The organism is Blautia sp. TF10-30 (assembly GCF_003481245.1).
Classification (GTDB): Bacteria; Bacillota; Clostridia; order Lachnospirales; family Lachnospiraceae; genus Fusicatenibacter; species Fusicatenibacter saccharivorans.
The window spans coordinates 115,344-173,014 of record NZ_QUKM01000003.1; the positions used below are offsets into that span (position 1 = coordinate 115,344).

At 49.1% G+C, this 57,671-nt stretch carries 46 protein-coding genes, 2 tRNA genes and 1 pseudogene (1 of these 49 only partly in view); 3 read left to right on the plus strand and 46 right to left on the minus strand.

The window, feature by feature from the left end; genetic code table 11:
• Window positions 1-29: 29 nt before the first annotated feature.
• Window positions 30-941, minus strand: coding sequence for a GTP pyrophosphokinase (locus DXD02_RS04510; RefSeq protein ID WP_226906353.1), 912 nt, complete (start codon window positions 939-941; stop codon window positions 30-32).
• A gap of 295 nt (window positions 942-1,236) precedes the next feature.
• Here DXD02_RS04510 and DXD02_RS04515 point away from each other — a divergent pair, with 295 nt between their 5' ends.
• The gene (locus DXD02_RS04515; RefSeq protein WP_117509207.1) at window positions 1,237-2,028 is read left to right on the plus strand and encodes a DUF975 family protein; all 792 of its coding nucleotides are present in this window, start codon (window positions 1,237-1,239) and stop codon (window positions 2,026-2,028) included.
• A gap of 74 nt (window positions 2,029-2,102) precedes the next feature.
• Here the strand turns inward: DXD02_RS04515 and DXD02_RS04520 are convergent, their stop codons facing one another.
• From DXD02_RS04520 to DXD02_RS04620, 22 genes are all read right to left on the minus strand, one after another.
• Window positions 2,103-2,588, minus strand: coding sequence for a cytidylate kinase-like family protein (locus DXD02_RS04520; RefSeq protein WP_022461910.1), 486 nt, complete (start codon window positions 2,586-2,588; stop codon window positions 2,103-2,105).
• A 137-nt stretch (window positions 2,589-2,725) separates the two neighbouring features.
• Complete coding sequence (locus DXD02_RS04525; RefSeq protein ID WP_117509208.1) at window positions 2,726-3,373, minus strand: YczE/YyaS/YitT family protein; 648 nt, start codon at window positions 3,371-3,373, stop codon at window positions 2,726-2,728.
• 85 nt (window positions 3,374-3,458) lie between these two features.
• The gene (fliB, locus tag DXD02_RS04530; RefSeq protein ID WP_055265399.1) at window positions 3,459-4,634 is read right to left on the minus strand and encodes a flagellin lysine-N-methylase; all 1,176 of its coding nucleotides are present in this window, start codon (window positions 4,632-4,634) and stop codon (window positions 3,459-3,461) included.
• Entirely contained in the window at window positions 4,631-5,956 is a 1,326-nt protein-coding gene (gene larC / locus DXD02_RS04535) for a nickel pincer cofactor biosynthesis protein LarC (RefSeq protein WP_117509209.1), read from the minus strand. The genes fliB and larC overlap by 4 nt, the downstream gene beginning before the upstream one ends.
• A complete protein-coding gene (gene larB, locus DXD02_RS04540) occupies window positions 5,949-6,701 on the minus strand; it encodes a nickel pincer cofactor biosynthesis protein LarB (RefSeq protein WP_055219567.1) in 753 nt (250 codons plus the stop codon). The genes larC and larB overlap by 8 nt, the downstream gene beginning before the upstream one ends.
• Window positions 6,702-7,016: 315 nt before the next feature.
• The gene (locus DXD02_RS04545; RefSeq protein ID WP_022461179.1) at window positions 7,017-7,337 is read right to left on the minus strand and encodes a hypothetical protein; all 321 of its coding nucleotides are present in this window, start codon (window positions 7,335-7,337) and stop codon (window positions 7,017-7,019) included.
• A 144-nt stretch (window positions 7,338-7,481) separates the two neighbouring features.
• Window positions 7,482-8,045 carry a Fe-S-containing hydro-lyase gene (locus DXD02_RS04550; RefSeq protein ID WP_117509210.1) on the minus strand — a complete coding sequence of 188 codons (564 nt, stop codon included), beginning with the start codon at window positions 8,043-8,045 and terminating at the stop codon, window positions 7,482-7,484.
• A gap of 2 nt (window positions 8,046-8,047) precedes the next feature.
• Entirely contained in the window at window positions 8,048-8,890 is an 843-nt protein-coding gene (locus DXD02_RS04555) for a fumarate hydratase (protein ID WP_055265393.1), read from the minus strand.
• Window positions 8,891-9,016: 126 nt separating this feature from the next.
• Complete coding sequence (locus tag DXD02_RS04560; RefSeq protein WP_055265391.1) at window positions 9,017-10,627, minus strand: FAD-binding protein; 1,611 nt, start codon at window positions 10,625-10,627, stop codon at window positions 9,017-9,019.
• A gap of 14 nt (window positions 10,628-10,641) precedes the next feature.
• Window positions 10,642-11,316 (minus strand): 2Fe-2S iron-sulfur cluster binding domain-containing protein, encoded by a 675-nt coding sequence (locus DXD02_RS04565; protein ID WP_055265389.1) that lies wholly within the window; start codon window positions 11,314-11,316, stop codon window positions 10,642-10,644.
• 16 nt (window positions 11,317-11,332) lie between these two features.
• On the minus strand, window positions 11,333-12,187 hold the full coding sequence (locus DXD02_RS04570; RefSeq protein WP_022461174.1) for an FAD/NAD(P)-binding protein: 855 nt from the start codon (window positions 12,185-12,187) through the stop codon (window positions 11,333-11,335).
• Window positions 12,188-13,213: a 4Fe-4S dicluster domain-containing protein gene (locus tag DXD02_RS04575; protein WP_117801696.1), complete on the minus strand. Its 1,026-nt coding sequence runs from the start codon at window positions 13,211-13,213 to the stop codon at window positions 12,188-12,190.
• 3 nt (window positions 13,214-13,216) lie between these two features.
• Entirely contained in the window at window positions 13,217-14,185 is a 969-nt protein-coding gene (locus tag DXD02_RS04580) for a 4Fe-4S dicluster domain-containing protein (RefSeq protein ID WP_055265384.1), read from the minus strand.
• Window positions 14,170-14,622 (minus strand): hydrogenase iron-sulfur subunit, encoded by a 453-nt coding sequence (locus DXD02_RS04585; protein WP_055265382.1) that lies wholly within the window; start codon window positions 14,620-14,622, stop codon window positions 14,170-14,172. Before DXD02_RS04585 ends, DXD02_RS04580 begins: the two co-directional genes overlap by 16 nt.
• Window positions 14,613-16,601 carry a CoB--CoM heterodisulfide reductase iron-sulfur subunit A family protein gene (locus DXD02_RS04590; RefSeq protein WP_055265381.1) on the minus strand — a complete coding sequence of 663 codons (1,989 nt, stop codon included), beginning with the start codon at window positions 16,599-16,601 and terminating at the stop codon, window positions 14,613-14,615. Before DXD02_RS04590 ends, DXD02_RS04585 begins: the two co-directional genes overlap by 10 nt.
• 33 nt (window positions 16,602-16,634) lie before the next feature.
• Complete coding sequence (locus tag DXD02_RS04595; protein ID WP_055219367.1) at window positions 16,635-17,018, minus strand: 4Fe-4S dicluster domain-containing protein; 384 nt, start codon at window positions 17,016-17,018, stop codon at window positions 16,635-16,637.
• Window positions 17,015-17,812 carry a CoB--CoM heterodisulfide reductase iron-sulfur subunit B family protein gene (locus tag DXD02_RS04600; protein ID WP_022461168.1) on the minus strand — a complete coding sequence of 266 codons (798 nt, stop codon included), beginning with the start codon at window positions 17,810-17,812 and terminating at the stop codon, window positions 17,015-17,017. The genes DXD02_RS04595 and DXD02_RS04600 overlap by 4 nt, the downstream gene beginning before the upstream one ends.
• A 205-nt stretch (window positions 17,813-18,017) precedes the next feature.
• Complete coding sequence (locus DXD02_RS04605; RefSeq protein WP_055219369.1) at window positions 18,018-18,965, minus strand: L-lactate dehydrogenase; 948 nt, start codon at window positions 18,963-18,965, stop codon at window positions 18,018-18,020.
• Window positions 18,966-19,469: 504 nt separating this feature from the next.
• Window positions 19,470-21,020 (minus strand): Mur ligase family protein, encoded by a 1,551-nt coding sequence (locus DXD02_RS04610; RefSeq protein ID WP_117804388.1) that lies wholly within the window; start codon window positions 21,018-21,020, stop codon window positions 19,470-19,472.
• Between the two features lie 101 nt (window positions 21,021-21,121).
• Window positions 21,122-22,489, minus strand: coding sequence for an MATE family efflux transporter (locus DXD02_RS04615; protein ID WP_055219374.1), 1,368 nt, complete (start codon window positions 22,487-22,489; stop codon window positions 21,122-21,124).
• Window positions 22,465-22,767, minus strand: coding sequence for a hypothetical protein (locus DXD02_RS15300; RefSeq protein WP_147326094.1), 303 nt, complete (start codon window positions 22,765-22,767; stop codon window positions 22,465-22,467). Before DXD02_RS15300 ends, DXD02_RS04615 begins: the two co-directional genes overlap by 25 nt.
• Complete coding sequence (locus DXD02_RS04620) at window positions 22,740-24,071, minus strand: MATE family efflux transporter (protein ID WP_117804387.1); 1,332 nt, start codon at window positions 24,069-24,071, stop codon at window positions 22,740-22,742. The genes DXD02_RS15300 and DXD02_RS04620 overlap by 28 nt, the downstream gene beginning before the upstream one ends.
• 168 nt (window positions 24,072-24,239) lie before the next feature.
• On the opposite strand from DXD02_RS04620, the gene DXD02_RS04625 reads away from it, so the two are divergent.
• The gene (locus DXD02_RS04625) at window positions 24,240-24,857 is read left to right on the plus strand and encodes a hypothetical protein (protein ID WP_055219376.1); all 618 of its coding nucleotides are present in this window, start codon (window positions 24,240-24,242) and stop codon (window positions 24,855-24,857) included.
• 16 nt (window positions 24,858-24,873) lie between these two features.
• Here DXD02_RS04625 and DXD02_RS04630 read toward each other — a convergent pair whose 3' ends face one another.
• From DXD02_RS04630 to DXD02_RS04735, 21 genes and pseudogenes are all read right to left on the minus strand, one after another.
• Window positions 24,874-26,052: a phosphopentomutase gene (locus tag DXD02_RS04630; RefSeq protein ID WP_117804386.1), complete on the minus strand. Its 1,179-nt coding sequence runs from the start codon at window positions 26,050-26,052 to the stop codon at window positions 24,874-24,876.
• Between the two features lie 19 nt (window positions 26,053-26,071).
• Window positions 26,072-27,916 carry an ABC transporter ATP-binding protein gene (locus DXD02_RS04635; protein ID WP_055219380.1) on the minus strand — a complete coding sequence of 615 codons (1,845 nt, stop codon included), beginning with the start codon at window positions 27,914-27,916 and terminating at the stop codon, window positions 26,072-26,074.
• The gene (locus tag DXD02_RS04640) at window positions 27,897-29,636 is read right to left on the minus strand and encodes an ABC transporter ATP-binding protein (RefSeq protein WP_334294013.1); all 1,740 of its coding nucleotides are present in this window, start codon (window positions 29,634-29,636) and stop codon (window positions 27,897-27,899) included. Before DXD02_RS04640 ends, DXD02_RS04635 begins: the two co-directional genes overlap by 20 nt.
• Before the next feature lie 182 nt (window positions 29,637-29,818).
• Window positions 29,819-29,962: pseudogene (locus DXD02_RS04650) on the minus strand (MATE family efflux transporter); the annotation flags it as partial.
• 102 nt (window positions 29,963-30,064) lie between these two features.
• Entirely contained in the window at window positions 30,065-30,658 is a 594-nt protein-coding gene (locus DXD02_RS04655; RefSeq protein WP_117804385.1) for an NUDIX hydrolase, read from the minus strand.
• A gap of 145 nt (window positions 30,659-30,803) precedes the next feature.
• Window positions 30,804-33,434 carry a pyruvate, phosphate dikinase gene (ppdK, locus tag DXD02_RS04660; protein WP_022462956.1) on the minus strand — a complete coding sequence of 877 codons (2,631 nt, stop codon included), beginning with the start codon at window positions 33,432-33,434 and terminating at the stop codon, window positions 30,804-30,806.
• A 509-nt stretch (window positions 33,435-33,943) separates the two neighbouring features.
• Window positions 33,944-34,855: an undecaprenyl-diphosphate phosphatase gene (locus DXD02_RS04665; protein WP_117760874.1), complete on the minus strand. Its 912-nt coding sequence runs from the start codon at window positions 34,853-34,855 to the stop codon at window positions 33,944-33,946.
• A 203-nt stretch (window positions 34,856-35,058) separates the two neighbouring features.
• Window positions 35,059-38,265 (minus strand): carbamoyl-phosphate synthase large subunit, encoded by a 3,207-nt coding sequence (carB, locus tag DXD02_RS04670; protein ID WP_117760872.1) that lies wholly within the window; start codon window positions 38,263-38,265, stop codon window positions 35,059-35,061.
• A complete protein-coding gene (locus DXD02_RS04675) occupies window positions 38,265-39,338 on the minus strand; it encodes a carbamoyl phosphate synthase small subunit (protein ID WP_117760936.1) in 1,074 nt (357 codons plus the stop codon). The genes carB and DXD02_RS04675 overlap by 1 nt, the downstream gene beginning before the upstream one ends.
• A gap of 241 nt (window positions 39,339-39,579) precedes the next feature.
• Window positions 39,580-39,663: transfer RNA gene (locus DXD02_RS04680), tRNA-Leu, on the minus strand.
• 301 nt (window positions 39,664-39,964) lie between these two features.
• Window positions 39,965-40,048, minus strand: a tRNA-Leu gene (locus DXD02_RS04685).
• Window positions 40,049-40,210: 162 nt separating this feature from the next.
• Window positions 40,211-40,669 carry a signal peptidase II gene (locus DXD02_RS04690; protein WP_117760870.1) on the minus strand — a complete coding sequence of 153 codons (459 nt, stop codon included), beginning with the start codon at window positions 40,667-40,669 and terminating at the stop codon, window positions 40,211-40,213.
• A complete protein-coding gene (locus tag DXD02_RS04695) occupies window positions 40,666-41,157 on the minus strand; it encodes a zinc-ribbon domain-containing protein (RefSeq protein ID WP_117760868.1) in 492 nt (163 codons plus the stop codon). Before DXD02_RS04695 ends, DXD02_RS04690 begins: the two co-directional genes overlap by 4 nt.
• A gap of 80 nt (window positions 41,158-41,237) precedes the next feature.
• Window positions 41,238-42,674, minus strand: coding sequence for an ATP-dependent Clp protease ATP-binding subunit ClpX (gene clpX, locus DXD02_RS04700; protein WP_055219393.1), 1,437 nt, complete (start codon window positions 42,672-42,674; stop codon window positions 41,238-41,240).
• A 225-nt stretch (window positions 42,675-42,899) separates the two neighbouring features.
• Complete coding sequence (locus tag DXD02_RS04705; protein ID WP_117760866.1) at window positions 42,900-44,621, minus strand: trypsin-like peptidase domain-containing protein; 1,722 nt, start codon at window positions 44,619-44,621, stop codon at window positions 42,900-42,902.
• A gap of 145 nt (window positions 44,622-44,766) precedes the next feature.
• Entirely contained in the window at window positions 44,767-46,593 is a 1,827-nt protein-coding gene (glmS, locus tag DXD02_RS04710; protein ID WP_117760864.1) for a glutamine--fructose-6-phosphate transaminase (isomerizing), read from the minus strand.
• A gap of 173 nt (window positions 46,594-46,766) precedes the next feature.
• The gene (locus DXD02_RS04715) at window positions 46,767-47,720 is read right to left on the minus strand and encodes a glycosyltransferase family 2 protein (RefSeq protein WP_118595184.1); all 954 of its coding nucleotides are present in this window, start codon (window positions 47,718-47,720) and stop codon (window positions 46,767-46,769) included.
• Between the two features lie 22 nt (window positions 47,721-47,742).
• The gene (locus tag DXD02_RS04720) at window positions 47,743-48,939 is read right to left on the minus strand and encodes an LCP family protein (protein ID WP_118595183.1); all 1,197 of its coding nucleotides are present in this window, start codon (window positions 48,937-48,939) and stop codon (window positions 47,743-47,745) included.
• An 18-nt stretch (window positions 48,940-48,957) separates the two neighbouring features.
• Window positions 48,958-50,367 carry an undecaprenyl-phosphate glucose phosphotransferase gene (locus DXD02_RS04725; RefSeq protein WP_117509226.1) on the minus strand — a complete coding sequence of 470 codons (1,410 nt, stop codon included), beginning with the start codon at window positions 50,365-50,367 and terminating at the stop codon, window positions 48,958-48,960.
• Window positions 50,368-50,517: 150 nt separating this feature from the next.
• On the minus strand, window positions 50,518-51,492 hold the full coding sequence (locus tag DXD02_RS04730; RefSeq protein ID WP_118666456.1) for a glycosyltransferase family 2 protein: 975 nt from the start codon (window positions 51,490-51,492) through the stop codon (window positions 50,518-50,520).
• Window positions 51,480-53,315, minus strand: a complete 1,836-nt coding sequence (locus DXD02_RS04735; protein WP_055265472.1) for a glycosyltransferase family 2 protein — start codon at window positions 53,313-53,315, stop codon at window positions 51,480-51,482. The genes DXD02_RS04730 and DXD02_RS04735 overlap by 13 nt, the downstream gene beginning before the upstream one ends.
• A 251-nt stretch (window positions 53,316-53,566) precedes the next feature.
• Here DXD02_RS04735 and DXD02_RS04740 point away from each other — a divergent pair, with 251 nt between their 5' ends.
• The gene (locus DXD02_RS04740) at window positions 53,567-54,874 is read left to right on the plus strand and encodes a D-alanyl-D-alanine carboxypeptidase family protein (protein ID WP_118595181.1); all 1,308 of its coding nucleotides are present in this window, start codon (window positions 53,567-53,569) and stop codon (window positions 54,872-54,874) included.
• A 194-nt stretch (window positions 54,875-55,068) separates the two neighbouring features.
• Here DXD02_RS04740 and DXD02_RS04745 read toward each other — a convergent pair whose 3' ends face one another.
• Both DXD02_RS04745 and DXD02_RS04750 read right to left on the minus strand, forming a co-directional pair.
• A complete protein-coding gene (locus DXD02_RS04745) occupies window positions 55,069-57,273 on the minus strand; it encodes a glycosyltransferase (RefSeq protein WP_118666457.1) in 2,205 nt (734 codons plus the stop codon).
• 30 nt (window positions 57,274-57,303) lie between these two features.
• Window positions 57,304-57,671: the 3' end of an ArnT family glycosyltransferase gene (locus DXD02_RS04750; RefSeq protein ID WP_117509230.1), read on the minus strand. Its footprint extends 1,066 nt past the window's final position; only the last 368 of its 1,434 coding nucleotides appear in the window; the start codon falls outside the window, past its right edge; it ends in the stop codon at window positions 57,304-57,306.

The window sequence follows — 57,671 nt, forward strand, 5'->3', positions numbered from 1 at the left end:
TTATCCTTTCCCATGTCTGAAAAGCAGTTTTATTCTTTCAGTATGCTCCAGACGGCATCATCCATCGTATGAATTTCATTCAGATCGCGTTTTTCCACCGCTGCCTTGACCTGCGGTTTTAATTCACGCTTGCGCACGATCGTTTCCTTGCTCTGGAACTTCTCATCCGGCACAACCTGGAGACGGCGGTAGAACGATCCCATCTCATCTCCCATGCCCGCCAGACGGTTCAGCAGCTCGGAAAACTCTGTCAGCATGGCGTTTCCCTTGCGCCGCGGGTAAAGAATGCTGTGGTCAATCTCTCCCCAGCCCTCCTCGAACAGCGTCTTAATCTGAATTTCAATGTAGACGCCGCGGTAAACGACAATGTAATGCACCGCACGGTAATGTTTCCGGTCCAGAATGTTCTCCTCCGGAATCCAGTTCACATAAATGTCGGCGTAATCGCCAAGTCTTGTATGGACTTTCGGCGGCTCTGCCATATAGCCCGATGCGTTCTGGTCGTAGTCACGGCCGTAATCACGGATGTATTTCTCCGGATCATTTTTAAACCAGTGCGTAATGTATTTATGGAAGTTTACCCAGTCCTCCCGATACAGCAAAAGTCCCCGGATTCCGATCAGATCTGTCACGTAACGCATATAGCTTGTCGAATCCATTTTCCGGTACTTTGCATAATTTTCTAGGCGCTTGCGCACCAGCTTTTCCACCAGATGTTCGGTGTCCTTCAGACGGCTGTGGTACGACTGCAGTCCGATCTCTTTTTCCTTGTCCTGCAAAAACTCTGCCACAAATTCTTTTCGGATCTTTTCCAGCGTCGGACGGCGCCGTTCATAATCATCCGCAATTTCCAGCAGTTCTTCCCAGGAAATATCTGCTTCCTCAAATTCCTGCGGCAGAATTCCGAATTTCTGCAAAAACTCGTCCTTTGTCAGATACACGTAGATTCCTCGCTCTCTTTGTCAATTCAACGTACAGGTTTCTTTTTTTCAGAACGCACCCCGGAGAAACCCGGCCCCGCTGCGTTCTGACGCACCGGAGAGATTATAGCACATTCATCCCCGCTTCACAAGTAAAATCTTTATTTAAGAATGCACATTTCCACTTTAATCTTTCTGCCAATTTCTTAAACTTTCCTTAAGCTGTCTTGATGTTTCACCTGCCCCATGGTAAGATAATCGTGACTTGGCAGAATTGTCTGCTGTTTACACTTACATTAAGAGGGAGGTCTTTTTTATGTGGACTCGAGAGGAACTGAAAACCCGCGGAAAAGCCGCATTTTTACGCAATTACTGGATCTGTGTGGTAGCCGCCTTGATTCTGACTCTGCTGGTCGGAAGCGGTACTTCTAATTCTGGAAATTCCAACAATGACAGCAATCAGACTAACTCGGTCGGTATATCTGGATTTACGATTTCTTCCGATAACTTCAATGTGGAATCCTTTGCAGAAAAATTCACCCCGCTTGGACCGGTTAAATTTGTTTTTACTGTCTTCAGCGGCATTGTACTTCTTGTCATTGGTCTTGCCTTTATTCTGATCCGTATTTTTGTTCTTGCACCATTTGAGGTAGGAGGCTCGAGGTTTTTCATTGAAAACTCGATGGAAAAAGCGGGACTTGGCAACATACTGTTCGGATTCCAGAACGGCTACTATGGAAAAACTGTGTGGACTCTGTTTTTAAAAAATCTTTATATATTCCTCTGGTCGCTGCTTCTTCTGATTCCTGGAATTGTGAAAGCTTATGAATACCGCATGGTTCCTTATCTTCTCGCCGACTACCCGGAACTTTCGACCGAAGAAGCATTCCGCATCAGCCGTGAAATGATGAACGGTGAAAAGATGAATACATTTATTCTTGATCTCTCCTTTATCGGATGGTATATTCTTTCCGGAATCACCTGCAATCTTGTCGGTATTTTCTATCTGTATCCGTACAAATATGCAACCGATGCCGAACTGTTCCTGGTTCTGAAACAGAATTACTTCTCCAGCCGGAGTTATGGCAATACGTATCAGGCTTACTAAACCGCACAAAAAATCAGGTGCTTCTCTTTTTCGGGAAGCACCTGATTTTTTATGTATTTCTTTTTAAATATCTCTTAGATATAATCTTTCATTTCAAAATACCGCATCAGAATATCGGCACAGTTCTCGATGCCAAGATCCGAGGTATTCAGGATCATATGGTAGTTATTGACATCGCCCCATGTCTTTCCGGTATTTTTATAATAATACTCGGCACGCTGCTTGTCTGTCTCTTCCAGCATCACCTCAGCCGCCTCTCTTGTCAGGGAAAACAGCTTCATGATACGTTTGATCCGGTCCTCTTTGTCCGCGCAGACATAAATATTGATGACGTTGCTTTTATCTTTCAGAAACTCCGAAGCACACCGTCCAATGATAATACACGGCTGTTTCGCCAGCTCGCGGATCGCATCCGCCTCAGATTCAAAGGCATTTTCACGCATGCCGTGCTCTACATCGTCCTTATCATATACCGGGATATGCAGTCTCTCGGAAAGTTCTTTCGCAATAATACTCGCCCCAGTACCAAACCGGCGGCTCATCGTAATAACTAAGTTCATTTGCCACTTCCTCCTTCGCACTTCTCATAACGCAAACAAACGCCTTATGACAAATCAAAAAATTTTTCTTTCGCTGTCTTTTATTATAACAAACCCCCACCGAAAACTCAAGGTTTTTCGACAGGGGCATGGATCACTCAGGCGATGGTGATTTCTTCTATTTTCTTTTTTGCGAAATGATTGAATGCCGCGATGACTCTTCCTGTGCAGACCATGGCTATAACAGTGCCGATTCCGATTCCTACCGGGCGGCCGGCATCGATGAGGCCGATCGCAAGGGAAATGACGATGGCGGAGAAATCAAAAAGATTTTTTCCGAAACCCATGTTCTTTCCGCAGCGCTCGCCGAGAACTCTTGCCAGGCCGTCGGCCGGGTTTGGGACGATGTTGACGTCTACGGTCACAGCGGCGCCGATTCCCGTAAGAATGATGGCAAGGACAAGAACGAGAAGCCGCATTCCCATCTGGTCAGGTGCCGGGAAAATCCGGTCGAAGATGGTGATAAAGGCGCTCGTCAGGTAACTTGCGGCAACCTGCAGAAGCTGGAACGGCGGGAATTTTCCTTTCAGCAGTACGATCTGTAATACGATGAAGATCAAATACGCCACGAAGACGGCGGTTCCTGTTTCATAGCCGAAGATCTGTGCCACGGCGTACGGCATGGAGATGATGGGCGATACGCCGAGGTTCGTCTTCGTATTCAGTGTGATACCGAGTGCCAGCACCATAATTCCAATCAGATAAAGCGCAATGCGCAGAATCCATTTCTTTTGTTTTTCCTGCATAATTTTCCCTCTTTTCTTTCTGTAACAACGCTTCTATCTTAACACACATCAGGGAAAATGTGCAGTAAGTCTATCGGATGCAGGATTACTCCTCCTCCAGCACACAGCCTTCTGGTGCATAAGTTTCAAAAAGCCAGTCCTCAAGCGCATTCAGATTATCATCGGAATGCTCGACCTCACGCGCATAGCGCCAGGAAAGCTCCTCGATGTCGTGCATGGAAAGCGTTTTTCCATTTTCCAGCCACCGTGCAACCAGGATTTCCTGAATCCAACGGACAGAGAACAGCGCGAGTTCCATTTTGGAACAGACCATATCGTCATAGACGGCGCCGCAGAAATAGGTGTAGACGAAAAACATCAAAAGCTGCTCACCGATGTTTTCCCACTCTGCACGGCGTTCACCTGCAGCGCCCCAGGTGCGATGGAATTCTTCACAGATGGCCTGATAAGCGGTTTCTCCGTTCTGATACAGCGCTTTTTCTGTGCCGTCAAGCACAGTATCCCATTCCGGACGAAGACGCTCGAGACCGCGGAGAACGGCAAGTTCCTTCACCTGGCGGTCATATGCATGAAAGGATGCAGCATCCACACCTTTTTCCGCAAGGCTCTCCGCCACGCACTCGCTTAAGGTTCCCTCTTCCAGATGCTTTTCATACTTCCGAAGCAGGTCATCGATATCATACTCCCGCTGCTCCTCCATACAGATCTGATACTGTTCTGCGAGCTGCTCTGCCGCCGTCATGCGCTCCTGCAGCGGCAGTTCGCGGTTCTGCAGAATCCGGAACAAAACATCTCTCGTGTCTTCCAGCTGGGAGAACATCATGAAGTCAAACTCTTCAAAATCATCCTCCTCGTCGGTCTCCTCCTCCAGAAAACGCACCGGCTCTTTGCAGGACAGGATAATCCGTGCAGCTTCCGGGCAGGAAAGGGACAGGGATAATTCACGCAGACCCTCGTACTCCTCCGTATGGCGCGGGTAAAGGCGGCAGGTGTCACATAAGGAATCCGGCCCCAGTTCCTTGTAAAGATCGCAGAGATTTTCATCATTCAGAAAGGCACAGCGGCGGTTGTTCTGGTAAAAACACTCTTCCTCCCAGTCGATCGAATTGCGCAGGCGCTTTCCAAACTCACTCTTCTCATTTCCATACCGCTCCAGGGAATCCTCGTCGATCACGATCTGCCAGCCGGCACAGCACGTATCCGGGCAGTCTCCGGCGGTGCATACAAACTGGTCGTAAAAATGTGGTTTTAAATATCTCATGCTTTTTTGTTTCCTTCTTTATATTTCTGTACGATCCACGCACCAGCCTCGCCGACCGGCATGCCGCTTTTTTCTGCAATTACTGCGGCACTCTCGTACTCTGGGTAAATTTTTTCGATCTCGCCGTGGCGGCAGATCTTGACTGTCACATGGCCGTACTCGGTTGCGATTGTCGCAAACTCGCGTTTCATCACGGTGCGCTCCATCCGGCAGCGGCGGATGCCGATTGTGGTGGTCTCGGCGAATATGATATTTTCCAACGTCTCCCGCGTTTTATCATCACAGATTACATCCAGCTGGTAAGCCGGGCGGTTTTTCTTCATATAGACCGGGATGTAATGGACATCTCTTGCGCCTGATCGCAGCAGTTTTCCCATGCAGTAGCCGAGCGCCTCGCCGGTGCAGTCATCAATGTTGCACTCCAGCTTCCAGATCGTATCTTTCTCGTCGTTTTCTTCTGTTTCGAGCATCATTGCACGCAGCAGTGACGGGCGCTCATACGTCCGTTTTCCGGCGCCAAGACCTGTTCTGGTACATTTGAAGGATGCCGGCAGTGTCTCTTTGGTACGGATTGCCGCAACAATGGCTGCTCCGGTCGGTGTGACCAGTTCACCCTGGATTCCGGTCGGAACGAGGGTCAGGCCATGTGCCTGTACGATATTTAAAACAGCCGGTACCGGAACCGGGATCATGCCGTGCTGGCATCTGACAAAGCCGCTTCCCTCGCTGAGACCCGTCACGATGACTTCATCCGGCGCCAGGTTATCCAGGCAGACAGCGGCAGCCACAATATCAACGATGGAATCGACAGCTCCCACCTCATGGAAATGCACCTGATCAAGCGGAACGCCATGGGCTTTTGCTTCCGCTTCGGCAAGAATCTGGAAAATCCGCTCCGCCAGCGCTCTTGCTCCCGGTGTCAGACCGCCGCTGCGGATAATCGCAAGAATCTCCGGCAGCCCGCGGTGCTCATGATGGTGATGATGCTCCCCTGTGTGATCGTGGTCATGGCTGTGCGCATGCTCGTGGTCATGATGATGCTCGTGATCATGTGGATGGTCATGCACTTCCGCCCCATCCCCGTGCAGATACGCCATATCGTGATCATGGTTCTCATGCTCTGCATCCAGAATCACATTGAAATCGCAGGCATCCAGCCCCGACTTTTTCACTCTTGTAATCGCAATTTCGTATCCCGGCAGTTTCAGGCTTTCCAGTGATTTCTCCAGTACTTCCCGGTCTGCTCCCAGGTCGAGCAGCGCTGCAACGGTCATATCTCCGCTGATTCCGCTCCCGCACTCCAGATATAAACTTTTACTCATCTTGATGTACTCCCATTCTGTTAATCTGTGTTGCAATATATCCGGCTCCATAGCCGTTGTCGATATTCACGACGGCAATTCCGTTCGCGCAGGAATTGATCATCGTAAGCAGCGCCGAAAGACCGTTCATGCTGGCCCCGTAGCCAACGGATGTCGGAACAGCAATCACCGGCTTGTCCACCAAGCCGCCGAGCACGCTCGCCAGCGCCCCCTCCATTCCGGCAACGGCTACAACGCAGTTGGCGCTCTGAATCGTATCGAGACGCGACAGCAGGCGGTGGATACCGCTCACACCGACATCGTAGATACGCTCAACGTTTGCACCGAAGTATTCTGCGGTCTGCGCCGCCTCCTCGGCAACGGAAATATCCGCAGTTCCAGCCGTACAGACCGCAATTTTTCCGATCCGCTTCTTGTCTTTCTTTTCTATTTTTAAAATATGCGACAGCGGATCATACACCACTTCCGGAAACTTTTCGCGGATCAGCTCATACTGATGCTCACTGGCTCTCGTTCCGAAGACCTCCCCATCCTGCTCGTACAGACGCGTAAAAATCTTCAGCAGATGTTCATCCGCCTTCCGCGCACAGAAAATGACCTCCGCAAATCCGCTCCGGATTTCACGGTGCGTATCCAGCTTAGCATATCCCATCTCCTCGAACGGCTCTTTTTTGAAATATTTCTCTGCCTCCTCGATCGAGATTTCGTTGTTTTTTACTTTTTCTAATACCTCTCTTGCCTCCAAAGCATTCACCTCGTTTTCGTTTTTTCCTTTTTTTCACACCCAAATACGATACAACATAAAAAGAAAGCCGAAACCTCTGCTTTGTCAGAACCTTCTCTTTTCTGACACCGCAAATCTCCAGCTTTCTTTATTTTAAACTATGAAGTGCACTTTAAGTCAAGCAGATTCTATACACAAGTATACCCTGCTTTCTGCGTTCCCGCAATGTTTTCTTTTCGCAGTGTGAGTCATCGTATAGAAATAAGAATCCCCGCCGATGCCGCCTCAAATGCCGCACCGCCGGGGATTCTGTAAGTTTAACTGTATTCCGCTGCTTTATTTCTCTGCTTCTCTTTTCTTATCCAGTTTTACATTGCGGAAGTACAGCACCATATCTACGGTGATCTCTGCAATGTTCAGGAAATAGAAAGCCCATGCAAGGAAAAAGATCCAGTCTTTGTCCGGATTGTTCATATAGCTGATAAATTTGTTAGCAATACCGAAAATATATCCGATCCAGATGAACACCTCAAAGTAAAGGCTCTTTCCTTTTGCTGTTCTTGAAGTCCAGGATTTATAAATGGACAGCGGCCAGGACAGGCCAAAGCACAGGATCATCAGTGCTTCCAGTAAGTGGCTTATCATTTCTACAGTCATGTTTTTCTTCCTCTTTCATTTCTTTTTCTGCCGAAAGTCGCTTGCAAGTGTTAATGCCCTGATGTCTTTTCAGCTTGAGACCTGTCTGAAATAATCAGACGGGTCTATGGTCTCTCTTGTATTTCGTCGTTACAAATGTAACCTTTAGTCTTCTTTATGCGCTTCTAAGTATTCTTTTCTTCCCATCTCATACAGATTATTTCCGTCGCAGTCGATGATAACAAAAAGCGGCATGTCTTCTACTTCCAGACGGCGAAGTGCTTCTGCGCCAAGATCTTCGTATGCGATCAGCTCTGCTTTTTTGATGCATTTTGCAAGCAGTGCGCCGGCTCCGCCGATGGCTCCGAAGTATACGCCATGATATTTCTTCATGGCTTCTACAACTTCCGGAAGACGTGCGCCTTTACCGATCATTCCTCTTGCGCCTACGGACATCATGGTCGGAGCATACGCATCCATACGGCCGCTGGTGGTAGGACCTGCAGATCCGATGACCTGGCCTGGTTTTGCAGGGGTCGGTCCTACGTAGTAAATCGTAGCGTCTGTCGGATCAAACGGGATTTTTTCTCCTCTTGCGAGCGCTTCACACATTCTCTTATGTCCGGCGTCACGGGAAGTATAGATAGTTCCGGTCAGATATACGGTATCTCCGGCATGCAGTGTTTTTGCCAGTTCTTCTGTTAAAGGCAGCTGAATATGTTTTTCCATGATCAGATCACCTCCGTTTTATGACGGGTAACATGGCAGTTGATGTTGACTGCACACGGCATTCCCGCAATATGAGTCGGCATTGTCTCGATATTGAGGCCGATGGCTGTGGTTTTTCCGCCAAAGCCCTGCGGTCCGATGCCGAGTTTGTTGACTTTCTCCAGCATTTCTTTTTCCAGATCTGCGTAGAACGGATCCGGGTTCTCGGAATCGATCGGGCGCATCAGTGCTTTTTTCGCAAGCAGTGCACATTTATCGAAGGTTCCGCCGATACCAACGCCGACTACCATAGGCGGGCATGGGTTCGGGCCTGCTGTCTCAACAACTTCCAGGATGAAATCCTTGATTCCCTGAAGACCTGCGGACGGTTTGAACATACGGATCATACTCATATTTTCGCTTCCGAAGCCTTTCGGGCCTACGGTTACTTTGATCTGATCGCCAGGAACGATCTCGGTGTAGAGCATAGCCGGTGTATTGTCGCCGGTGTTTCCTCTTCTGACCGGATCTTTGACAACGGATTTTCTTAAGTATCCTTTGTCATATCCTCTTCTGACACCTTCGTTGACTGCCTCTGCAAGATCTCCTCCTGCGATGTGCACATCCTGTCCGATTTCCAGGAAAACACATGCCATTCCGGTATCCTGGCAGATCGGCACGTTCTGTGCGTCTGCGATCTCATAATTTTCTACGATTTTGTCCAGAACACCTTTTGCAATCTCGCCATCCTCGCAGGCACGGCAGCCTGTGATGGCACATTTTACGTCTTCCGGAAGATGGTAGTTTGCTTCGATACAAAGTTTCTCTACCACATCCGTAATGGTACTAGCCTGAATTTCACGCATGGGATTCTCCACCTTTCTTTCCTTGCTATTTTATCATACCGATCATCCAATGGATTTTCAGCACGGAAAGCGTGTCCAGGGACAGTATTTCTGCCCCGGGCCACGCTTTTTCGCGGTTACTGCATTTTACAGGTGTCTCTTTCCTGCATAATCCGGCAGAAGCTGCGGAGATACCATACCGGTGTCAATGCCTGCCTCTTTTAAGGTCTCAGCATATTTCTCCACATGATCCAGATTCATCTTTCCAAGTGTTACGTCTTTTGCTTTTGCTGCTGCAGCTTTTCCTGCATCACGGCCAAATACGATAACATCCAGCAGAGAGTTACCCATCAGACGGTTTCTTCCGTGGATTCCTCCAACTGCCTCACCTGCTACGAGCAGGTTGCTTACGGTGTTGGTAAAGCCTTCGCCGTTGATTTCCAGTCCACCGTTCTGATAATGCAGCGTCGGGTAAACCAGGATCGGCTCTTTTCTCATATCGATGCCATACTGCATGAACATACGGAACATAGCCGGGATTCTCTTCTCAATGGTGCCTTCTCCGTGGATCAGCTCGATCATTGGAGTATCCAGCCATACAGCCTTGCCCTGTGGAGTCTCAACGCCCTCGTTGCGGTCGTCGGAGCACTCGCGGATGATACTTGCTGCAGATACGTCACGGGTTTCCAGCGGATGCATGAATGCTTCGCCGTCTACGTTTACGAGCATTGCGCCCAGAGAACGTACTTTCTCGGTTACCAGAGCACCGAAGATCTGAGCCGGGTAAGCAGCTCCGGTCGGATGGTACTGAATGGTATCCTGATACAGAAGCGGAGCGCCTGCACGGTATCCAAGGATCAGACCGTCAGCGGTTGCACCGTAATGGTTGGAGGTTGGGAAGTTGTTGTAGTGAAGGCGTCCTGCACCACCGGTTGCAATGATAACTGTTTTTGCCTTTGCTACCTGGTACTCGCCAGTCTCCATGTTCTGGAGAACAGCACCTGCAACCTGTCCCTTATCGTCTTTGATCAGTTCTACTGCGGAAGAGAACTCGATTACCGGAATACCGCGGTTGATGACTTCATCACGCAGTGTTCTCATGATCTCTGCTCCAGAGTAGTCACGGCATGCATGCATACGTTTTCTGGAAGTTCCGCCGCCGTGCGTAGTTACCATACGGCCATTCTCATCTTTATCAAACATAACGCCCAGGTTTTCCAGCCAGGAGATTGCATCCGGAGCTTCCATAACCAGTTTGCGGAGCAGTTCCGGTCTTGCAGCAAAGTGTCCGCCGCCGAACGCATCCAGATAATGCTGTGCCGGGGAATCGTTTTCTTTGTCCGCTGCCTGGATTCCACCTTCTGCCATCATGGTGTTTGCATCACCAATTCTCAGTTTGGTGGTAATCATAACGTTTGCGCCAGCCTCGTGAGCCTCGATAGCTGCAGAAGAACCTGCTCCACCGGCACCGATAACCAGTACATCTACGTCATAATCTACTTTGTCAAGGTCGATGTCAACACCGAGGATACGGCTGTTGGACTCCAGCAGATAGCCGAGCTCTGTCGGAACTTTCTCACCTTTGTTCGGGCCGACTTTCAGGGTGATGAAGCCTTCCTCTTTATAGTCCGGATGATATGCTGCAAGAAGGGCATCTTTCTCATCCGCTGTCATTCTTCTTGGCTCTGTTGCCATTCTCTGGGCTCTGGTAGCTTCTACCTTTTTAATAGAGTCCTGCATATTGGCCAGTGTATACATTCGAAATTCCCTCCTTATTTCTCGATCTCACGGTTGTTGTAAAGTTCCTGCATTTCTTCGATCGGTTTCTGCATAACCTGCTCGATCAGATCATCGAATTTTCCTTCTTTGATCTCTGCTACACGGTTCTTTACATGTTCAGACTTCGGAGCAATGTATTTTCCGTTCAGACGTCTTGCCAGCTCTCCTACCATCGGATGGGAGATACCAGCCGGACAGCGGGATGCACAGATTCCGCAGCCGATGCAGTCGAAGGACTCTTCTGCACATTTCTTGAAGTCGCCTCTCTGTGCGTATGCAATATACTGCATAACGTTCAGGCTCTGCGGACATCCTTTGGTACATGCATTACATCCAACGCAGCTGTAGATTTCCGGATACAGATCCATCATGACTCTCTGCTCTGCGCTGATCTCTTCGATATCGTATGTTCTCTTGTCGATCGGATAGAACGGAAGGCTTGCGATATACATACCGTCTTCTACCTGTGTCTGACATGCCAGACAGGTTTTCAGCTCATTCTTTCCTTTGATTCTGTAGATGGTCGCACATGCACCGCAGAATCCGTGACGGCATCCGCATCCGCGTTTTAACTGATATCCGGCATACTCCATAGCGGTCATAATGGTCAGATCGCCAGGTACGGAATACTTCTTGCCGTAAACGTAAATATTTACCATTTCCTGCATTTTCTTCAACCTCCGTTTAATATTCGTTCGGTAATTCGTCAATCTCGTCGCAGCGGAAAACCGGGCCGTCTTTGCAGACATATTTATCTCCGATGTTGCAGCGGCCGCATTTTCCGATACCGCATTTCATACGAAGCTCCAAAGTAGTGTAAACCTGTGTTTTCTCATAGCCCAGCTCCTGAAGTCCCTGAAGGACAAATTTGATCATGATCGGCGGTCCGCAGATCAGAGCTGTTTTGTCAACGGACATGTTCAGTTCTTTTACATAGTTCGGAACGAATCCTACATGGCCGTCCCAGCCTTCCTGTTCACGGTCAATCGTCAGATGCACGTTGACATCTTTTGCTTTCGCCCATACTTCCTGGATCTCTTTTAACTGTACCAGATCGTCTTTGGAACGGGAACCGTAAACGATATCTACGGTACCGTAGTTATCACGATTGTCCAGTACGTAATTAATAACAGAACGCAGTGGAGCAAGTCCGATACCTCCGGCGATGAACAGCAGATCCTGTCCTTTTAATACGGTTTCTACCGGGAAATGATTTCCATACGGTCCACGAACCAGGATTTCATCTCCTACGGACATGTTGTGAAGATAATTCGTTAAAGTACCGCACTCCTTGATGGAGAACTCCTGGTACTCTTTGTTTGTCGGGGAAGAGGTAATGGAAAACAGTGCCTCTCCGACACCCGGTACACAGAGCATTGCGCACTGGCCAGGCATATGTTCAAACAGCTTGGTGCCGTCCGGACGAACGATACGGAATGTTTTTACGTCCGGTGTTTCGCGGCGGATATCTGTGATGATACCGACCTGCGGCAGCAAAGCGTTTTTCTTTTCTTCGCTTCCACAACTACAATTGCACATTTACTTGGTACCTCCCATGCGTTTGATTACTTTGACAATGTTCAGCGACTGCGGGCATTTCTCTACGCAGCGTCCACATCCGACGCAGGAATACATTCCGTCGTTGTTGTCCGGGAAGTATACCAGTTTGTGCATGAAACGCTGACGGAAACGCTGCAGCTGTGTGGTACGGTTGTTTCCTGCTGCCATCATGGTGAAATCAGAGTACATGCAGGAATCCCAGCAGCGGTAACGCTGTACACCGTTTCCGGTGTTAAAGTCTTTGATATCGTAGCACTGGCAGGTCGGGCAGGAGAACGTACAGGTTCCGCAGCCTAAGCAGGCATCGGAAAGTTCTTTCCACTTCGGATCGTCAAAACGTTCTTTTGTCTTGCCAACGCCCCATCCCTCGAGGGAAAGGTTGCTGTTTGGCATCTTGTCGATCAGAGTACGGATTGCTTCTTTCTCAGCCTCTACTTCTTTGGTAAGATCCTGCTCGGTCAGGTAAGCTTTTACAAGCTCGGTCAGTTTCTGGCCTTTTTCGGTTTTTGCTTCCCATGCATAACCGTCAGCTACCTGCCACATAGCAACATCTGCTGCCGGTTCTGCAGCATCGATGCCGAAGGTTTTACAGAAGCAGCTGTCTTCCGGCTCATGACAAGCCAGGGAAACAACGATGCCGTGCTCTCTTCTTGCTGCATAGTAAACGTCTGCAGGCTCGCTTAAGAAAACGCGGTCCAGAACATCGAACGCTCTGACATCGCACGGACGAACGCCGAAGATAGCAAACGGTGCGTCTTTTAATGCAGCCGGTTCAATGCTGGTTTTATTTGCCTTCTGATAGCAGGAGTAAAGAATTTCACTCTGCGGGAAAAAGGCATCTTTCGGGGATTTTACGGTTTTTAAGGTATCGAGATCCACGTCTGCGTCCTCGGTCCAGAAACCGAAATTGGTAATTCCATTGTTTTGTACCGGAAGGAAAAGATCCATCTCCTTTGCAACAGCGGCAAGGAGCTCCGGCATTTTTTCTCTGCTAATCTGATACATCCCTTAACCCCTTTCCTTAACGATACTTGGCTCTACATCTTCCTGTGTGAAGTTGGTGAGCGGTGCACGGCTGTCGGTATCGGCGCCTGCCTGATACTCTCCGTAGAACTCGTCGATATCTTTGATGAATTTACGGTTCAGCAGGTGCAGCGGAATGTGCTGCGGACATACACGGGAACACTCGCCACAGTCGGTGCAGCGTCCGGCAACGTGGAATGCACGGATAATGTGGAACATCTGCTCTTCAAATGTAGTCGTATTTGCTTTCTGTGCGGTATCGTAACGGTCATTATCGAAGACACATTTGATACAGCTGCAGGCCGGACATACGTTACGGCATGCATTACAGCGGATACAGCGGGACAGTTCGTTCTGCCAGAATGCGAAACGCTCTTCCGGAGCCATTGCCTCGAGCTTCTCAACCAGTTCAAAACGGCCTTCTTTTGCCGGTTTCTCTTCGTCGCAGTTCTCTGCCAGCTCGTCGTAGGCAACGTGTTTTCCGCCCTTGCAGGCTTTGCATCTTTCCAGGATAACATCCTCTCTTGCGAGCTCTTTGTCGCCGTAAACAGTTGCCACTTTGATGGTATCGCCGTCTTCTGTTACAGCGGTAATACCCTTGCATCCTGCTTCACGGATCTTTTCGATATCGAGTTTTCCATCGCAGCCGATGCCGACGATATAGGTTTTCTCGCGATCCACACGATGCTCTTTGATTAACTGATTAAAGCTGTAAGTATCACACGGTTTTAAGAAAACGAGTGTTTTTCCTTCTTCTTTCGATGCTTTAATCATGTATTTGCTAAGGTTTGCGCCGCAGAATCCGTCGTAGGTAAACTCGGAAAGGCTCTCGGCAGTCTCGAAGAATGCAGGCTCTGCACTGAAATCAGTGTCACCTTTTCTCCAGCCAAGAACACGGACTACGGTACCGTCAGACAGAAGCTCTTTTGCGCGGGATACTAATTTTTCTTGCATCGTAAATCCTCCAATCTGACATTCTTACCAAGGCTTGTAACCTGCTCGATGAACTCGTTCATGGTCTGGGAGAATTTCACACCTTCTGCGGCGGATACCCATTCCACACGGGTACGTCCGTTCTCAACGCCCATGTAATCCAGCATGGAGAACAGCAGGGTCATACGTCTTCTTGCATAATAGTTTCCTGTGCTGTAATGGCAGTCTCCCGGATGGCATCCGCAGAGGATGACTCCGTCAGCGCCCTTCTGGAATGCTCTTAAGATGAAGAGCGGATTGACACGGCAGGAACATGGAACACGGATGATCTTTACGTCTGCCGGATAGGAAAGACGGCTGGAACCTGCCAGGTCTGCTCCTGCGTAGGAGCACCAGTTGCAGCAGAATGCCACGATGACTGGCTTAAATTCTTTGTTTTCGTTGTTATCTATCGGCATATTGCATCTACCTCCGCGAGAATTTGTCTATTGGAGAATCCTTTCAGGTCCATAGCGCCGGACGGACATGCAACGGTACATGCACCGCATCCATGGCAAAGTGCGCCGTTAACGACTGCCACATGTCTGGTTTCACGGATTCCATGGTCGTTGACCTGACGGTCTTCGTAGGAAATTGCGCCGTATGGGCAGACTTTTTCACAGGATGCACATCCATTACAGAACAGCGGATTGGATTCTGCTGTACACGGGTTGGTGGTCAGTTTGTCTTTTGCCAGCAGTCCGACTACTTTGACAGCAGCAGCTCCTGCCTGTGCAACGGTCTCCGGGATATCTTTCGGTCCCTGGCATACGCCGGAGAGGAAGACACCTGCGGTCGGGGACTCTACCGGACGCAGCTTTGCGTGTGCCTCAGTAAAGAAATCGTTGGTATCCATACTTGCGGTCAGCATGGTAGCCAGTTTTCTTGCATCTTTGCTCGGCTCGATGGCAGTTGCAAGGACAACAAGGTCTGCTTCCATTTTGATCTGACGGTTGTCAAGCAGGTCGGAACCCTGTACCAGAAGACGTCCGTTCGGAGCCTCGGATACTTTTCCTACCTGGCCTTTGATGTAGTCTACATCAAACTCTTCTACCGCACGGCGATAGAACTCATCGAAGTTTTTACCCGGGGTACGAACATCAATGTAGAAGACATGTACATTGACATCCGGATAATGGTCACGCACCAGCATAGCCTGTTTTGCGGTGTACATACAGCAGATCTTGGAGCAGTAGCTCTTTCCTCTGCAAGTCACGTCACGAGAACCGACACACTGGATAAATACGATATCCTTCGGATGCTCGCCGTTGGAAAGACGTACTACTTTACCGCCTGTCGGGCCGGCAGCATTCATCAGACGCTCCATCTCAAGGGAGGTAATTACGTCTTTGCTCTGGTTGTAATAATATTCGTCAAACTTGTCCAGACTGATGGTATCGAAACCAGTTGCCACAACGATTGCGCCGTACTCTCTGGTGATTACTTCATCTTTCTGGTCGTAGTTTACTGCACCTGCTGCACAGACTTTGGAGCAGATACCGCATTTTCCGGTTTTGAAGTGGATACAGTTTGCAGTATCAATAACCGGTACGTTCGGAACTGCCTGTGCGAACGGTGTGTAGATTGCAGTACGGTTGGACAGGCCTCTGTTGAACTCGCTCAGGTTCTTCTTGGAAGGACATTTCTCCTGACAGAGTCCGCATCCGGTACATTTGTCCATATCTACGTATCTTGCTTTCTTACGGATGTCTACTTTGAAATCACCGACGAATCCGCCAACGCTCTCTACCTCACTGTAGGTATAGATGTTGATCTTCTCATGCGCGTTTACCTCTCCCATACGAGGAGTCAGGATACAGGAAGAACAGTCGAGGGTCGGGAATGTCTTGTCAAGCTGTGACATTCTTCCGCCGATACTCGGGGTCTTCTCTACGATATCTACTTCATAGCCTGCATCTGCGATATCCAGTGCAGTCTGAATACCTGCGATACCGCCTCCGATCACCAGCGCACGTTTTACAACGCGGCTCTCGCCCGGGGTAAGCGGGGTATCCAGCATAACTTTAGCAACGGCTGCACGGGCCAGAATTACGGCCTTCTCGGTAGCCTCTTCCATGTCTTTATGAATCCAGGAACACTGCTCACGAATGTTTGCAATCTCCAGCTGATACGGGTTCAGGCCCGCTTTTTCTGCTGCTTTGCGGAACGTTCCTTCATGCATACGCGGAGAGCAGGAACAGATGACAACGCCGGTCAGATGCTCGTTCTGAATGGCATCGATCACTTTCTGCTGACCCGTTTCGGAACACATATACTGATAATCCTCTGCATGAACAACACCCGGCTCTTTGCTGATGACGTCAACAACTTTTTTGACATCAACCGTAGCCGCAATATTTGTACCGCAGTGGCAGACAAATACTCCTATTCTTTGCACTTTTCTCTCACCTTTCTGTGGATGGGTTGTTTTTTACTTTCTATATTTACGGAATGCACTCATCAGAAGCTGCTGCGGAGTCTCATCATCCAGAAGAGCCGGAATTTCATCCGGAGAAAGATAATTCTCTCCTCTCTGACGGATCACGGAAAGACGAACTGCCTCGATCAGTTTGGCAGGTTTTACGTCTCTTGGACAGCGCTCTACACATGCGAAGCAGGAGAGGCATTTCCAGATGGACTTGGAGTTCATCAGTGCTTCCACATCGCCGTTCTGTACGTAAGATACAAACTGATGCGGACGGATGTCCATTTCGTTATAAGCAGGACAGGATGCGGAACATTTACCGCATTTCATACATTTTCTGGTATCCACACCGGCGATGGCACGGATTTCATCGGATGTTGCAATTTTCATGCCTGCACCTCCTCTTTGATGCCGAGTGCTTCTGCAAGAAGCTCGGTAAAGTAGGTAACCGGAAGACCTTCTTTTGTTCCGTTATTGCGCAGGTTGTACATGCAAAGCGGACATGCAGTGATCAGTTCTTCTGCTCCTTTGTAGGATGCGGATGCCATGATCTGGTCTACCATGTTGGATGCCATTTTCTTTTCTTTGAGGGATATGTAGCCGCCGCAGCACTCATTTCTCATCGGATATACGACCGGTGTTGCGCCAAGGGCCTTGATAAAGTCTTCAATGATTGTCGGATTTTCCGGATCGTCAAACTGCATTGTGGTGCTCGGACGAAGCAGCATACAGCCGTAATATGCGCCGATTTTTCTTCCTTTTAATGGGTTTACCACTTTCTCTTTGATCTTGTCAAATCCAACGACGTCACGCAGCACTTCCAGATAATGAAGTACTTTCGTTTCGCCAAGATATGGCTCGGAAAGAGCCATGTAGTTGTTTACTTTTGTCTGAATGTCTTCTACATTCGCCATGTCATCGTTTACGCGTTTGATCACGTGATGACAGGCGGAACAGACTGTGATCAGATCCTGTCCTTTTTCTTTGGCGTCTGCTAAGGCGCGAACCGAAGAAAGTTTGGTAGCGATTTCATCGGATGCCTGTGGATACACAGCTCCGCAGCACTGCCAGTTTTCAATTTCTTCCAGTTCAAATCCCAGAACTTTTGCGCATTCTCTGGCATAGTGATCCAGATCTTTTGCTTTGTTCTTCAGCGTACAGCCCGGAAAATAACTGTAGGTCATGGAATTGCTCCTTTCTTGTTACTCCTATTGGTTTCCATTTTGCCTGCGGTATCTTCTGTCCGGCACCGGAAAAGTTTCCGGTACTCTTTTTATGTACACCCGGCGGAAAATTTCTTCAGGCGCACGTTAAGGCAGTGGGAGATACCGCTCTTTCGCACTTTCTGCCACTGCCATAAATTTTATGTTTTGAGCTTATTGCCCGCTCTTAGTGCTCGATCTGTGCGATAACTGCTTTTAATGCGTCGGCACTTGCTTTGAGTTTTTCTACTTCCTCTTTTGTCATACGCATCGGAATCTTGCCCTGTACGCCTTTCGGTCCAACGAGGGTCAGTGTGCTTAAGCATACATCCTCGATGCCGTACTCACCGTGCATCATGGAAGATACGGTTGCTACAGAATCGGAAGAAGAAAGAATGGTTGCTACCAGTTTGCATACTGCAACAGATACTGCATAGAAAGTAGCTCCTTTGTTTGCAATAACCTGTCCGCCGGAAGTTCTTACGTACTCCAGCATAGCATCTTTGTCGATCTTGGTTACGTTCCTGCCCATTTTTTCTACGGTCTCGTAGTACTCGTCCAGACTGACACCGGAAACGTAAGCGCCGCTCCACGGAATGAAGGAAGTATCGCCGTGCTCACCGAATACGTAAGCGTGGATGTTTTTCTGGGCAATGTTGAGGTGTTCAGACAGTCCGCAGCGAAGTCTCGCGGAATCCAGCATGGTACCAGAACCAAGGATCTGGTTTTCCGGAAGTCCGGAGATCTTTGTAAACACGTAGGTCATGATATCAACCGGGTTGCTTACAATGATGTAGATGGCATTCGGAGCCGCTTTTACGATTTCCGGTGTGATGGATTTTAAGATGTTTACGTTGGTCTGGGTCAGCTCAATACGGGTCTGGCCAGGCTTTCTTGCAATACCGGAAGTAATAATTACGATATCAGAGTCCTTGGCATCCTCATACTCACCTGCGATGATGGAGACCGGATCGCGGAAGCAGGTACCCTGCGCGATATCCATAACCTCTCCCTCTACTTTTTTCTTGTTAATATCGATGAGAACAATCTCAGACGCGATGTCTTCGTTCGACAGTGTATAGGCGATCGTAGATCCAACGCTTCCAGCTCCAATGATGGTAATCTTGCTGCTCATAAATACTCCTTTCTAAAATACCCCTAGTTGGTTTTTGTGATTGATAAATTTTTCACTTTCCTTATCATAGCACTATGACAAGAATTTAACAAGTGTTTTTTTCGAGCATTTTCGTGAAATCTTTTTTCTCACTGAGCCCGTACGCTTCCAGAAGGGGTGTTCTGGATATATTTCAATACAATTATACCATTTTTTGTTCTTTTTCACAAGAATTCTTTCCAAAAACTTACAGCTTTGTCCTTCATCCCGCAGAATTCGTCTTTTTCCGCATGGTTCCCGGGTTTTTGCTTTCTGTGTTTAGTTTCACACGTCTAACTTTCGTTCGTTATATTTTTAACAACTTTTCGTCATACGGGCTAGTTTCTGTCCTTCTTTTCTACATTTTGTAGGATGTATCCGCCAAATTTCCTGTCTGATTTTCATTTCTGCTGCCGCCAGACGCAAAAAAGACACGGATTTTTCTGTTCCGTGTCTTTTTTGCTCTGTTTTTTTCTGTTTTTGCTTCTATTCTTCTGTTTCACGAGCCGTTGCCGCTTCGGCAAATGCATTTCCATATTCGGCAAGCGCCTCTTTTGCATAGACGGCATCTGACCGGTACGGCACATTTCCGTTTCCGACGTGCATCGTCACGTCCGCGCCTTTTCCAAGGATCAGAACAACCTCTCCCGGTACGGCGCCAAGAATCGCCTCCCGGATTGCTTCTCCGCGGTCCATGCGGATCTGGAAGGATGCACCTTCCTTTGCTATGTACCCGCCGATCTCCTCACAGATCGCCTGCGGATCTTCGTTTCCCGGATCATCCGGTACGAGGAAAATCCGGTCCGCCCGTTTTCCGGAAATCTCACCCATATCTTTTCTGCGGTTGAATGCTTTTCCGCCCGGGGTTCCGAACACAACGCTTACGCGGCTTCCCGGGTATTCGAGTGCTACGGTATCAAACATTTTTTCAAAACTCAGGCCATTGTGCGCGAAATCCACGATCGCCGTGACCTCGCCCGCGCTGCTCTCATACGTCTCCATCCTTCCCGGAACGGTGACGTCAAGGAGGCTTTCCTTGATCAGCGAAACCGGGATTCCCATCGACCAGGCAGCCGCAATGGCAGCTACGGCATTCTCCACATTGAAGGCTCCGTGCACCGGCAGGGTAAAATCTTCCGAGAAATCCGGTCCTGCCACATGGAAATAGAATTTTCCTCTGCCCGGCTTGATATCACTCACGCGGATTACAGCATTTTCTTTCGATCCAAACGTAACGACGCGCTCACATTTTGCCGCAGCTTTCAGGATTTCCCCGATATGGTCGCTGTCCAGGTTCACGCAGGCGCAGGTGCAGCGGTCGAAGATCTTTAATTTCGACTGGAAATAATCATCAAAATCCTTGTGCTCCGTCGGGCTGATGTGGTCCTTGGAGATGTTCAGGAAAATGGCGGTATCAAAATGCGTGTTTCCGACTCTCTCGTATTTGAGCGCCTGGGAGGATACTTCCATCACCATATGGGAAAGGCCTGCATCTACGGCATTGCGCATATGACGGCACAGCTCCAGGGATTCCGGCGTGGTGAGCGTTGATGCTTCTCTCGTCTTTCCGTCGTAATATTCAATCGAACTTAACAGTGCACATCCGTTTCCGCCCTGTTTTTTCAGGCAGGCATCGAGCATCGACTGCAGGTAGTAGGCTGTCGTTGTCTTTCCTTTTGTTCCGGTCAGCGCCGTGACATGCAGCGACTTTGCCGGATAATCGTAAAACGCCTCACCCAGCACAAACTGTGCTTTTCTGGCATCGTTGACGATGAGCGCCGGAATTTCTTTTCCCGCTTCGTATTTTTTTTCACTTACATAGGCAACAGCACCGCGGTTTACGGCGTCTTTTAAGTATGCCTCTTTGAATGCAGCTCCTTTGCAGAGAAACAGCGTTCCCTGATCCGCTCCGCCCGAAAAATACGTTACGAGGGTAACGGGTCTGTCCTCTCCTTCTTTTCCTTCCGGCTCTGCAAATTCCACCAGAAGGCCTTCCTGCTCCAGAAGTTTCTTATATTCTAATACCGACTGTTTCATAGGATATCTTCCTCTCTTCTATGGGATTCTTTTTCAGCTTTCCTAAAATCCAGGCTCCATTATACCAGAATTGAAACAGCTTGTCCATCTTGCGGCACGGCTTACATCATCTGCGCATTTTTCTCAAAAAGAGAACGAAGCGTTTTTGCGCAGTACAGGTACGCCGGAACGAGAAACAGATCGGCGAGAATCCATGCCACCGGGCTTGCGAAGCAGACTGCGGTGTAACCAAAATACGGAACCAGGAAAAAGGCTACCACCGAACGGCCGATCATCTCGCAGACGCCGGCAAGGATTGCAAATTTGCTGAAGCCCATGCCCTGCACGGTAAAGCGTACGACATTGACAAGGGTCAGCGGAATGTAAAATACCATGTTGATCAGCAGCATCTGACGCGCCTGGTCGAGGATGACCGTCTCAGATGCATCTACAAAGAGAAGCGAAATCTGGCGGGACCACAGAAACATGACTCCTAAAATGACCACGGAATACACGCTTCCAATAATGGAACTTGTCAAAATACCGGTGTTGACACGATCCATCTTCTTCGCACCGACGTTCTGTCCGGCATACGTCGCCATAGTGGAGCCGAGCGCGTCGAACGGACAGCAGCAGAACATGGAAATTTTACCGGCAGCCGTAACAGATGCAACCGCAGTGGAACCAAGGCCGTTGACAGCGGTCTGCAAAATAACACTTCCGATCGCGGTGATTGAATACTGCAGTCCCATCGGGATTCCCATATTGCACAGATTAAGCACATAATGCTTATGCAGCTTCCAGTCCTCTCTCGTAAAAGCAAGGATGGTGAATTTTTTCTTCATATAAAAGAGACACAGGAATCCAGAGACTCCCTGCGCGATAATCGTCGCCCACGCGGTTCCCGCTACTCCCATCGGGCGGACCAGCGCAAGATCTAGCACGATATTCAGTATTGAAGAGATACCGAGGAAAATCAGTGGGGAGCGGCTGTCGCCGAGGCTCCGCATGATTGCTGATGTCTGGTTATAGAGCACCATAAGCGGAATTCCGAGGAAAATAACAAAGATGTAAGCGTATGCACCGTCCAGAATATCGGACGGGGTTTTCATCAGAATCAGAATGTCGCGGCACCAGATGCAGACAAGAACGGTCATCACCACGGAAAGAATACCGGCCAGGACGGCTCCATTTCCTACATACCGGCACAGCGCTTTCCGGTCTCCTGCCCCGAACATCTGCGCAACCGGAATTGCAAATCCGCTACAGACTCCCATACAGAATCCCACGATCATGAAGTTGATCGAACCTGTACTGCCAACAGCCGCGAGCGCTTTCGCGCCTAAGAATTTTCCTACAATAATCGTATCGACCATGCTGTAAAACTGCTGGAACAGCATGCCGAGCAGCAGCGGCAGTGCAAACCCCAGAATCAGTTTTACCGGGCTGCCGTTTGTCAGATCTTTTACTGCACTTTTCTTTGTTGCCATGTGATGTCCTCCCTATTGTCGTATGTTTTTGCTTCCCCTTTTTGTCGAATCTCATGCCATTTTATATCTTGTTTTCTCAGAATGCAATCCCGTAATACTGCCGAATTAAGAGACGTTTTTTCATCACTTTTACGTGTTTTTGACATAGCGGCCGCCTGTGCAGGAATTCTGTTTTTTTGCGCACGCCAAAAGCGGCTGCGGCAGGTTCCCGTTCCGGAACGCTGTGCCGCAGCCGCTTTGCTGTTCTTTCTTATTTTGCAAATTCTTTCTTTTTCCACTGAAGCAGAATCATCACAGCCACCGATGCGGTCAGAAAATCAGAAACCGGCTGGGAGGCAATAACACCGGAAAAACCGGCAAGTTTTGAAGCGCAGAAAATTACAATGGCAAAAATCACGCCCTGACGTCCTGCTGAAAGAATCATTGCTCCTGCCCCGTTTCCGATCGCCTGGAAAATACAGGTCGATGCGAGTACGATACCAACAAACGGCATACCAATGAGCTGGACGCGGAGGATCTGCTGGGCCGCTGCAATGACATCCGCCTCTTTTAAGAACAGTCCCACGAGAAGCGGAGCCGCCGCACCGAGCACAACCGCCATTCCGGCACCGGTCAGCACTTCCAGGAGGAAGGCAAAGCGGATCGTCTCACTGAGACGTTTTTTATTTTTCGCTCCATAATTGTATCCGACCAGCGGCTGTCCGCCAAAAGCGAAGCCGACCATCACAAGAACAGAAATCATAATAATTTTCAAAGCAATTCCCATCGCTGCAACTTTGTCCGTTCCATACGGCTGCAAAAATCGGTTCGTCAGCGTCACGCCGATGCTCTGCATGAAGTTTGTGACGGATGCCGGAATGCCGATGGCAAGAACGGCGAGCACCTCTGCTCCGGTCATTTTCAGTTTTCGGAAATCGACGGAGAGATAGCGGCATTTCTTTATCATAAAGATAACATAGAAAATATCACCGCAGATGTTGCCGATCACCGTTGCAATCGCTGCTCCGGCTGCTCCCATGCCGAGCGTGTAAATAAAGATCGGGTCAAGAATGATGTTGACGACGGCTCCCAGCATTGTTCCGATCATCGAGGCTTTTGCGAAGCCCTCGGTCCGAAGAAGATTGTTCGGCGTCAGCTGCAGGATGATAAACGGTGCGCCGAGTGCAATCCACTGGTAATAGTCCCCCGCATACTGCCACGTCGTCTCATCACAGCCAAGCAGGCCAAGGATCGGCTGTTTGGCGGCAAGCAGGATGATGCTGACCGCAATGCCGACAGCAATCGCTGCGTAAAAGCAGAATACGCTGATCCGTCTTCCGTCCTCGTACTCTTTTTTACCGAAGAGGCGCGAAATGACGGAACTGCCGCCGACGCCGAAGATGTCACCGAGTGCAATCATCAGCGTGAAAATCGGTGTGCCGAGCGATACGCCGGCAATCAGTGCCGTGTTTCCGGTCCGCGCGATGAAAAAAGTATCTACCATATTATAGATCAGCGACACGACCATGCCGAGCACGACCGGAAGTGCGAGCGTCATATATGCTTTGGACACTTTTGTTTTCTCAAATAATTCGTTTTCCATTTTGAAAACTCCCCTTTCCTCTTTTTCGGTTACAGTTCACTGGTACCCAGCAAACTGTAACCTTTTTCATTCTGGTTTATCTTAGCAGACTTTCTTGCTTTTTCTTGTGTCATATGTCACAATAAAGAAAAAGTTTTCCAAAAAATTTTTCTGTGAAAGGATTTTCCTATGAAACGAATTTTTGATCCGGCTCTGCTGGACTTTTATCTTCAGAAACATGAGATCCCATCTCTTTTCGATACCCCGGATCTCGCATTTTCTCTGTATCAGTTTGAAAAGGGCGAACGGCTCGACACGCTGAATCCGGAGGAATACCTCTCGTTCCTCGTGGACGGTTCCATCGAGATCAGCGCCAACCGCGCCGACGGCACGAGCTACCCGATCGGCTATCTCGACGGCTTTACCTGCATCGGCGATATGGAATTCTGCGGAAAACGCGATGATACGCACCAGATCGAGGCACGCACCACCGCGCTTTGTATTGTTCTGCCGCTCGCTTCCACGAAAGAGCTTCTGCTGAACGACAACCGCTTTTTACGATATCTTTTAAACTCTGTCACCGAAAAGCTGATGCTTTATTCCAGCTCCCAGTCGAATTTTTCCACGCTCGAGGAATCCTTCCTCTCTTATCTCTCAGAGCGCTGTCCGGATCAGACGTTTTCCGGCGTGGAAAAGATGGCCATGCAGCTCCACTGCAGCCGCCGCCAGCTCCAGCGGGTTTTAAAGAAGCTGCTCGAAGAAGGACAGCTTGTGAAACTTTCGAAAGGTTCTTACCGCCTCAGCTGAAAACGCCATCGCTTCCTTATTTCCACGATTCCAGGATCGATGTTCCGATCGTTCCCTCCGGCATTTTTACGCCGAAGTTCTCTGCAACGGATGCGCCGATCACAGCGAAGGTGTCCTTCGTCTCCTGAAGGCCGCTCTCCTTCATAGACGGTGAGTACGCAAGGAGCGGCACCTGTTCTCTGGTGTGGTCCGTTCCGGTATAAGTCGGGTCGTTGCCGTGGTCTGCCGTGATCAGGAGCAGATCGTCGTCTTTTAACTGCTCCAGCAGCTTTCCAAGGTTCACATCGAATTTTTCAATCTCTTTTCCGTAGCCTTCCGGGTTTCTTCTGTGGCCCCAGAGTGCATCGAAATCGACGAGGTTGACAAAGCACAGTCCGGTAAACTCTTTTCCTGCCGTCTCAATCGTCTGCTCCATGCCGTGGACGCTGCTCTTGGATTTCAGACTCTCCGTGATGCCCTCGCCGCAGAAAATATCGTTGATTTTTCCGATACTGATGACATCATATCCTGCCTCCTGCATCGCGTTGAGCACGGTTTTTCCCGTCGGTTTGACAGCGTAGTCGTGACGGTTTGCGGTGCGGACGAACTCTCCTTTTTTCTTTCCGACGTACGGTCTTGCAATGACACGGCCGACTTTCCACTCGTCTTTCATGGTCAGCTCACGGGCAATCTCGCAGTAATGATACAGCGTCTCCAGTCCCATCGTCTCCTCGTTGCCGCAGATCTGCAGTACGGAATCCGCCGAGGTATAGACAATCAGTTCTCCGTTTTCGATCTCGCGCTCTGCCAGCTCATCGAGGATCTCCGTTCCGCTCGCCGCCTTATTGCCGATGATCTTTCTGCCGGTTCGTTTTTCCAGCTCGTCGATCAGTTCTTTCGGAAATCCGTGGTCGGTGAACGTAACGAACGGCTTTGTCGTGTAAATTCCCATCATCTCCCAGTGGCCGGTCATGGTGTCTTTTCCGTTGCTCGCCTCGTTCAGTCTTCTGGCGTAACCCTTTGCCTCATCCTCTGTCACACCGCAGAGATTTCCCATGCCGAGGCGGCGCAGGTTCGGGATTTCAAGGCCTCCCTGACTCTCCCAGATGTGGCCGAAGGTATTGACACCGACATCCCCAAACTTCTCCGAATCCGCCATCGCCCCGATTCCGAGAGAATCCAGGACGATCAGAAAAATACGGTTATATTTTCTCATACTCTTTACTCCTTTCTTTTTAACTCAGCTCAAACATTCCATGATAGAGCTGATAATATTTTCCTTTCTGTGCCAGAAGTGCGTCGTGGTCGCCGCGCTCTACGATATTTCCCTGCTCCAGCACCATGATCGCATTGGCGTTTCGCACGGTGCTTAAGCGGTGGGCGATGACAAATACGGTTCTGCCCTCCATGAGCTGGTCCATTCCTTTTTCGATCAGCGCCTCGGTTCTGGTGTCAACGGAAGATGTTGCCTCGTCAAGAATCAGCACCGGCGGATCGGCAACGGCGGCACGGGCAATCGCGAGAAGCTGGCGCTGGCCCTGGGAGAGGTTGGCTCCGTCGGAGGTCAGCATCGTGTCGTAGCCGTTCGGCAGACGGCGGATGAAGGAATCCGCATTCGCAATTTTGGCCGCATGTTCAATTTCTTCCTGCGTGGCATCGAGTTTTCCAAAACGGATGTTTTCTGCTACGGTTCCCGTGAACAGATGGGTATCCTGCAGAACGATACCGAGGGAGTGGCGCAGAGCGTCTTTTTCGATATCTTTTACGTCAATGCCGTCGTAGACAACCGCGCCGCCCTGGACGTCGTAGAAACGGTTGATCAGGTTCGTGATCGTCGTTTTTCCGGCTCCTGTGGAACCGACAAAAGCAATTTTCTGGCCTGGTTTGGCATACAGGCTGATGTTCTTTAAGATCAGACGGTCTGCCGTGTAGCCGAAATCCACGTTTTCAAAACGCACATCGCCCTTTAATTCCGTCATCGTTCCGTCCGGGCGCTTCCATGCCCAGCGGCCTGTTGTCTCTTCGCAGACGGCAAGTGCGCCGTTCTCTTCTTTTACGTTGACCAGTTCCACTTTTCCCTCATCGATTTCCGGCTCCAGGCTCATCACGTCGAAGACACGCTCCGCACCGGCGAGCGCTGAGAGAAGGAAGTTGCTCTGCTGGGTGAACTGGTTGATCGGAAGCGCCGCCTGGCGGACAAAGACAAGGTAGCTTGCCAGGCTTCCGATATCGGCTTTTCCGTGCAGGGCGAGAAGGCCGCCGAGCACTGCCACAATCGCATAATTGACATACGAAATGCTGACAACGACAGGAACCATCGTCGCCGCATACCCCTGCGCGCCGGTTCCCGCTTTCCGGAGCTCCTCATTCTTTTTGCAGAATTCCGTAAAGCTCTCTTCTTCGTGGTGGAACACCTTGACGACTTTCTGTCCGGTGATCAGCTCCTCAATATAGCCGTTCAGTTCTCCGAGGCTGTTCTGCTGCTTCGTATAATAACCCTTGCTGCGCTTTCCGCTGAACTTGATATACCAGAACATGATACCGTAGCACACCGTTACAATCAGCGAGAGCCGCCAGTTTAGGATATACAGCAAGGTCAGTGTTCCCACAATCTGGATGAAGCTCTGGATAACCATCGCAAAACTGTTGTTCAGGGCATCTGCCATCGTGTCGATATCGTTCGTGAAAAGACTCATGATATCGCCGTGGCGTCTGCTGTCGAAGAACTGCAGCGGCAGTGTCTGGACGTGTTCGAACAGATCGCGGCGGATATCAAATACAACCTGCTGTGCTGCTTTTACCATGGTCTGCGTGTAGCCGTATGCTGCGAGTGCGCCGCACCCGAAAATGAGTGCCGTAATCAGCACGCCGCGCAGCAGTGTGTGCACATCTCCGTCCGCCAGTCCGTTGACAACCGGGCGGATCATATACGTTCCAAAGAGGTTGGCTCCCGCGCTGATTGTTACCAGTACCGCTACGACTGCGAGCATTTTTTTGTGCCGTCCCAGATAAGACAGGAAGACGCGCAGCGTGTGTTTCAGGTTCTTTGGTTTCTTTCCGCTATAAGCTCTCGCTGCCATTTTCGTCTCCTCCTTTCATCTGTGAGGCGTAAATTTCCTGATAAATCGGGTCATCCGCCAGCAGTTCAGCGTGCGTGCCGATCCGGTGTACTTTTCCGTCATCAAGAATGATGATCTGATCCGTATTCATGACGGATGTTACTCTCTGCGCAATGATAATTTTTGTGACATTCTTCCGCGCCGCCAGTGCCTCGCGGATCTTTTTCTCCGTTGCCGTGTCGACCGCACTTGTCGAATCATCGAAGATCAGGATTTTTGCCTTTCCGATCAGCGCACGCGCGATGCAGAGACGCTGCTTCTGGCCTCCGGAGAGGTTGCTTGCGCCCTGCTCGAGCACGGTGTCGAGGCCGTCCGGCATGCGGTTCAAAAATTCATCCGCACACGCCGCGCGGCATGCTTCCCAGATCTCCTCATCGGATGCATCCACATTGCCCCATTTCAGGTTTTCACGCACGGTTCCGGAGAACAGCACGTTTTTCTGCAGAATGATATTGACTGCATCGCGGAGAGCGGCAAGATCGTACGCGCGCACATCCTTTCCGCCGACGCGGACGGTGCCGCGGCTGGTATCATACAGACGCGGAATGAGCTGCACCAGCGTCGTTTTCGAAGAACCTGTTCCTCCGAGGATTCCTACCGTCTGACCAGCTTTGATCTTCAGCGTAACATCGGAGAGTGCGTACTCTTTTGCTTCTTCTTTGTATTTAAACGATACGTTGTCAAACTCCACGCTGCCCTCTGTCACTTCTGCTACACCATTTTCCGGCGAGGTGAGCACGATTTTCTCATCGAGCACCTCGACAATCCGGTGTGCACTCGCCATGGAACGGGTCAGGAGCAGGAAGACGTTTGCAATCATCATCATCGAGTTCATGACCTGCATGACGTAGCTTAGAAATCCGGTCAGGTTTCCGACGGCAAGCTGTTTTTTCAGAATCATATTTCCGCCGAACCACAGAATCAGCACGATCGCGGTATACATGACGCCCTGAAATGCCGGCAGATTCAGCACGGCGTAGTGGAACGTCTGCTCGCTCGCTGCGGTCAGGTCGGTGTTGACCTCGTTGAATTTGTCTTCCTCGTACTCATCCCGCACGAAAGCTTTGACGGCACGGATCGCGGTCAGCCCCTCCTGGACAACATTGTTCAGGCGGTCCACCATGGACTGCAGTTTTGTGTACATCGGGGCAACTCTCCGCACAATCAGGGAGAGAATAAAGCCAAGAAGCGGGGTACATACAAGGAATACAAATGCCAGCCGCGGATTCATATAGAATGAAAGGCCGATTCCCATAATCAGAAGCGACGGTCCGCGCGTGATCGGGCGGAAGCCGGCGCTTACCATATTCTGGATGACGGTAACATCCGTCGTCATACGGGTGATCAGGGATGATACCGCAAAGTGGTCGAGGTTGGAAAATGCATACTGCTGCATTTTCTCATACTCCGCCTTCCGGATCTCAGCTCCCCAGCCGTACGTCGCCCGCGCCGCAAAGTGCGCGTATAAAATTCCGGTCACAAGCGCACAGAGCGCGCAGATTCCCATCTGGATTCCCTTGCGGTAAATGTAAGGGATATCGCCGTTCGCAACGCCGATGTCAATCAGATTGGAAATCAGAATCGGAATAAAAAGTTCAAAACACGTTTCTACCAATACCAGCACTGCTCCGAAAATCATATCCCGCTTGTAGGGACCTGCATACGAGAGCAGACGCTTCATATCATTCATCTTCTGTCACGTCCTCCTTTTGCTGTTTTTCGGAGTCCATTTTACCATACCCCGGCATGATTTTCAACGCGCCGAAATAATCCCTTTTACCCCAAAAATCCCCTTTTCCCAACAACTTTTCTGTCGTCAGAAAAAGAGGATCGTTTTCTGGAAGCTTAAGTCTACCTTTTGAACGCATTGACCAGTGACACACCGGAAACCGCCGCCTCTCCGACAAATCCGATAACAAACACGTCCGCAATTCCGACCAGAGCCACCAGAAGCTGCTCTAGGAAAAGCGGAATAATCAGCTTTTTCAAATCCTGATTTGTAAACATAAAACCCCTCCTGCCATTTTTCTTTCTGTCTCTATTTTAGACATCTAACAGCTCATTTGTCTAATGCTTATTCTAAATGGCAGTTCATACGCGGATTGCATATTACACTTCACAGAAATCTCTTTTCACTTTCTCACACAGCTTGCCATACACACGCTCCACAAACCACGGCTCTGTCGATTTTTCTGCGATCTGCTCCACCGGAATCCAGCCGACTGCGCTGTTTTCATCCGGCTTGCAGCGGATTTCCTGTACCGGATCTGCTTCCATGAGATATGTCACATTCAGATGGAGATGTGCCGTCACGTACTTTCCGCGCTTCACATGGCCGTCCACCGACAGGATTTCGAGCGAGAATGGCTGATCCGATAAGAGCTTCACCTCTTCAATCCCGGATTCCTCCTTCACTTCTCTTACCGCCACGCTGCAAAGATCCGCATCTCCGTCCGCGTGGCCGCCGAGCCATGCCCAGGAATGGTAAATATTGTGATACGCCATCAGCACCTGCTTCCGATCCGGGCTTACGACCCAGGCGGAGACAGTCAGATGTGCGGTCTCATTTTCCCGCGTCAAAATATCGCATCCGCTCTCCATCCATTTCAGCAGAATCGCCCGATCCCGCTCTTCCTGCTCATTGTACGGACGGTATTCCCGGATCTGCCGCAGCAGGTTTTCTTTGGCTGTTTCATTCTGCATCCGTTTTCCCTCCCACTTTGATTTTAAACGATTGCTAAAAAAGACCCCGGCGCCTGTATTTCTACAGACCGCCGGGGTCTCCTTACGTTTGAACACAAATCATGCTACTGCATGAAAATCCTGATTCGGACAGATTCTGCTTAAATTAAGCGTTCTTCTGAGCGATAGCTGCCTGAGCTGCTGCCAGACGGGCGATCGGCACACGGAACGGTGAGCAGGAAACATAGTCCAGACCCAGTTTGTTGCAGAACTCTACGGAGCTCGGATCTCCACCGTGCTCACCGCAGATACCTACGTGCAGAGAAGAGTTAACCGGTCTTCCAAGATCGATAGCCATCTTCATCAGCTTGCCAACGCCGTCCTGATCAAGTTTTGCGAATGGATCGTTCTCGAAGATCTTAGCGTCATAGTAAGCGTTCAGGAATTTACCAGCATCGTCACGGGAGAATCCGTAAGTCATCTGAGTAAGGTCGTTGGTTCCGAAGCAGAAGAAGTCTGCCTCTTTTGCGATCTCATCTGCAGTCAGAGCTGCTCTCGGGATCTCGATCATGGTACCAACTTCGTATTCAAGGTCGCTGCCTGCTGCTGCGATTTCAGCGTCAGCGGTCTCTACTACGAATTTCTTAACGTATTTCAGCTCTTTGATATCGCCAACAAGTGGGATCATGATTTCCGGTTTTACATTCCAATCCGGATGAGCTTTCTTCACGTTGATGGCTGCGCGGATTACTGCGCTTGTCTGCATCTTAGCGATTTCCGGATAAGTTACAGCAAGACGGCATCCACGATGACCCATCATCGGGTTGAACTCGTGCAGACTAGCGATGATTGCTTTAATCTGCTCAACAGTTTTGCCCTGAGCGTCAGCCAGTTTCTTGATGTCCTCTTCCTCAGTCGGAACGAACTCATGAAGCGGCGGATCCAGGAAACGGATGGTAACCGGGTTGCCTTCCAGAGCTTCATACAGCTTCTCGAAGTCTCCCTGCTGCTCCGGAAGGATCTTAGCAAGTGCTGCTTCTCTCTCTTCTACGGTCTCAGCGCAGATCATCTCACGGAATGCATCGATTCTGTTGCCTTCGAAGAACATATGCTCTGTACGGCAAAGACCAATACCTTCTGCTCCAAGCTCACGAGCTTTTTTAGCGTCAGCCGGAGTATCAGCGTTTGTACGAACTTTCATGGTTCTGTATTTGTCTGCCCAGCCCATGATTCTTCCGAACTCACCAGCGATGGTAGCGTCTACGGTCGGGATCAGTCCGTCATAGATGCATCCTGTAGAACCATCCAGAGAGATGCAGTCTCCCTCGTGGTACTCTTTTCCAGCCAGTGTAAATTTCTTGTTTGCCTCGTCCATTACGATATCACCGCAGCCGGATACGCAGCAGGTTCCCATACCACGGGCAACTACAGCTGCGTGAGAGGTCATACCACCACGAACAGTCAGGATACCCTGTGCAGATTTCATACCTGTGATATCTTCTGGGGATGTCTCAAGACGAACCAGAACAACTTTTTCTCCTCTTTCAGCCCACTCAACAGCATCATCTGCTGTGAAGACGATTTTACCGCAAGCAGCTCCCGGAGATGCTCCCAGTGCTTTTGCCATTGGAGTAGCCTCTTTCAGTGCTTTTGCATCGAACTGCGGATGAAGCAGAGAGTCAAGATTACGAGGATCGATCATTGCAACTGCCTCTTCCTCTGTTCTCATTCCCTCATCTACAAGGTCGCAAGCGATTTTCAGAGCAGCTTTTGCTGTTCTCTTACCATTACGTGTCTGCAGCATGTACAGTTTACCGTGCTCTACAGTGAACTCCATGTCCTGCATATCTCTGTAGTGTGTTTCCAGAGTTTTGCAAACTTCTTTGAACTGTTTGAAAGCTTCCGGGAATTTCTCTTCCATCTCAGAAATGTGCATAGGTGTACGAACACCGGCAACTACGTCCTCGCCCTGTGCGTTGGTAAGGAACTCACCGAACAGTCCGTTCTCTCCTGTAGCAGGATCACGGGTGAAGGCAACACCTGTACCACAGTCATCTCCCATGTTTCCGAATGCCATCATCTGTACGTTAACAGCGGTACCCCAGGAATACGGGATGTCGTTGTCACGACGATAAACGTTTGCTCTCGGGTTGTCCCAGGAACGGAATACGGCTTTTACAGCCTCCATCAGCTGTACCTTAGGATCGGTCGGGAAATCCTCACCGATTTTAGCTTTGTACTCAGCTTTGAACTGCTCAGCCAGTTTTTTGAGGTCATCTGCGTCAAGATCTACGTCCTGTTTTACGCCTTTCTCCTCTTTCATCTTGTCGATCAGCTCTTCGAAGTATTTTTTACCAACTTCCATAACTACGTCAGAGAACATCTGAATGAATCTTCTGTAGCAGTCCCAAGCCCAACGTGGGTTGCCGGAAGCCTGTGACAGAGTTTCAACAACCTCTTCGTTCAGACCAAGGTTCAGGATGGTATCCATCATACCTGGCATGGAAGCTCTTGCTCCGGAACGTACAGAAACGAGCAGCGGATTCTTAGCGTCTCCGAATTTCTTTCCTGTGATTCCTTCCATTTTATCGATTGCTTCCATGATCTGACCCATGATCTCGTCGTTGATCTGTCTGCCATCCTCATAGTACTGTGTACAAGCCTCGGTTGTTACCGTGAATCCCTGTGGTACAGGAAGTCCCAGGTTTGTCATCTCAGCCAGGTTTGCGCCTTTTCCACCGAGAAGGTTACGCATGTCTGCATTACCTTCAGTGAACATGTAAACCCATTTTGCCATTGTTACTTTTCCTCCTACTTGTAATTTTGATAGGTTATAGTAAAGTATTTCCAGATTGCCCTGGATGATACGTTCACCCTATACTGATTGCACCGAAAAGAAAGATATTCTCGGGCGCACACATTTATTTTACCATAAGAATATCTTTAGTCAATAAAAATATGGCAAATTTTCGGTATTTTTTTTAATTTACAGTTCACTCGTGTGTTCTGGCGGGCAAATTTCATGCTTGCATGAAAATTTGTTTGCAAGAACACACGAAGGGAGCGCCGAGAAATGAGCAAAAGGAGCTGCGCAGCAGCGGAAAGCGCTGAAAGCGCAGTTTTGCGAATGGCGCGGGTGAACTGTATCGTCTGTGCCCCTGTTATGTTTTATTATATCAGCTTTTGGTTACTTTTTACAGGGTTTTTTGTAATTTTCGCGTAAAAAAAGAAGTATCGCACAATTTTTTTCATTTTACGATACTTCTTCTTCTATTTTTCCCGGTAAATTTTCGGAATTGTTCGATTTTATGCTTTCAAAATTACGGTTTTGATTACGAAATACAGCAGCACAATCACACCGAGTACGATACGGTACCAGCCGAAGGCTTTGAAATCGTGCTTCTTGATGTACTGCATCAGGAATTTGATGGCAAAAATCGATACCGCAAATGCCACCAGCATGCCGACGATCATGATCGCCACCTCAACACCGGTAAAGGCAAAGCCGTGTTTTACCAGTTTTAAAAGGCTCGCGCCGAACATAACCGGAACGGCAAGGAAAAACGTGTACTCCGATGCCAGCTCTCTCGAGCATCCCAGCAGGATACCGCCGATGATGGTTGCTCCCGAACGGGAAGTTCCCGGTACGATGGAAAGGAGCTGGAAAACCCCGATATACAGCGCATTTTTCCAGGTAATCTCTTTGATTTTTGTTGCAGACAGTGTTCTCGTCTTGTTGTAATTCTCAATGATGATGAAGAGGACACCATAGATGATCAGCATCAGTGCTACGATCACGTAATTCATCAAATGGGCCTCGATCCAGTCGTTGAATGCCAGTCCGATCACGGCTGCCGGCAGACACGATACGACGATCTTGAACCACATGATAATTTTGTCCAGATAACAGTAATTGTCTACAAAGTTCTGAATACCTGCAAAGACCTTGTTGTCGCTTGGATTGGCAAAATAGCTCTTGCTTTTCGCTTTGCTTTTGCCATGAAACGGCCAGAGATCCCAGAAATAGATGACGACAACCGCAAGGATTGCACCGAGCTGGATGACAACTTCAAAAACATTCTTGAAATCAGCTGTCACATTCAGCTTAATAAACTCATCTACCAGAATCATGTGGCCGGTGCTGCTGATTGGAAGCCACTCGGTAATGCCCTCTACGATACCCAGCAGGATAACCTTTAACCACTCAATGATGTTCATACGATATGTACCTTTCTCTTTTTGAATTGGATGCCCTTTTCTGGCATTCTATTAAAAATCTATCATACTTATGCTAAAAACACAAGCGCGTCACGTTTTCTTTTTTTGTAAAATCCATTCAAACCCACATTCGGCCAAAAAAGCTCTCTGCCGCTTTGTTTCTGCAGCAGAGAGCTTTTCTTTGCTTTATGCTTCTATCATGCTTATCTCTTGTCGATCGTTGCGATATCGATCAGGGTCAGCTTCTTCACATCTGTATTTTCCAGACTGGTTACGAGTGCGGTTGCGGTATCCAGAGAGGTCAGTACGTTGACACCTGTCTCGATCGCGTTCCGGCGGATGACGAATCCGTCTTTGGAGTGCTCAACACCCTGGGACGGAGTATCGATGACGAGATCGATCTTGTGGCCGAGGATCAGGTCCATCAGGTTCGGGGACGGCTGCTCGATCTTGTTGGTGCGGATCGCATTGACGCCGTTCTCGTTCAGGGCTTTCGCGGTATTTCTCGTCGCATAGATCTTGTAGCCGAGAGCCTGGAATCTCTGTGCGATCGGAACGATATCCTCTTTATCCTCATCCTTTACGGTGATGATCATGTTTTTATATTTCGGCAGGTTGATTCCGGCGCCGAGGAATGCTTTGTAAAGAGCCTCGTTGAAGGTCTTTGCAATACCAAGGCACTCACCGGTGGATTTCATCTCCGGTCCAAGGGCGATATCTGCGCCGCGGATCTTCTCGAAGGAGAATACCGGCATCTTGATGGCAATGTAATCTGCCTCTCTCTGCAGTCCCGGCTCGTAGCCAAGCTCGCGGATCGTGTGGCCGAGGATGACTTTCGTTGCCAGCGGCACGATCGGGATTCCGGTTACCTTGCTGATGTATGGCACGGTACGAGAAGAACGCGGGTTGACCTCGATGACGTAAACATCCTCACCGCATACGATGAACTGGATGTTGATCATACCGATGACATGCAGGGATCTTGCCAGACGTTTCGTATACTCTACGATAGTGTCTTTTGCATGCTGGCTGATGCTCTGTGCCGGATAAACGGAGATACTGTCTCCGGAGTGAACGCCGGCGCGCTCGATGTGCTCCATGATACCAGGAATCAGAATATCGGTGCCGTCGCAGACTGCATCAACCTCGATCTCCTTGCCCTGCAGATATTTATCAACCAGGATCGGATGCTCCTGTGCGATCCGGTTGATGATGCCGATAAATTCATCGACGTCCTCATCGCTGATGGCGATCTGCATACCCTGTCCTCCAAGGACGTAGGACGGGCGGACGAGTACCGGATAGCCGAGCTCGTTGGCTGCTTTTTTCGCCTCTTCTGCGGTGAATACGGTGTGTCCCTTCGGACGCGGGATTTCACACTGCTCCAGGATCTCATCGAACAGCTCACGGTCCTCTGCGGCATCTACGTTCTCTGCAGATGTTCCAAGGATCGGCACACCCATTTTCAGGAGTGCTTCGGTCAGCTTGATCGCGGTCTGGCCGCCGAACTGTACAACGGCTCCGTCCGGATGCTCGATGTTGACGATATTTTCTACATCTTCCGGTGTCAGCGGCTCGAAATACAGTTTATCTGCGATATCGAAGTCGGTGCTGACGGTCTCCGGGTTGTTGTTGATGATGATGGTCTCATAGCCCTCTTTCTTGAATGCCCAGGTACAATGTACGGAGCAGAAGTCAAACTCGATACCCTGTCCGATACGGATCGGGCCGGAACCAAGGACGAGGACTTTCTTTCTGTCGTTTGTCTCGACAGCTTCGTTTTCGCCGCCGTATACGGAATAGTAATACGGTGTGGTTGCTGCGAACTCAGCGGCACAGGTATCTACCATCTTGTAAGCTGCGGTGATATCATACTGTTTTCTTAACGCTTTTACTTCTTCTTCGGTCTTTCCTGCCAGTTTTGCCACCAGGTAATCCGGGAACTCAAGGCGTTTTGCTTCGCGCAGAAGATCCTCATCCAGCTCTTTGGCCCGTAATGCCTGCTCCATCTCAACGAGGATAGCCAGCTTATCGATGAACCATACATCGATTTTGGTGATCTCGTGGATCTCGTCGTAGGAGATGCCCTGACGGATCGCCTCTGCGATTCTCCAGATTCTCATATCGTCTACGATGTGAAGCTCTTCGATCAGCTCATCTTTGGAAAGATGACTGAAATCATAGGACATCAGGGAATCTACGTGCTGCTCCAGGGAACGGATTGCTTTCATCAGCGCACCTTCAAAATTATTGCAGATACTCATGACCTCACCGGTCGCCTTCATCTGTGTGGTCAGGGTACGTTTTGCACTGATAAACTTATCGAACGGCAGACGCGGGATTTTTACAACACAGTAATCCAGCATCGGCTCGAAGCTTGCGTAGGTTTTTCCGGTAATGGCGTTCGGGATCTCATCCAGAGTGTAGCCAAGTGCGATCTTTGCAGCAACCTTTGCAATCGGATAACCGGTCGCTTTGGAAGCCAGTGCGGAAGAACGGCTGACACGCGGATTTACCTCGATAACACAGTACTCGAAGCTGTCCGGATTCAACGCATACTGTACGTTGCATCCGCCGGTGATGCCGAGCTCGGTGATGATGTTGAGTGCGGAAGTACGCAGCATCTGATACTCTTTATCTCCCAGGGTCTGGGACGGTGCTACGACAATACTGTCTCCGGTGTGAACGCCGACCGGGTCGATGTTCTCCATGTTGCAGACGGTGATGCAGTTTCCTGCGCTGTCCCGCATTACCTCGTACTCGATCTCTTTCCATCCGGCGATACATCTTTCAACGAGTACTTCGCCGACACGGGAAAGACGGAGTCCGTTCGAGAGGATCTCGATCAGCTCTTCTTCGTTGTAAGCGATACCGCCGCCGCTTCCGCCGAGGGTGTAAGCCGGACGCAGTACAACCGGATAACCGATCTTGTTGGTGAAATCGATACCAGCCTGTACATCATGGACAACCAGGGATGCCGCTACCGGCTCGCCGATTTTTTCCATAGTATCTTTGAATTCCTGACGGTCCTCTGCTTTTTTGATGGTCTGTGCTGTGGTACCGATCAGGCGTACGTTGTTTTCTTTTAAGAAGCCTTTTTCTTCGAGTTCCATCGCAAGGTTCAGTCCTGCCTGGCCTCCCAGAGTCGGAAGAACGCTGTCCGGTTTTTCCTTCTGGATGAGCTGCTCTACCACTTCTACGGTCAGCGGCTCGATGTAAACGCGGTCTGCGATGTCTTTATCGGTCATGATGGTTGCCGGGTTGGAGTTCAGAAGAACAACTTCCATTCCCTCTTCTTTCAGGGAACGGCACGCCTGTGTTCCTGCGTAGTCGAACTCTGCTGCCTGTCCGATGACGATCGGACCGGAACCGATAACCAGAACTTTTTTAATATTCGGATTCTTTGGCATTATTTGTTACCTCCCATCATCTCAAGGAATCGATCAAACAGGTATCCGGAATCCTGCGGGCCAGGGCATGCCTCCGGATGGAACTGTACGGTAAAGATGTTTTTGCCGACGTATTTGAGTCCCTCGTTGGTGCCGTCGTTGACGTTCACAAAGGCCGGAACTGCCACATTCGGATCCAGGGTATCGGTATCTACGACATAGCCGTGGTTCTGGGAAGAAATGTAAACTCTTCCGGTTGCAAGGTCCTTGACCGGGTGGTTTCCGCCGCGGTGGCCGTATTTCATCTTGTGGGTATCTGCGCCGGTAGCCAGTGCCATCAGCTGATGTCCAAGACAGATTGCAAAGATCGGTACATTGGAATCGTACAGTTTTTTAATCTCTTTGATAATGGATACGCACTCTTTCGGATCTCCAGGGCCGTTGGACAGCATGATTCCGTCCGGATTTGCGGCGAGGATCTCTTCTGCTGTAGTAAGCGCCGGATAAATGGTCACTTCGCATCCGCGCTCATTTAAGGAACGTGCGATGTTGTTCTTTGCGCCAAGATCCAGAAGTGCAACTTTAAGGCCTTCTCCTTTTAAAACTGATTTTTCAGAGCAGGTTACCTTTTCTACAACTTTTCCGGTATTATACGCTTTTAATTTTGGAATAATTTCATCGAGGTGATAATTTTCGTTGGTCGTGATCATACCGTTCATGGTACCTTTTTCACGAAGAATTTTGGTAAGAGCACGAGTATCGATTCCGGCGATTCCGGGAATATCGAACTTTTTCAGGAAATTCTGAATGGTGTCCTGGCAACGGAAGTTGCTGGGGAGACGGGATAATTCTCTTACAATATAGCCATCCGGCCAGGGTCTTAAGGACTCCTGATCATCATAACAAATTCCATAGTTTCCAATAAGAGGATACGTCATACATACTGCCTGTCCCGCATAGGATGGGTCGGTCAGCACTTCGAGATATCCAGTCATGGATGTATTAAATACGATTTCACTGATCACTTCTTTTTGTGAACCAATGCTGGTTCCGGTAAAGACATGCCCGTCTTCTAAGATTAGAAAAGCTTTCATCATTCCACCGTTTTCCTTTCTTTTTCGTTCGGTTTTGAGTTTGTATGAAATATGCATCTCATACTTTAATCTTTCAGATTCTATCACAACCAGGGAAACATTTCAACTATTTTTGTCGAATTACGGAAATTTCTTTTCTGGAAAAATAAAAATACCCTGACGGAAAGTTTCCACACTTCCCATCAGGGCAATCCGAATTGGTCCACCGGACCAATTCTTGATACGCAAAGCAAAAAAATAATGCAGGAGATGGGACTTGAACCCACACGATCTTGCGACCACAGGCACCTGAAGCCTGCGCGTCTGCCAATTCCGCCACTCCTGCATTTCTTAGTTGTCTTAGCGGTTGTCCGCTTGACAAGATAGATAATAACAGCTTTCTAAAGAAAAGTCAACACTTTTTTGAAAAAATTTTAATTTTTTTGATTTTATGAAAAATATGGATAATAGCGATAATTTTAAACAATTTTACACTGTCTGAGATTCGTCTGTTTTTCTTTCCCCGTCTGCACATCTTCTCCGCACAGAAATAAAAAGACCCTGCCGGGAAGTTTCTGCATCATTCCAGGCAGGGTAATCCGAATTGGTCCACCGGACCAATTCTTGATACGCAAAGCGAAAAATAATGCAGGAGATGGGACTTGAACCCACACGATCTTGCGACCACAGGCACCTGAAGCCTGCGCGTCTGCCAATTCCGCCACTCCTGCATTTCTTGTCTTGCAGCTCTCATGTGCCGCTCAACAAAACATATATTACCAGATGATTTCGAATCTGTCAACAGCTTTTTTCAAATTTTTTCAAAAAATTTCAAATTTTCTTTTTTGCCCCGAAAAGCCCGCCATCCGCAGGGCTTTTCGGGAGATTCTGCATCACCTGGACTCCCGGCAGGAAATTGCCGTTAGCAGCGCAAGTCCGAAGAAAATACAGAAATCAGAAACATTGAACACAAGTCTGCGGAACTTCTCCGGTCCAAACCGGAAGCTGACATAGTCGGTCACGTAACCTCTCTTATGCCGGTCATACCAGTTCGACATGCCGCCGCCAATCGTAAGCGCAAGCCCAAGCTTCTTCGCCTTACACTTACGTCTGCCCGCCAGCGCTCCGAGACGCGCCCACAGTCCGGACAGCAAAAAGAAGGTGAGAAATTCCACCTTCTTCGTGCTGTCCGCGAAGCCGCCGCCCGCTACGCCGCGGTTATGACATTTCCGCAGGACAATATGTCCTTTGCAGACCGGGATCTGCTCATTTTCCTTTAACTCCTCTTCTGCCTTCTTTTTCAGGCATCCGTCTGCAAGGAAAACCGCTCCCGGCAGCAGGGTCCAGATCATTCCTCTTCCGGTACCTCTGCTTCTTTTTCAGGCTCTTCTTCCGGCGCTGCTGCTTCGGTTTCTTCTGCTTTTTCTTCCGGTTCTACGTGTACAAACTCGGCATCCTCCGGCTCATCTTCCTTCTCCGGCATAGCAGCACCGCAGCGCATGCAGAAAGCTGCATCTTTCGGAACACTTGCGCCGCAGGCCGGGCATACGATGCGGCCTCTCTTGTTTGCCACATCTTCCTTGCAGTCTGCAATCTCTTTTTCCAGATCGGTGATATCTTTGCAGATGCCGGCAAGATTCTCGTCGAATGCTTCGCCGTTCAGATAGCGGTTGTAGATGATCAGTCCGATATCCTGGTAATTCTTCTCAATCTGATCCTCGAGCGCATGCTGACGGGTGCGGATCTTCTGAATTTCTACGAATTCATCTGTTTTCTTTCCCACAGTATCCACTGTTTTTTTCAGTGTTTTACTTAAATTTCCAAAAAAATCCTCTGCCATAGTTAAAACCCTCTCTTTCTTATCTCTTATTTCAAGAAAACGCCAGTTTCACGTCTGCTCCGCTGTGTTTTCCAGTTACCTTATTTCTGCTCTAACTTTGGAACTTCCTGACCGCGCAGGAGAATCGTCGGCCCGCCGGTCTTTTCAATATAGTCTTTTGTGATGATAACCTCTCCGATGCTGCTGTCCTTTGGAATCTCATACATGATATCCAGCATGAAATCCTCGATGATCGAACGGAGTGCTCTCGCACCGGTATCTTTTTCCAGCGCTTTTCTTGCAATAGAGCGAAGTGCATCATCATCAAATTCCAGTTTCACCTCGTCGAGTTCGAGCAGTCTCTTATACTGCTTCAGGATCGCATTTTTCGGTTCTTTTAAGATCTCGACCAGCATATCCTCATTGAGACTCTCCAGCGTAAATACGATCGGCAGACGGCCAAGGAACTCCGGCACCATACCGAAAGTCCGAAGGTCTTCTAAGGTCACCTGTGACAGCAGGTTCTTATCCCCATCATACTTGTCCTTCAGATCCGCCTGGAAGCCAATGGAAGCTGTCTTGTTCAGACGCTCCTTGATGATGTCCGTCAGATCCGGGAAGGCACCGCCGCAGATAAAGAGAATGTTTCTGGTATTGACGGTCTCGAGCGGAACCATCGCATTTTTGCTGTTGGCTCCCACCGGAACTTCGATGTCGCTGCCCTCGAGGAGCTTCAGCATTCCCTGCTGTACAGCTTCTCCGCTGACATCTCTCTGGTTTGTATTTTTCTTTTTCGCAATCTTGTCGATCTCGTCGATGAAGATGATACCGTGCTCCGCGCGCTCCACATCGTTGTCTGCGGCCGCTAAAAGCTTAGATACCACGCTTTCAATATCATCACCGATATAACCCGCTTCGGTAAGGGATGTGGCGTCCGTGATGGCAAGCGGCACATCTAAGAGGCGTGCCAGTGTCTGCACCAGATACGTTTTTCCGGAACCGGTCGGTCCGATCATCAGCATGTTGGATTTTTCGATCTCGATATTTCCGTCCTGCGGTGCAAAGACACGTTTGTAATGGTTATAAACGGCAACCGACATGACTTTCTTTGCACGTTCCTGGCCGATGACGTATTCGTCAAGCATCGCCTTGATCCGGTGCGGCGGCGGAATGTCCTTGATGGAAAATTCTTTTGTTTTCTTCTTTTCTTCTTTTTTCTTTACCCGCTGCCGGTTCGGGATCTGGTTGGAAAGCCCGGAGAGATCGAACATGCCGATATTCGGCATGTTGTTCATATTATTCATCATCTCATTGATCTGGCCCGGGTTCTGGTTCATGGTATCAAAGCTCTTCTGCATGCAGTCCGGGCAGATATTGATGTTTCCCGGAAGGGTAATCATCTTTCCGGCTTTGCTCTCCGGTCTGCGGCACATGAAGCAGACTTTTTCATAGGTATCTTCTGTATGATGGTCAGAGCTTTTTGTTTCCGCCTTCGTTTCGTCCGCGGTACCGTCCACTCTGTCTTTCTCTTCTGACATGATTTTTCAAATTCCTTTCTGTAATAGATCGCTTGGTCTAGCTTGATTATAGCCCAAAAGCCATAGGGTCACAAGTAAAAACTTTCTTAAAAATTACCAACTTTTTTAAGAATTTTACAAATTCAAAAAATTATATCAAAAAATGCAGAAAAAGGCGGACAGCCAGGCGTTCATATTCCTGTGCTGTCCGTCTTTTTTCTCTTAGGAAATAGTTATTTCGAGTTTTTATCTGTTGCCAAACGGATTCTGAATACCCTGGTCATTCTGATCGGAGCTTCCGGTTCCGTCGTTTGTGGTTCCGTTGCTGCTTCCGCTCGTCTGCGGCATATCTGCTGCAGAGCCAAGGGTCAGCGTCAGTGTTACTTCTTTGTACTCACCGTTGTCCGCGCGCTGTACGGTGACATCTACAGTCTCGCCTGCCGCATAATAGGTCAGTGTCTCTTTTAAGCCTTTGGCGTTCGAGATGCTTCTTCCATCAAACGTGGTGATAACATCGCCTTTCTTGAAGCCCGCATCGGCTGCCGGGCTGCCGTCCACAACGCTCATGATGCAGACACCGGTCGGAATACCGTAGTTCTGGGAAACATCTGCGCTGACATCTGCCATGTTGATTCCGATATAAGCGGCCTCATCATCGCTGACTTTGTATCTTGTTGTCAGGTTCATCAGGTTCTGCAGAATCGGCTCCGCTTTCGAAATCGGGATCGCAAAGCCCATGCCCTCGACCTGTGTGGAGCTGTATTTTGCTTCGTTAATGCCGATCAGCTCACCGTTCATGTTTAGAAGGGCGCCGCCGCTGTTTCCAGGGTTGATGGCTGCATCGGTCTGGATCAGTCCCTCAGAAGTAATCGTCTCGCCGGTACTCTCATCCTGACTGGAGATCGTACGGTCTTTTGCACTGATATATCCGCTCGTCAGGGACTGGCCGGTTCCCAGTGCATTTCCGATTGCCACAACCTGATCACCGACCTCAAGGTCATCGGAATTTCCCATCACGGCAATTTTGATCTGGCTCTTTGTCTCGTCCTTGATGTCGGAAAGTTTTACTGCAACAACAGCAAGGTCATTGTCCGCATCGGTACCTTTGATCTGGCCTTCTACCGTCTCATCGTCGATAAAGCTGACGGAAAGAGACGTTGCACCGCTGACAACGTGGTTGTTTGTCGCAATCAGGAGCTCATCGTCGTTCTGTCCGACAATAACTCCGGTTCCGCTTGCAGGAACTTCCTGGCTTGTGGTTCCGAAGAATGTCTCAACTTCTTCCACCGTTGTCGTAGAAATTGCTACCAGAGACGGCATCGCACTCGATGCAACATCTTTCACGGACATCTCGCCGGTTGCTTTTACGGTATCGGAGGTATCACTGCTGTCTGCTGCCGTTGTTGTGGTGGTCGTCGGAATTGTAACTTCCTGCTTCTGCTCTGTTGCTGTACCGATCACTTTCGTACCGACTGCTGCAGTCCCAATGAAAACACCGCCTGCCACGAGTCCGAAGCACGCTGCCATGGCAAGTGTCATGCCCCATTTTTTTGCGGCTGACATTGGTTTTTTCGCTTTCTTTTTGTGATCCTGCGGCTGCGGAACGGCAGAAAACTGTGGTTTTTCCTGCTTCGGAGCACTCTGTGTCTGTGACTGGTACTGATAATGTTCTGTCTTTGCAGAAGATGTCTGCTCTGCCTTTGCCTCCGACGGCTCCGGTTTTCCGGTGTAGGAAGCGCTGTTATTCTCCTCGCCGGTCTTTCCGCTGATTTTCGGATTCACCCAGCTGTAGGTTGTCGTTTTCTTTTCTTCCGCCTTCGGCGCTTCTGCGGTTTCCTGCGGTTTTTCCGTCTCTGCCGCACTCTGCTCTGCTGTCGTTTCTGCTTTTACTTCTTCTGTATGCTCTGCAGCTTTGGTTTCCTCTGCTGCCTCACCATTTATTTCTTCTTTTTTGAATTCTTCACTCATGGCTGATCCCTCTTTCTCTTTTCTATCTCAGGCACCAATACACAGTGCTCTTATTTCTTTCTTCATTTTCTACTGCCTATTGTACGTTAGAATTGTGTTGAAACTGTGATAATTTTGAAAAAAGAGGAATTTTATGCTGCGGTTTTTATTCTACCGTAACGGATTTCGCCAAGTTTCTCGGTTTATCCACATCGAGGCCTCTGCCGATCGATACGTAGTAGCCAAAGAGCTGCAGCGGAATGATCGCCAGGGAGTTTGCAAAAATCGGATTTGTCTCCGGCAGGTAAACTACGTAGTCGGCTACTTTTTCCACTTCTGTATTGCCAACGGTCGTTACCGCCATGACAAACGCGCCTCGTGTCTTCACTTCCTGAATATTGCTGATCGTTTTCTTGTAGAGCTCCGGCTGGGTCAGCACGGCTACGACAAGGCGTCCGTCCTCAATCAGGGAAATGGTTCCGTGTTTCAGCTCACCGGCTGCATACGCCTCGGAATGGATGTAGGAAATCTCTTTCAGCTTCAGGGAGCCCTCCATCGAGATTGCATAGTCGATGCCGCGTCCGATGAAAAAGACGTGTTCTGCCGCAAGATAACGGTTGGCAAAACGCTGTACGTTCTCCTTGTGGGACAGCAGCAGGGAAATCTGCTCCGGCAGGCGCTCAAGGCTCTGGATCATTGCATCGAAGTCATTCTGTGAAACGGTTCCGCGTACTTTGGCAAACTTCATCGCCAGAAGATACTGCGCGATAAGCTGTGTGCTGTACGCTTTCGTTGTCGCAACAGCGATCTCCGGACCGGCCCAGGTGTACATGACATTGTCTGCCTCTCTTGCAATCGAACTTCCAACTACGTTTACGATGCCAAGGGTACGCACGCCCTTTTCTTTTGCAAGGCGGAGAGCCGCGAGGGTATCGGCCGTCTCACCCGACTGGCTGACGATGACCACGAGCGTATTTTCCGGCAGAATCGGATCACAGTAGCGGAATTCGCTTGCCAGATCTACCTCAACCGGGATTCTTGCCAGCTTTTCGAAGATGTATTTTGCGGTTACACCGGTGTGGTATGCGGAACCGCAGGCAACGATAAAGATCTTGCTGATTGTACGGATCTCTTCGTCCGTCATGCCAAGCTCCTCGATCACTACGTCACCATTCTTGATGCGTGGGGTCAGCGTATCTTTTACGGCTTTTGGCTGCTCATGCATCTCTTTCAGCATAAAATGCTCATAGCCGCCTTTCTCTGCGGCATTCATATCCCATTCGATGTGCGTAGGCTCCTTTTGCAGCTCCTCCTCATCGATATTGTAAAAATGAAGGCCGTCTCGGGTCAGCTTGACAATCTCCTCATTTTCCAGAAAATAGACATCTCTTGTATATTTCAGTACAGCCGGAACGTCGGATGCAATCAGGTTTCCGCTCTTACTTGTACCAACGATCAGCGGGCTGTCTTTACGGACCGCATACACCTCATCCGGATGGTCGCGGAACAGGATACCCAGTGCATACGATCCCTCCATACGGTGCATAACCTTTGTGATCGTTGCAAGCGGATCGCCGTTATAATAGTAATCCAGCATATGGGCAATTACCTCGGTATCTGTCTCCGAAAGGAACTCATATCCTTTGGACATCAGTTTTTTCTTTAATTTCAGATAATTCTCAATAATTCCATTGTGTACAACGACAATCGAGTGGTCTTTATTGAAATGCGGATGTGCATTCAGATCGGAAGGTGCCCCATGCGTTGCCCATCTCGTATGTCCGATTCCTACGGTACCCGGAAGTGTCGCTCCATTTTGTGTCATTTCCTCAAGCACCTTCAGACGGCCCATTGCTTTCTGCATCTGAATTTTGTTTCCATCGTATACAGCAATTCCGGCCGAATCGTATCCGCGGTACTCCAGCTTTGACAATCCGTCCAGCAGCACCGGGGCAGCCTGGCAGGTTCCAATATATCCAACAATTCCACACATAGATTTTTTCCTCCTAACAGTAAAAGGCGGCACCCTTGTTCTGTTTTCAGGTTATGCCGCCTTCTAATTTCTTGTTCTTTACTTTTTTACCACGCTGCTCCGTTCTCTGTCAACCTTATGGAGCATTTCGTATTTACTTACAAGATCTTTTTATTTTTGTTTTTTACTTTCACTTATCTTCTATTTCGTTTTTTTCGTATCTTTCCGTGATATTCCCACCATGTTTTGTTTGAGGTACACCAGCGGATTACACTGTCCGGAAGGCTTTTGTATCGTTTTCCGAGGAAGTAGCCCACATATTTGAATCCGCTTTGAAAGAATAACGTGACGAGCAGCCACGGCTTATGAATTTCGCAGACGTAGGATGCCGATTTTTTCACCATACGGATTCCCTCACTCTCAGACGGATACGCATCAAAGATCTCCGGATGCTGTGCCTGGGATACACCGAGGTCGAAATTGCGGTGAAGCTGTGCCAGACAACCGTAATTGTGGGAATGTACCACCTTCGCATCTGCCGCATAGGCAATCGCATAGCCCGCCTGCACAAGATGCCCGGCATAGATCATATCTTCGTTAAACAAGGTGCTTTCTACAAATCCACCCAGCTCTTCATATGTCCTGCGGTCATACATTGCACAGACATTGGAACAGAAAAAAGTCTTAACACCAAGTTTTGGCAGATCACCGGCATCCTTGATATCACTCTCGTCCGGATAGTTAAAGCCTCTCGTAAACCGTTCCAGTGTACGGCAGTCATCCCGCGGAAGCTGCCGCGCATAGGCCGCCTTCACATGCGGCAGTGAAAATTTTTCCACCAGATGTTCCACGCACGCATTATCGTACGGCATGGCATCCTGGGTCATAAAAAGCAGAAGATCCGCATCTGAACTTTCTGCCATCGCCCTTCTCGTTCCGCCGTGGTCGAACTCGCTCGGCTGAATATGCTCCACCATAATCTTGTCTGAAAGCTGCTCCCACGCCGGATTCCAGAACTTTTTCCCCGTATTCACGACCCGGATCGAACGGATCGGGTAAGTCTGTTTTAAAAGGCGGGGCAGAAGTTCTGCGAACTCCTGCCCTGGTTTATACGTTGGTATCATGACATCAACGGTATATTGACTCATCTTGTCGTATTCTCCCTGTATTTTAATCTCCTGCTACCACAGAATCTGTTGCAGCGCCCGGTCCCTGATTCAGTACATACTCAATCATATCATCATCGTAGCCGCTCTCTCTTGCAATATAGTCACTGTACTCTATCACGGCTGCAGATGGATCATAGCTCATCGTCGGATACAGATAAGCGTGCAGTTCCTTTACATTGTGTTCCAGTGTAACCGGAATTACGACATCAACACCAAGTGCGCTTTCTACATTTTCTCCATAACACAGCTGGAACGGATATGCATAAGATGTTCCCATTTTGTACGTTACCGCATGCATGCCAAGTTCCAGAATTTCGTTTTTGGTAAGACTGGTGCTGACATTTCCCATCACTTTATCCAGAATCTCCGGAATCTTGGTCGGATTCTGTTTAATCTTCTGTACCATGAGATTGATGACGATTCGCTGACGGCTCGTACGTTTCGCATCGTCGCCGCCGCCGTAACGGATCCGCGCATAGGAGGTTGCAAGTGCACCGCTGACATGACGTACTTCGCTGTAATCATCCCCAAGGTCCTCATCATACGGAATAGCTTCATACTCTACGCCCTGTGCTTCCGATACCTCTCTGTTGTAGTTGTTTGCATGAACACACTCTGCATTTGTCATCTCGATGTCGAGACCGCCCAGGACATCAATCGCATCGGCGAGTGCCTTGAAGTTTACGGTAACGTAATCGGTCAGTGCAAGGTCAAGGTTTGTATTCAGCATGGAGAGCATACTCTCCGGACCGCCGCGGTTATAGGCGGAATTGGCTTTGTCAAACTCATAATATTCATCGGTATATTTCGCCATATTCATCCAGGTGTCACGCATAATCGACACCATACGGATTTCCTGCTTGTCGTGATCAATACAACAGAGAATAATAGTGTCACTGTTCATGCTTTCTGCCAGCTCGGAGCCTTTCACACCTCTGGCATCCACGCCGACCAGCGCGATGACCTGTGTACCGGACATCTGTGAGAGATCGGTATTTGCCTTTACTTCACTGTTGATCTGAATCTGGGAGCTGTCCAGCGTATCCTGATTCATCTTATCCATCGAACGGTTGATCCATGCGTAGACGAACAGAATTCCGGAAAGAATCAGCAGAACGGTGATTTCAATTCCGAAAATTATTTTTCTGCGGCGCATTTTTTTGTATTTTCTGCTCTTTTTGTAATTCTTCTTCGACATCTCTTTTCCCCTTATCTTTTAGTAAGCGTTTTTATTCACAAATCCTTTGAAAAAGGTCAGGAACAGAATTTTAAAATCAAGTCCCAGCGTCCAGTTTTCAATATAATACAGATCACAGTCAATACGCTTTCGGATGGAAGTGTCTCCCCGGTATCCATTCACCTGTGCCCACCCCGTAAGACCGGGACGCACCTGATGTTTTACCATATAACGCGGGATTTCCTCCCGGAATTTTTCCACAAAGAAAGGTCGCTCCGGCCGCGGTCCGACCAGGCTCATATCTCCTTTTAAGATGTTAAAGAGCTGTGGAAGCTCATCAATGCTGGTATGGCGCATGAATTTTCCAAATCCCGTCACACGCGGGTCATTCTTCACGGTCCATGCCTTCTTTTCTTTCTCCTCCGTCTGAACTTCCATCGAACGGAACTTGTACATTTCAAACGGTTTGTTGTGCAGTCCGACGCGTGTCTGACGGTAGATCAGCGGACCCGGTGAGGTCAGCTTGATCATGATGCAGGAAAACAGCATCACCGGTGAGAACAGAATGATCGCCACGAACGCGCCGAAAATATCCACAATCCGTTTCAGCATCGCGTTGAACGTGTTGGAAAGCGGCACATAGCGGATATTGATGACAGGAAGTCCCTGCAGGTCTTCTGTGTACGGCTTTGTCGGAATGATGTTGTGGTAATCCGGCACAAACTGGGTATGTACGCCGGATTTTTCACACATGGCAACGATCTCCTCCAGGCGGAAGTATTCGTTCAGGCCAAGGGTAATGGCAATTTCATCCAGTTTGTTTTCCGGCAGAATGACTGAAAGATTGTTGATTCTTCCAAGAACCTTGACACCGCGGTACATCGTTCCCGCTTTGACATGGTCATCGAGGATTCCGCGGACGAGATAGCCCCACTCCGGGTTTGCAATGATCCGGTCAATGTATTCCTCAGTCGCACGGCTGTAGCCGACCATCAGAATCTGCTTCTGGTTGCGGCCGTGTTTCCACATATTGCTTAAGATATAGTGGATCAGATTTCTTACGATCGTTTCCAGTGTCACATTCAGCACAAAGAAGATGCAGAGCATACCACGGGAAAAGTGAACCTGGCGCACCATGTAAAGGCTGGCCAGCCAGACCAGAAATCCAACCGTATTCGCTTTTAAGATATTGGCAAATTCCAGACGTCTTCCCTGAAAACGCTTGGATGCATAGAGATTGAATGCATAGTAAAGCAGCAGATAGCCGGGCACGATATAGAGCAGTGCCATCATATACGTCGCCGGCGGCAGAATTCCCCTCTCCGGATGATTATTCATAACGCCCAGCCGCACATAGCAGTACCAGGACAGTACGTAGGAAAGTGCGAGCACCAGGGCATCGATCAGAACGTGCATCCGGTCAAAATATTTCTGATTATCGTTGATCAAATTCGTTCACCTTATCTGTTTTTTTCGGGATTTAAAAATTCCCTACCCCTAACTATACAATAAGTTTCAAAAAAGAGCAATCATATTTTTCTAACATTCTTCTTATTTCCGTAAACTTTTTAACTTTTTCGTAATCTTTTGAAAGAATCCTTATACCCTCTCCAGAAATCTCCGGAACACATTGATAAAAAGCTCCCATTCGATGACAAAATACGTGCCGAGGCGCTTCCACTCAAAACGGATCTTTTTTGCTCTGTTTTCCGGCTTCCGGCAGATGAAAAAACCATTCTTGATTCCTGCCAGATATTCTTTTCCATATCCCTTCGATGCAAAAAAGACCAGTTTTGCCGAAAAACCGAGGATAAAGGCCGGCAGGTTAAGCAAAATCTGTAAAACCGGCATATTTTTATAGATCAGATAAATATTGTTCCTGGAAGAATAACGGATTTTAAAGAGGTTATACCGGGAGCCGCTCGTTCCGCTTCCGACGTGGTAAACCTTCGCGGACGGCTCATACCAGTTCTCGTAGCCCAAAAGCCGCGCACGATAGCCGATGTCGGTATCTTCCAGATAAGCGAAATGTTCTTCGTCAAAAAGTCCGGTCTTTTCCAGAAATTCCCGGCGGTAGATCGCTGCTCCGGCGCAGGCCGCAAAAATCCGGTCGGACGTTTCAAATTCACTGACCGGTTTTCCTTTTCCTCTTGCGAATGCCCATCCCAGCATATTATAGTAATTTCCCGCATCGTCGATTTTATCACGCTCCTGATAGGAAATCAGCTTTGCGCTGCATGCAAACGCATTCTTTCTTTTACAGATTCCCTCATAAAGGCGCTCGACAAAGTCCTGGAACACTTCGGTGTCGTTGTTTAAAAGGATCACATACGGCTCCTTCGACTGGCGGATGCCTTCGTTGACCGCACGGCTGAAGCCATAGTTATCATCGAGCTGGATGATTTTCGTCTCCGGGTAGTGTTCCCGCAGAAACGCACAGCTCTCATCCTGTGAACCATTGTCCACGAAATATGTGGTAAATTCCGTAAAGGTCTGCTTTGCAAGCGCTGCAAAGCACGTCTCCAGATACCGGTATCCATTATAATTTGGTATTACAACTGCTACTTTGTCCATGGTTTTACTCCCCTGCCGTCGGCACGCAGTCCATAGTTCCACGATGCCAGCGTTAAATTTGGATTGTAGCAGGGATCTCCTGCCTTTAACAGCCCAATCCAGCGGCTGCGCATAAATTCGATTTCCGACTGGAAGCGGCGCACCTTCTTCTCGTCATCCTCTGCTCCCCTAGATTTCGATTCATAATGGTACAGCTCCACGTGCGGATTGTATACGATTTTATAACCTGCTTTTCCAATGCGCAGGCACAGATCAACATCATTGAAAGCGACGGACAGTTCTTCTTCAAAGCCGCCGACCTCCTCAAAGACCTCTTTTTTCATCATCATGCACGCTGCTGTCACCGCACTCACATTCATCTGGAGCGATGCCTTATGCAGGTAGCCGCTTCTTCCGCGCGCCAGCCCTAAAAAGGCGTGGCCCGCAATGCCGCCGATACCGATGATGATACCCGCATGCTGCACCGTGTTGTCCGGGTAATACAGCTTCGCGCCGACCGCCCCGATCTGCGGTCTTTGCAGATTGGACACCATCTTTTCCATAAAATCGGGTGTGATAATTTCCATATCGTTATTGAGAAACAGGAGATACTCTCCCTTTGCCTCTTTGACGCCGAAATTATTGATCGCAGAATAGTTAAAGCCCTGTTTTGGATACTTCAGGACACGGATGCCCTGTGCTTCGAGTTCTTTGTAATAGGAAAACGTTGCTTCCTCAGTGCTGTTGTTCTCAATAATCAGAATCTCATAGGATGGATACATGCACTTCTTCTTAATGGATTCCAGACAGGTGCGTAACGTATCGGCCTGATCCTTGTTCGGGATCAGAATCGAAACCAGAGGCGTTCCCCGCAGTTTATAATCTACATCGTAGAAGCCATAATCCGAACGCAGTGTGACGGTTCCCTCTTCGCCACAGCGCGCAAGGTTTCCCTCAATTGCCTTTTTTCCGGCCTCATACGCGTACAGCTTGCTTGCCGGATTGTCTGCGGTGGAAGCGCTATGGACCCTCCAGTGATATAAAACTCTCGGAATGTGTACAATTTTTCCCGCCATTTCCGTGCAGCGGAAGATATAATCATAATCCTGCGCCCCATTGTATTCCGGACGAAGGCCGCCGGTTTTCTCCGCAATCTCCCGCCGTACAACGAAGAAATGGCAGATATAATTGTTTGACCGCAGCAGATCCAGATTGAAATCCGGTTTGAAATGCGGCTGGAAATACTCGGACAGATCGGTCCGTACCTTGTCCTCATCGGTATAAAAAGCATCGATGGACGGATCTTTTTCCAGACGGATGGCAATTTCAAAGAGTGCATCCGGCGCAAGCAGATCGTCGTGATCCATAAAACCGACGAAATTTCCCGCTGCTGCGGCAAGCGCTGCATTTGTATTCTCTGCAATGCCGATATTTTCCGGAATCGGAACGTTCTTTACGCGCGGATCTTTTCCGGTATACTCTTTCAGGATGCGCGCCATCGTCTCATCCTCCGGGCTGGCATTTCCGATCACCAGTTCCCAGTTTTCATAACTCTGTTTTTCCAGGGATTCGATCATCTGACGCAGAAAAATTTCCGGCGTACGGTAAGCCGGAACAACAACGCTGATCTTCGGACAATAAGAAAATTTATGATTTTTCTGACGCGCCAGGTCCTCCTCTTTTGCGCAGTACTGCTCCCGCCACGGTCCGTACGGAACCTCCTCCGGCTCCATCCTCTCCGAAAGACGGATCAGGAATTCCTTTGGGCCATAATGTTTCAGGTAACGCAGTCCCTTCTGTATGTTGTAAGGTTTCAATTTCCGTATAAAACGGAGCCATTTCATATCTGACACTTTTTTTAACTCCTTGGGGTTTTTGTTTTTCAGGTTTTTTGTTTTTTCCGTATGAACTCGTTCGCATTATACTCTATTTTACTGCATTTTGCAAATCCCGACTGAAAATATTAAGAAATTATGTGTTTCTTCCCTGCTCGCTTTATGTTATAATAATAAAAGTGTGTCTAATACATTTTAGAGAGATCCGCTGCCCGGACAGTCTTATGCAGCTGTACCCGCTGGATCAGAAGGAGTGAGTTATGATTAGAAAGAATTCTGCAGCCCGCACATTTTTATGCCTGTTGCTTGCTTTTGTTTTTGCCGCGTCCTGCCTCCCGCAGACGATTTTTGCCACAACCGATAAAAAAACAGTCACCACCTGGCCCGAAGGACCGGAAAACAATTCCGGCGCTGTCTGTTTACTCGATGCCGATACTGGTGCTGTTTTATACGATAAAAACATGGACGAGCAGCGCTATCCTGCCAGCATCACCAAGATTCTGACGGCTCTGCTGATCATTGAAAACAAGCAGATGACCGACACCGTTACCTTCGGCGAACATGCTGTCAGCGAATCCATTCCGGGAAATGCCCGCATCAACGTTCAGCTTGGCGAAACGATCACAGTGGAGGATGCTCTTCACGCGATTCTTCTTGCCTCGGCAAATGAGGTCTGCACACAGCTTGCCATCGACATTGCCGGAAGCGAGGAAGGTTTCGCCGCCATGATGAACGAACGCGCCGCTGCACTTGGTTGCACGAATACCCATTTTGTCAATGCAAACGGTCTGCCAGATCCGAACCACTACACCAGTGCACACGATATGGCACTCATTATGCAGGAGTGCATCAAAAACGAGACCTTCTGCCGCATCGAGTCCGATCTGACCTACACAATTCAGCCGACCAATATGACCTCGACACCGCGTGATCTTCAGAACCACCACGCATTGCTGTTCCAGGACGGTCAGTGGGGATACAAGGGTGCTTTCGCCGGAAAGACCGGTTATACCGATGAGGCACACAACACACTCGTTACCGCTGCCAAGCGAGGCAATATGACGCTGGTCTGCGTTGTTTTAACCTGTGATAACCTCGATTATATCAACGATACCCGTACCGTACTTGATTTCGGTTATGATAATTTTACACATTATACCCTGAAGAACGCAAAAAAGGAAAGTCTTTCCGGTGTGGTAACGCTTCCAAAGAATGCGAAAATTGAAACTGCAACCTACACCGATCCGGACGGCGCTTCCGTTGAGGAACCGTACACCCGCCAGTATTTTTTCGATGATCACTTCATCGGAACAGCCGAGGTTTCCGCTCCAGGTACTGTTTCCGACAGTTCTTCGGTTTCCTCCAATTCATCAGAAGAAACCGACAGCACAGATATTCCAACACCGGAAGAAACCAAGAAAATTTCTTTTCTCTCCACACTGCTCTATATTCTGCTTGGCCTGAACGGTGTCGCTTTTCTAATTCTGATCATTGTCGTGATCAACAACGCGAGAAAGAGACGGAAACGCAGAAACAGACGCCGCAATAACCGAAACAAACGGCACTGATCTTCTAATTTATAAGCAATCAGGACCTCCCGTCCAACGGGTGATCCTGATTCAAGAGTTCGACGGAAGTCGAACTTTCCTATAAGAAGTAAAGAATGGCATCGAAAACGCAACCGATTTCGATGCCATTTGGGTATAACGCAGAGCTACCGCCAGAAATATTTGCTAGTGCGACAGCCCTTTTTGTTGCTTATTTATTTTCCAAGATACTGTTCTAAAATCTGTGGTTCGATTCTTTTCCAGTTTCTTTCCTTTACCGTCTCTTCTGCTCCCGTATCCAGTTTTTTCCTCAGTTCCGCATCTGTCAGAATACGCTCAATCGCCGCTTTTGCCTCCGCGAGATTTCCCTGCGGATAGAGAATACAGTTTTCCCCATCTTTCAGGTATTCCAGATTGCCACCGTTCGGCACAGCAACGACGTAGCCGCCGGACGCCATCATCTCAAGCGGCGGATAGGAAAAGCTTTCCAGCAGGCTTGTTTTCAGCAGGATATCACACGCCGCATAGACTTCCGGTGTTTTTTCATATGGAACCCGGTGTAAAAAGCGGTCCACGCGGTACCAGGATTTCGGATTTCCATTGTAGGACATGTACCAGATCTCGAATTTTTCCAGATCCAGCTGTTCCACGATACGGAAGCTCTCGTCCACGTTTTTATGCTCCGCGCTGCAGTCTCCCTCGATCAGAATCCGAATTTTTCCCTGCAGATCCCGCCCCCGTTTCGGATAGAAGGACGGATCGATGCCGTTCGGAAGATAGGCTGCTTCGGTATGGTATTCCTCCCGCAGCCAGTTCTGACACCATTTGGAAATGGTTACGTACTCCATCGGGCTCCTCATCCGGTAAGTCGCCGAAGCTGCGATCCGGTACGGGCTTCCCGGCGGATAAAATCCAACTTCAAAATTCTGCACCAGATATTTTTTCTTTCGGATCTTGCTGGACTGTTCGACGAACTCTGCGGTATTCCACATCGTCGCTACCGCAAGATCCAGCGTTCCCTGCAGTTTCTCTCGCTCGGCCGACAGCACCGGAAAATGGAAATCACCCTCATGATACCACTCCACCTCCCCTTCCAGAGTAAAGAGGCTGACCTGCGCTCCTGCTTTTACCAGCATTTCCGCATGAAGAAGTGCAACGCGGATGCCTCCGCTGATCTCCATCGCTGGAAGCACAAAGGCACAGCGTAGATTCCAGTGGCGCTCCACCCACTCGCAAATCCCGGTGGCATGAAAGATTGTGACACACTCGCGGCTGCACCGGCCATATGCCCGTCCGGCAATGGCTTTTCGTGCCGGTTCGTCGTCGATCAGCCACTGCAGTTTTTCCAACCACTCCGCTTCGTCTCGGCAGAGTACGCCGTCTTCTCCATCCTGTACCATCTCAGCAAAAGCGCCGAGATTGCTGGCTGCTGTCACAGTCTGCACCAGAGCCGCTTCCACCCATTTATTTTCCGATTTCGCACGGTTAAAAATCGTATCGGTAAGCGGAGCCAAGTTGATATCCACCGACGCAATCCGCTCCGGCAGTTTTTGGTAATCGACAAAGCCCTCCATCTGGATCTGGGAAGCAAACAGTTTCAGCTCCACCGGGAGTTCCAGAATTCCCACGATGAGGAGTTCCAGGTTCGGATTTTTGCCAAGCAACTGTTTCAGCACCGGAACGATCATCTCGATGTCGTCCAGATGCGTCGCACTGCCGCTGAAATAGCCAAGGCGTACTTTTTTCGCCGTTCCATCTGCTTCGTTCTTTTTCTGTTTTTCTTTTAACACCGCCTCGGACAGTAGCAGCATCTCATCTGACGCACAGTTGCGGTTGATCAGCACCTCCGGTACGTACTGCTTCAGTTCTTCTGCCAGCGCCGCTGTCGTCGTAACCGCCGCATCGCAGAGGGAAAGCAGCTCGCCCATGTTTCGGACATTCTGATCGTATGCCTGCCGTTCTTCCGGCTGCATCCGGTCGAGAAACGGAATCTGATCGGTGTATTTCGTATCGATCACAAGATCATCCACATCGTACCACAGAGGCTTGTTCATCTGCTTTGCCATTGTGGCAAATTCCCGCAGGGTGTCCGTCATCGGGCAGCGGAAAATCACGAACGCGCCGTAGCAACGTACCATCCAGGGCTTCAGCTCCTGAAAATAAACCGTATCACACGTATATCCGCCTGCCTCCAGCTGCTCCATCTGATGCACCACGCGGTACCGGTGTGGATGCGGCAGCTGTTCATTGCAGCCACTGATAAAGAGAATATCCCGGTAGACCCGGGATTTTTCTCTCTGAAACTCTTTTTCTTTTTTTGCCCGCGCAAGGTACCCTTTCGTACGCCCAGCCAGACCGCCGATTCCTTCTTCTGCAACAGCTTTTTTTAATTTTGCTGTCAGCACTGAAATTTTTTCCAAACGTTTCACCGCTTTCTTTCTCTGTTCCGCTTACCGCAATCCGTAGTAGTTCTGCAAGTACATCGGATAGATGATTCTCGCCCAAGTAAATGCCGCTAATGCCGCTGCCGCCACACAGACCAGAATACAGAACAATTTTTCATACTTCTGTAGTTTTTTCTCCCGTTTCAGGAACGCCTGCACACCCTTCGTCACGAAATACATCAGCGGAATCAGCATCGGCATGCTGTATCGTCCCTGCGGCTGAAAATCAGAACTGTAGGAGTAATACGCATTCAGATAATTCGGGATCAGCAGGGCAAACACATTGGCCCAGGTAAACCATCCCAGTTTACTCCATTTTCTCTTCGTTTTTCCGGTAAGAGCCGTCTGCGTGCCGTCTGCATTCCAGAAGAAAA

Excerpts from the sequence above, each read along its gene's own strand:
- DXD02_RS04625 (WP_055219376.1), top strand. The coding sequence starts at position 24,240 with ATGAAACGAATTTTTGATCCGGCTCTGCTGGACTTTTATCTTCAGAAA.
- glmS (WP_117760864.1), bottom strand. The coding sequence starts at position 46,593 with ATGTGTGGAATTGTTGGATATATTGGAACCTGCCAGGCTGCCCCGGTG.
- DXD02_RS04580 (WP_055265384.1), bottom strand. The coding sequence starts at position 14,185 with ATGCAAGAAAAATTAGTATCCCGCGCAAAAGAGCTTCTGTCTGACGGT.
- DXD02_RS04525 (WP_117509208.1), bottom strand. The coding sequence starts at position 3,373 with ATGCAGGAAAAACAAAAGAAATGGATTCTGCGCATTGCGCTTTATCTG.
- DXD02_RS04675 (WP_117760936.1), bottom strand. The coding sequence starts at position 39,338 with ATGAAAGCTTTTCTAATCTTAGAAGACGGGCATGTCTTTACCGGAACC.
- DXD02_RS04555 (WP_055265393.1), bottom strand. The coding sequence starts at position 8,890 with ATGCGTGAAATTCAGGCTAGTACCATTACGGATGTGGTAGAGAAACTT.
- DXD02_RS04630 (WP_117804386.1), bottom strand. The coding sequence starts at position 26,052 with ATGAGAAAATATAACCGTATTTTTCTGATCGTCCTGGATTCTCTCGGA.
- DXD02_RS04610 (WP_117804388.1), bottom strand. The coding sequence starts at position 21,020 with ATGAAACAGTCGGTATTAGAATATAAGAAACTTCTGGAGCAGGAAGGC.
- fliB (WP_055265399.1), bottom strand. The coding sequence starts at position 4,634 with ATGAGATATTTAAAACCACATTTTTACGACCAGTTTGTATGCACCGCC.
- DXD02_RS04615 (WP_055219374.1), bottom strand. The coding sequence starts at position 22,489 with ATGGCAACAAAGAAAAGTGCAGTAAAAGATCTGACAAACGGCAGCCCG.
- ppdK (WP_022462956.1), bottom strand. The coding sequence starts at position 33,434 with ATGGCAAAATGGGTTTACATGTTCACTGAAGGTAATGCAGACATGCGT.
- clpX (WP_055219393.1), bottom strand. The coding sequence starts at position 42,674 with ATGTCAGAAGAGAAAGACAGAGTGGACGGTACCGCGGACGAAACGAAG.
- DXD02_RS04640 (WP_334294013.1), bottom strand. The coding sequence starts at position 29,636 with ATGAAGCGTCTGCTCTCGTATGCAGGTCCCTACAAGCGGGATATGATT.
- DXD02_RS04605 (WP_055219369.1), bottom strand. The coding sequence starts at position 18,965 with ATGAGCAGCAAGATTACCATCATTGGAGCTGGAAGCGTTGGATCTACG.
- DXD02_RS04730 (WP_118666456.1), bottom strand. The coding sequence starts at position 51,492 with ATGGACAAAGTAGCAGTTGTAATACCAAATTATAATGGATACCGGTAT.
- DXD02_RS04665 (WP_117760874.1), bottom strand. The coding sequence starts at position 34,855 with ATGAACATCATTGAGTGGTTAAAGGTTATCCTGCTGGGTATCGTAGAG.
- DXD02_RS04740 (WP_118595181.1), top strand. The coding sequence starts at position 53,567 with ATGATTAGAAAGAATTCTGCAGCCCGCACATTTTTATGCCTGTTGCTT.
- DXD02_RS04570 (WP_022461174.1), bottom strand. The coding sequence starts at position 12,187 with ATGTGCAATTGTAGTTGTGGAAGCGAAGAAAAGAAAAACGCTTTGCTG.
- DXD02_RS04560 (WP_055265391.1), bottom strand. The coding sequence starts at position 10,627 with ATGTATACACTGGCCAATATGCAGGACTCTATTAAAAAGGTAGAAGCT.
- DXD02_RS04735 (WP_055265472.1), bottom strand. The coding sequence starts at position 53,315 with ATGAAATGGCTCCGTTTTATACGGAAATTGAAACCTTACAACATACAG.
- DXD02_RS04565 (WP_055265389.1), bottom strand. The coding sequence starts at position 11,316 with ATGCAGGAAATGGTAAATATTTACGTTTACGGCAAGAAGTATTCCGTA.
- DXD02_RS04575 (WP_117801696.1), bottom strand. The coding sequence starts at position 13,213 with ATGTATCAGATTAGCAGAGAAAAAATGCCGGAGCTCCTTGCCGCTGTT.
- DXD02_RS04620 (WP_117804387.1), bottom strand. The coding sequence starts at position 24,071 with ATGGAAAACGAATTATTTGAGAAAACAAAAGTGTCCAAAGCATATATG.
- DXD02_RS04690 (WP_117760870.1), bottom strand. The coding sequence starts at position 40,669 with ATGATCTGGACCCTGCTGCCGGGAGCGGTTTTCCTTGCAGACGGATGC.
- DXD02_RS04655 (WP_117804385.1), bottom strand. The coding sequence starts at position 30,658 with ATGCAGAATGAAACAGCCAAAGAAAACCTGCTGCGGCAGATCCGGGAA.
- DXD02_RS04705 (WP_117760866.1), bottom strand. The coding sequence starts at position 44,621 with ATGAGTGAAGAATTCAAAAAAGAAGAAATAAATGGTGAGGCAGCAGAG.
- DXD02_RS04520 (WP_022461910.1), bottom strand. The coding sequence starts at position 2,588 with ATGAACTTAGTTATTACGATGAGCCGCCGGTTTGGTACTGGGGCGAGT.
- DXD02_RS04595 (WP_055219367.1), bottom strand. The coding sequence starts at position 17,018 with ATGAAAATTGCAACATCCGATGAAATCCGTGCCATCGCCGGTGTGGAT.
- DXD02_RS04545 (WP_022461179.1), bottom strand. The coding sequence starts at position 7,337 with ATGACTGTAGAAATGATAAGCCACTTACTGGAAGCACTGATGATCCTG.
- DXD02_RS04585 (WP_055265382.1), bottom strand. The coding sequence starts at position 14,622 with ATGCCGATAGATAACAACGAAAACAAAGAATTTAAGCCAGTCATCGTG.
- DXD02_RS04720 (WP_118595183.1), bottom strand. The coding sequence starts at position 48,939 with ATGTCGAAGAAGAATTACAAAAAGAGCAGAAAATACAAAAAAATGCGC.
- DXD02_RS04715 (WP_118595184.1), bottom strand. The coding sequence starts at position 47,720 with ATGAGTCAATATACCGTTGATGTCATGATACCAACGTATAAACCAGGG.
- DXD02_RS04695 (WP_117760868.1), bottom strand. The coding sequence starts at position 41,157 with ATGGCAGAGGATTTTTTTGGAAATTTAAGTAAAACACTGAAAAAAACA.
- DXD02_RS04550 (WP_117509210.1), bottom strand. The coding sequence starts at position 8,045 with ATGGAAAAACATATTCAGCTGCCTTTAACAGAAGAACTGGCAAAAACA.
- DXD02_RS04635 (WP_055219380.1), bottom strand. The coding sequence starts at position 27,916 with ATGGCAGCGAGAGCTTATAGCGGAAAGAAACCAAAGAACCTGAAACAC.
- DXD02_RS04515 (WP_117509207.1), top strand. The coding sequence starts at position 1,237 with ATGTGGACTCGAGAGGAACTGAAAACCCGCGGAAAAGCCGCATTTTTA.
- carB (WP_117760872.1), bottom strand. The coding sequence starts at position 38,265 with ATGCCAAAGAATCCGAATATTAAAAAAGTTCTGGTTATCGGTTCCGGT.
- larC (WP_117509209.1), bottom strand. The coding sequence starts at position 5,956 with ATGAGTAAAAGTTTATATCTGGAGTGCGGGAGCGGAATCAGCGGAGAT.
- DXD02_RS04600 (WP_022461168.1), bottom strand. The coding sequence starts at position 17,812 with ATGACCTACAGTTATTTTCCGGGCTGTACGCTGAAGAACAAAGCAAAA.